Origin of the sequence: Leifsonia sp. 71-9, assembly GCF_001898805.1 — a bacterium.
Lineage (GTDB): Bacteria > Actinomycetota > Actinomycetes > Actinomycetales > Microbacteriaceae > Leifsonia.
Genome location: NZ_MKVJ01000010.1, coordinates 94,959 through 144,554, shown reverse-complemented (window position 1 = coordinate 144,554; position 49,596 = coordinate 94,959). Strand labels below are relative to the sequence as shown.

General features: G+C 70.3%; 49 protein-coding genes and 1 riboswitch. Of the genes, 14 read left to right on the top strand and 35 right to left on the bottom strand.

The features are described 5' to 3' along the window. The 12 genes from BGO91_RS06075 to BGO91_RS06020 all read right to left on the bottom strand — a co-directional run. On the bottom strand, positions 1-984 hold a 984-nt coding region (locus BGO91_RS06075; protein ID WP_290471956.1), incomplete at its 3' end, for a T7SS effector LXG polymorphic toxin. Further along, entirely contained in the window at positions 981-1,244 is a 264-nt protein-coding gene (locus BGO91_RS06070) for a hypothetical protein (RefSeq protein WP_290471955.1), read from the bottom strand. The genes BGO91_RS06075 and BGO91_RS06070, both read right to left, overlap by 4 nt. A 28-nt stretch (positions 1,245-1,272) precedes the next feature. Next, a complete protein-coding gene (locus BGO91_RS06065; RefSeq protein WP_290471954.1) occupies positions 1,273-1,608 on the bottom strand; it encodes a hypothetical protein in 336 nt (111 codons plus the stop codon). Then, a complete protein-coding gene (locus BGO91_RS06060) occupies positions 1,583-1,972 on the bottom strand; it encodes a DUF4176 domain-containing protein (RefSeq protein ID WP_290471953.1) in 390 nt (129 codons plus the stop codon). The genes BGO91_RS06065 and BGO91_RS06060 overlap by 26 nt, the downstream gene beginning before the upstream one ends. Further along, entirely contained in the window at positions 1,969-2,412 is a 444-nt protein-coding gene (locus BGO91_RS06055; protein ID WP_290471952.1) for a DUF4176 domain-containing protein, read from the bottom strand. The genes BGO91_RS06060 and BGO91_RS06055 overlap by 4 nt, the downstream gene beginning before the upstream one ends. Beyond that, positions 2,409-6,890 carry a type VII secretion protein EssC gene (gene essC, locus BGO91_RS06050; protein WP_290471951.1) on the bottom strand — a complete coding sequence of 1,494 codons (4,482 nt, stop codon included), beginning with the start codon at positions 6,888-6,890 and terminating at the stop codon, positions 2,409-2,411. Before essC ends, BGO91_RS06055 begins: the two co-directional genes overlap by 4 nt. Further along, complete coding sequence (gene essB, locus BGO91_RS06045; protein ID WP_290471950.1) at positions 6,887-8,026, bottom strand: type VII secretion protein EssB; 1,140 nt, start codon at positions 8,024-8,026, stop codon at positions 6,887-6,889. Before essB ends, essC begins: the two co-directional genes overlap by 4 nt. Positions 8,027-8,029: 3 nt before the next feature. Continuing rightward, entirely contained in the window at positions 8,030-8,269 is a 240-nt protein-coding gene (locus tag BGO91_RS06040) for an EsaB/YukD family protein (RefSeq protein ID WP_290471949.1), read from the bottom strand. After that, on the bottom strand, positions 8,266-8,691 hold the full coding sequence (locus BGO91_RS06035) for a hypothetical protein (RefSeq protein ID WP_290471948.1): 426 nt from the start codon (positions 8,689-8,691) through the stop codon (positions 8,266-8,268). Before BGO91_RS06035 ends, BGO91_RS06040 begins: the two co-directional genes overlap by 4 nt. A 100-nt stretch (positions 8,692-8,791) precedes the next feature. After that, on the bottom strand, positions 8,792-9,082 hold the full coding sequence (locus tag BGO91_RS06030) for a WXG100 family type VII secretion target (protein ID WP_290471947.1): 291 nt from the start codon (positions 9,080-9,082) through the stop codon (positions 8,792-8,794). 192 nt (positions 9,083-9,274) lie between these two features. Then, a complete protein-coding gene (locus BGO91_RS06025) occupies positions 9,275-10,552 on the bottom strand; it encodes a chloride channel protein (protein WP_290471946.1) in 1,278 nt (425 codons plus the stop codon). A gap of 40 nt (positions 10,553-10,592) precedes the next feature. Continuing rightward, positions 10,593-11,231 carry a DUF4232 domain-containing protein gene (locus BGO91_RS06020; RefSeq protein ID WP_290471945.1) on the bottom strand — a complete coding sequence of 213 codons (639 nt, stop codon included), beginning with the start codon at positions 11,229-11,231 and terminating at the stop codon, positions 10,593-10,595. A gap of 120 nt (positions 11,232-11,351) precedes the next feature. Between BGO91_RS06020 and BGO91_RS06015 the strand changes: the two genes are divergently transcribed. Together BGO91_RS06015 and BGO91_RS06010 are read left to right on the top strand one after the other, a co-directional pair. Further along, on the top strand, positions 11,352-12,461 hold the full coding sequence (locus tag BGO91_RS06015; RefSeq protein ID WP_290471944.1) for an ionic transporter y4hA: 1,110 nt from the start codon (positions 11,352-11,354) through the stop codon (positions 12,459-12,461). 9 nt (positions 12,462-12,470) lie between these two features. Then, positions 12,471-12,683 carry a hypothetical protein gene (locus tag BGO91_RS06010; RefSeq protein WP_290471943.1) on the top strand — a complete coding sequence of 71 codons (213 nt, stop codon included), beginning with the start codon at positions 12,471-12,473 and terminating at the stop codon, positions 12,681-12,683. A 6-nt stretch (positions 12,684-12,689) separates the two neighbouring features. On the opposite strand, the gene BGO91_RS06005 is transcribed toward BGO91_RS06010, so the two are convergent. Further along, the gene (locus BGO91_RS06005) at positions 12,690-13,457 is read right to left on the bottom strand and encodes an Ig-like domain-containing protein (RefSeq protein WP_290471942.1); all 768 of its coding nucleotides are present in this window, start codon (positions 13,455-13,457) and stop codon (positions 12,690-12,692) included. A 235-nt stretch (positions 13,458-13,692) separates the two neighbouring features. Next, positions 13,693-14,274: a TetR/AcrR family transcriptional regulator gene (locus tag BGO91_RS06000; protein ID WP_290471941.1), complete on the bottom strand. Its 582-nt coding sequence runs from the start codon at positions 14,272-14,274 to the stop codon at positions 13,693-13,695. Between the two features lie 87 nt (positions 14,275-14,361). Here BGO91_RS06000 and BGO91_RS05995 point away from each other — a divergent pair, with 87 nt between their 5' ends. Then, the gene (locus tag BGO91_RS05995; protein ID WP_290471940.1) at positions 14,362-15,066 is read left to right on the top strand and encodes an SDR family oxidoreductase; all 705 of its coding nucleotides are present in this window, start codon (positions 14,362-14,364) and stop codon (positions 15,064-15,066) included. Here BGO91_RS05995 and BGO91_RS05990 read toward each other — a convergent pair. Then, complete coding sequence (locus BGO91_RS05990; RefSeq protein ID WP_290471939.1) at positions 15,045-15,980, bottom strand: aldose 1-epimerase family protein; 936 nt, start codon at positions 15,978-15,980, stop codon at positions 15,045-15,047. The genes BGO91_RS05995 and BGO91_RS05990 overlap by 22 nt on opposite strands. Positions 15,981-15,989: 9 nt before the next feature. Next, complete coding sequence (locus BGO91_RS05985) at positions 15,990-16,781, bottom strand: DeoR/GlpR family DNA-binding transcription regulator (RefSeq protein ID WP_290471938.1); 792 nt, start codon at positions 16,779-16,781, stop codon at positions 15,990-15,992. A gap of 82 nt (positions 16,782-16,863) precedes the next feature. Here BGO91_RS05985 and galT point away from each other — a divergent pair, with 82 nt between their 5' ends. The 4 genes from galT to BGO91_RS05965 are packed head-to-tail and all read left to right on the top strand — an operon-like array spanning position 16,864 to position 20,613. Beyond that, positions 16,864-18,057 (top strand): galactose-1-phosphate uridylyltransferase, encoded by a 1,194-nt coding sequence (gene galT / locus BGO91_RS05980; RefSeq protein WP_290471937.1) that lies wholly within the window; start codon positions 16,864-16,866, stop codon positions 18,055-18,057. Continuing rightward, complete coding sequence (gene galK / locus BGO91_RS05975; RefSeq protein ID WP_290471936.1) at positions 18,054-19,214, top strand: galactokinase; 1,161 nt, start codon at positions 18,054-18,056, stop codon at positions 19,212-19,214. Before galT ends, galK begins: the two co-directional genes overlap by 4 nt. Before the next feature lie 58 nt (positions 19,215-19,272). After that, positions 19,273-20,088 carry an MBL fold metallo-hydrolase gene (locus BGO91_RS05970; protein WP_290471935.1) on the top strand — a complete coding sequence of 272 codons (816 nt, stop codon included), beginning with the start codon at positions 19,273-19,275 and terminating at the stop codon, positions 20,086-20,088. Positions 20,089-20,097: 9 nt separating this feature from the next. Continuing rightward, complete coding sequence (locus BGO91_RS05965) at positions 20,098-20,613, top strand: gamma carbonic anhydrase family protein (protein WP_290471934.1); 516 nt, start codon at positions 20,098-20,100, stop codon at positions 20,611-20,613. Between the two features lies 1 nt (position 20,614). Here the strand turns inward: BGO91_RS05965 and BGO91_RS05960 are convergent, their stop codons facing one another. The 3 genes from BGO91_RS05960 to glyA all read right to left on the bottom strand — a co-directional run bounded on the left by BGO91_RS05960 (position 20,615) and on the right by glyA (position 23,430). Next, positions 20,615-21,133, bottom strand: coding sequence for a YbaK/EbsC family protein (locus BGO91_RS05960; protein WP_290471933.1), 519 nt, complete (start codon positions 21,131-21,133; stop codon positions 20,615-20,617). Beyond that, the gene (locus tag BGO91_RS05955) at positions 21,130-22,011 is read right to left on the bottom strand and encodes a bifunctional methylenetetrahydrofolate dehydrogenase/methenyltetrahydrofolate cyclohydrolase (RefSeq protein WP_290471932.1); all 882 of its coding nucleotides are present in this window, start codon (positions 22,009-22,011) and stop codon (positions 21,130-21,132) included. The genes BGO91_RS05960 and BGO91_RS05955 overlap by 4 nt, the downstream gene beginning before the upstream one ends. Positions 22,012-22,104: 93 nt before the next feature. After that, positions 22,105-23,430 carry a serine hydroxymethyltransferase gene (glyA, locus tag BGO91_RS05950; protein ID WP_021765119.1) on the bottom strand — a complete coding sequence of 442 codons (1,326 nt, stop codon included), beginning with the start codon at positions 23,428-23,430 and terminating at the stop codon, positions 22,105-22,107. 33 nt (positions 23,431-23,463) lie between these two features. Continuing rightward, positions 23,464-23,562: riboswitch (ZMP/ZTP riboswitch) on the bottom strand. Between the two features lie 134 nt (positions 23,563-23,696). Here glyA and BGO91_RS05945 point away from each other — a divergent pair. Beyond that, positions 23,697-25,208: a family 20 glycosylhydrolase gene (locus tag BGO91_RS05945; protein ID WP_290471931.1), complete on the top strand. Its 1,512-nt coding sequence runs from the start codon at positions 23,697-23,699 to the stop codon at positions 25,206-25,208. Between the two features lie 25 nt (positions 25,209-25,233). On the opposite strand, the gene BGO91_RS05940 is transcribed toward BGO91_RS05945, so the two are convergent. Then, complete coding sequence (locus BGO91_RS05940) at positions 25,234-26,475, bottom strand: hypothetical protein (protein ID WP_290471930.1); 1,242 nt, start codon at positions 26,473-26,475, stop codon at positions 25,234-25,236. A 60-nt stretch (positions 26,476-26,535) separates the two neighbouring features. On the opposite strand from BGO91_RS05940, the gene BGO91_RS05935 reads away from it, so the two are divergent. The 3 genes from BGO91_RS05935 (at position 26,536) to BGO91_RS05925 (ending at position 31,163) form a co-directional block, all read left to right on the top strand. Further along, complete coding sequence (locus BGO91_RS05935; protein ID WP_290471929.1) at positions 26,536-27,507, top strand: ROK family protein; 972 nt, start codon at positions 26,536-26,538, stop codon at positions 27,505-27,507. A gap of 30 nt (positions 27,508-27,537) precedes the next feature. After that, positions 27,538-28,698, top strand: a complete 1,161-nt coding sequence (gene nagA, locus BGO91_RS05930; RefSeq protein ID WP_290471928.1) for an N-acetylglucosamine-6-phosphate deacetylase — start codon at positions 27,538-27,540, stop codon at positions 28,696-28,698. A gap of 299 nt (positions 28,699-28,997) precedes the next feature. Then, the gene (locus BGO91_RS05925) at positions 28,998-31,163 is read left to right on the top strand and encodes a sigma-70 family RNA polymerase sigma factor (RefSeq protein WP_290471927.1); all 2,166 of its coding nucleotides are present in this window, start codon (positions 28,998-29,000) and stop codon (positions 31,161-31,163) included. Here the strand turns inward: BGO91_RS05925 and BGO91_RS05920 are convergent. The 3 genes from BGO91_RS05920 to BGO91_RS05910 form a co-directional block, all read right to left on the bottom strand. Further along, complete coding sequence (locus BGO91_RS05920; protein WP_290471926.1) at positions 31,141-32,358, bottom strand: MFS transporter; 1,218 nt, start codon at positions 32,356-32,358, stop codon at positions 31,141-31,143. The genes BGO91_RS05925 and BGO91_RS05920 overlap by 23 nt on opposite strands. 131 nt (positions 32,359-32,489) lie before the next feature. Then, positions 32,490-33,038, bottom strand: a complete 549-nt coding sequence (locus tag BGO91_RS05915) for a cysteine hydrolase (RefSeq protein ID WP_290471925.1) — start codon at positions 33,036-33,038, stop codon at positions 32,490-32,492. Beyond that, positions 33,035-34,519: a cytosine permease gene (locus BGO91_RS05910; protein ID WP_290471924.1), complete on the bottom strand. Its 1,485-nt coding sequence runs from the start codon at positions 34,517-34,519 to the stop codon at positions 33,035-33,037. Before BGO91_RS05910 ends, BGO91_RS05915 begins: the two co-directional genes overlap by 4 nt. An 84-nt stretch (positions 34,520-34,603) precedes the next feature. Here BGO91_RS05910 and purU point away from each other — a divergent pair, with 84 nt between their 5' ends. From purU to nagA (BGO91_RS05895), 3 genes are read left to right on the top strand one after another with little or no spacing between them, the layout of a single operon-like run. Further along, positions 34,604-35,479 carry a formyltetrahydrofolate deformylase gene (gene purU / locus BGO91_RS05905; protein ID WP_290471923.1) on the top strand — a complete coding sequence of 292 codons (876 nt, stop codon included), beginning with the start codon at positions 34,604-34,606 and terminating at the stop codon, positions 35,477-35,479. A gap of 22 nt (positions 35,480-35,501) precedes the next feature. After that, positions 35,502-35,864, top strand: coding sequence for a YrdB family protein (locus tag BGO91_RS05900; protein ID WP_290471922.1), 363 nt, complete (start codon positions 35,502-35,504; stop codon positions 35,862-35,864). Next, positions 35,861-37,015 carry an N-acetylglucosamine-6-phosphate deacetylase gene (nagA, locus tag BGO91_RS05895; RefSeq protein WP_290471921.1) on the top strand — a complete coding sequence of 385 codons (1,155 nt, stop codon included), beginning with the start codon at positions 35,861-35,863 and terminating at the stop codon, positions 37,013-37,015. Before BGO91_RS05900 ends, nagA (BGO91_RS05895) begins: the two co-directional genes overlap by 4 nt. A gap of 146 nt (positions 37,016-37,161) precedes the next feature. Here nagA (BGO91_RS05895) and nagB read toward each other — a convergent pair whose 3' ends face one another. From nagB to BGO91_RS05835, 12 genes are all read right to left on the bottom strand, one after another. Then, on the bottom strand, positions 37,162-37,947 hold the full coding sequence (gene nagB / locus BGO91_RS05890) for a glucosamine-6-phosphate deaminase (protein ID WP_290471920.1): 786 nt from the start codon (positions 37,945-37,947) through the stop codon (positions 37,162-37,164). Next, positions 37,940-38,842, bottom strand: a complete 903-nt coding sequence (locus BGO91_RS05885; protein ID WP_290471919.1) for an ROK family protein — start codon at positions 38,840-38,842, stop codon at positions 37,940-37,942. The genes nagB and BGO91_RS05885 overlap by 8 nt, the downstream gene beginning before the upstream one ends. Then, entirely contained in the window at positions 38,839-40,374 is a 1,536-nt protein-coding gene (locus BGO91_RS05880) for a glycoside hydrolase family 3 N-terminal domain-containing protein (RefSeq protein WP_290471918.1), read from the bottom strand. The genes BGO91_RS05885 and BGO91_RS05880 overlap by 4 nt, the downstream gene beginning before the upstream one ends. After that, entirely contained in the window at positions 40,371-41,270 is a 900-nt protein-coding gene (locus BGO91_RS05875) for a carbohydrate ABC transporter permease (RefSeq protein ID WP_021762937.1), read from the bottom strand. The genes BGO91_RS05880 and BGO91_RS05875 overlap by 4 nt, the downstream gene beginning before the upstream one ends. Then, positions 41,267-42,127 (bottom strand): carbohydrate ABC transporter permease, encoded by an 861-nt coding sequence (locus BGO91_RS05870; RefSeq protein ID WP_290471962.1) that lies wholly within the window; start codon positions 42,125-42,127, stop codon positions 41,267-41,269. Before BGO91_RS05870 ends, BGO91_RS05875 begins: the two co-directional genes overlap by 4 nt. A gap of 204 nt (positions 42,128-42,331) precedes the next feature. Continuing rightward, positions 42,332-43,678: an extracellular solute-binding protein gene (locus BGO91_RS05865; protein WP_290471917.1), complete on the bottom strand. Its 1,347-nt coding sequence runs from the start codon at positions 43,676-43,678 to the stop codon at positions 42,332-42,334. A gap of 98 nt (positions 43,679-43,776) precedes the next feature. Further along, positions 43,777-45,060: an ROK family transcriptional regulator gene (locus BGO91_RS05860; RefSeq protein WP_290471916.1), complete on the bottom strand. Its 1,284-nt coding sequence runs from the start codon at positions 45,058-45,060 to the stop codon at positions 43,777-43,779. 108 nt (positions 45,061-45,168) lie between these two features. Then, on the bottom strand, positions 45,169-46,143 hold the full coding sequence (nrdF, locus tag BGO91_RS05855; protein WP_290471915.1) for a class 1b ribonucleoside-diphosphate reductase subunit beta: 975 nt from the start codon (positions 46,141-46,143) through the stop codon (positions 45,169-45,171). 63 nt (positions 46,144-46,206) lie between these two features. Beyond that, positions 46,207-48,363 (bottom strand): class 1b ribonucleoside-diphosphate reductase subunit alpha, encoded by a 2,157-nt coding sequence (gene nrdE / locus BGO91_RS05850; RefSeq protein WP_290471961.1) that lies wholly within the window; start codon positions 48,361-48,363, stop codon positions 46,207-46,209. After that, complete coding sequence (gene nrdI, locus BGO91_RS05845) at positions 48,360-48,758, bottom strand: class Ib ribonucleoside-diphosphate reductase assembly flavoprotein NrdI (protein ID WP_290471960.1); 399 nt, start codon at positions 48,756-48,758, stop codon at positions 48,360-48,362. The genes nrdE and nrdI overlap by 4 nt, the downstream gene beginning before the upstream one ends. 8 nt (positions 48,759-48,766) lie before the next feature. Beyond that, positions 48,767-49,003: a glutaredoxin-like protein NrdH gene (gene nrdH, locus BGO91_RS05840; protein ID WP_290471914.1), complete on the bottom strand. Its 237-nt coding sequence runs from the start codon at positions 49,001-49,003 to the stop codon at positions 48,767-48,769. 206 nt (positions 49,004-49,209) lie between these two features. After that, a partial coding sequence (locus BGO91_RS05835; protein ID WP_290471913.1) for a cell wall-binding repeat-containing protein occupies positions 49,210-49,596 on the bottom strand: 387 nt, incomplete at its 5' end.

The window sequence follows — 49,596 nt, the reverse complement described above, 5'->3', positions numbered from 1 at the left end:
CGCCTCGGCCGCCATCCCGACCAGGTTCAGCTCCTGACCGGTGGTTGCGATCGAGACGTGGTTGATCGCGTTGTTCACCCCGCCGATCAGCAGCGACCCGCCGAGGACCGTCAGCCCGAGGGAGAATCCGCCGGTGAACGGGGTCAAACCCAACCCGATGACCGTGATCACCGCCCCCGCAGCGATCTGCAACGCATCCCACAACAGATCCCAGCCGGCCTGCTCGCGGCGGGCCGCCTCCACATCCTCCGCATATCCGGAGAACATGGCCTCCCACCCGGCCGTGGCGACCTTCTGGTTCTGCTCGCAATACGTCAGCATTCCGGAGGTCAACTCACCCAGCTGCTGCAGAGTCAGAGAGAAACTCCCCGCCGTATAGGTGCGCCCCCGCCCCACCGTCAACGACCCGACGTTCTTGACGATCCGGCTCAACTCGGCGATCAGGTTCTGCACCTGCCCGAACCCGGGATCGGACGCCTCGAACGCTTCCCAGGCCTCCTTCTGCCCCTTGGCGATCGAATGCATCTGCTGCAGATCCTCCGCCGTCTGCTCCGCGGCCGCCGCTCCCGCTCCCCCGAGCGACACCAGATGGGAGGCATCCGCCGCGATCTGCCGCAGCTGGGCGCCGAACCCACGCAACTGCCCCATCCCGCCCTCCAGCTGAGACAGATGCGCGTCGTACTCGTCCTTCACCAGCCGGAAGTCGCCGTCGGCGTCGACCTGGGCATATCCGTCCCAGTACACGCCGACCGCCGTCTGGAACGTGGACAGAGCGATCAACAACGACTGCAGGATCGGCACATGCACTTCACGGACATACGCGCGCATCCCATCAGCACCCGCCCCGCTGACATCCCCCGACGCCGCCAGAGCATCCAACCCCTGAAGGAGATCACCCACCGCCTCGATCCGATTCGCAAGACCCCCCTGCAAACCCGGCGACGCGGCCTGCCACGCATCCGCAGAGAACTCCACCACACTCACTGCTTCGCGTCCTCGCGATCCTGCACCTCGATGTTCACCGCGAACCGGTCGAACTCCTCGGTGTCCTTCCGTGCCAGCTCCCCGTACGTGGCGATCAGACTGGACAGATCCGCATAGATCTTCGACACCGTCCGTGCCCCGGGAACGTTCAGCGGCTCTCCCCTGTCCCACCCGTCCTTCGTGCTTGCAACCCGAGACGTCAACGTGGAGACCTTCTTCGTCTCCTCGTGGAAGCCGTCCCTGACACTCCGCGTAGCCATCTCTACCCCTCCAGTCCCCTCAGTCGATTCAGGTCAGCGCTATCGCCACGGCCTGAGCCGAAAGGAGCGGATGCTCGACGGGATTGATCGAGAACGCCAGGCTGCGCTGCTTGCTCTTGCAGTCGCTGATCGCCTGACCGATCTGGTCGCCGATCCGCGAGTGGCCCGTCTTCGCCACCTCATAGCTCTCCGTGAAGCGGTTGCGCTTCTGTCCGGCCCACAACGCCCCGCCTGCCTTCTCGTACGCACTGATGCTGAGTTCGTTCACCGCGTCGCGGACGCTCTTGAGCCGGTCGATCACGCCCTCCAGTTCCCGGACGCGCGCCAGGGCCTGCTCATCACGCATCGTCGCCCACCAGGTCACGGACGCTCGCGAACGGATCCGCGTCCTCGACGGACGGCAGGGCCGACGTCGCCGTCGCGGCCGCGCTCGTCTGCCGCTGGAACCGGGCGTAGGCGTCATCCAAGATCTCGAGGACGAGATCGTTGTCCTCGTCTGCGTAGCCTTCGTGCACGATCTTGAGGATGTCGTCGTGGTTGAAGTAGGCGATGTTCGCGTCGATCATGCCCTCCGGGTACATGAACGCGCCGTAGTCGAAAAAGGCGTCCTCGACGATCGACCCGCGAGAGACGATCAAGAGCTTCTTCACGGAGCCCCTCAGAATCACGACGCTCCCCAGAGGAAGGAACGTTCGGTGATCGCCGAGCTCCTGCTGTTCCTGACTCATTTCCGTTTTCCTTTGCTGCGTAGCTCACTGAAGGGGTCGTTCGGGTTTATCGCCGCACCGCCGGGCGAGGCCGGCTCCGACGTCGGCGGCGCAACGGCGGGGAGGACGGCGGGTTTCGAGAGATCGACCGTCAGATCCGGTTCCGCATCGGACGGCTGCCGCTCGGGCGGCGCTTTCGCGTGTTCGAGCTGGTTCTTCGCGAACACGGCATCGTCGGGGTTCTCGAATCCGCGATGCACGACCTCCGCGATCTGCGTCTGTCTGATCACGACCTCTTTCACCCCGCCGGCCGCCCCCTGCGGATGCGGCACCGCTTTGTAGCCGGCCAGGAATCCCTCGGCGGGCTTCTGGAAGCCCCGCGCGACGATGATGTAGACGCCGTCGTCGTCTGCGATCGTGACGGCGCTCCCCAGCGGGAGCAACTCCGGAGTCTCGCTCACGCCGTCACCTCCTCCGAGCGCGGGAGCCTGATCTTCTCGAAGCCGCCGCCGCCGCGCAGCACGAAGAACGGCTCGTCGCTCCTCGGCTCGGCCTCGGCCGAACTCCCCATGCTCTTCACGAGTGGGCTGTCGTAGGCTCGTGCCCCGACCAGACCCGCGAACTTCAGCTCCCGGACGAGCTTGGGCACCGCGTCGAACGATTTGGCGACATAGTCGTGGCGGCTGAAGATCATGAAGTCCAGTCCTGCTTTGGACGTGTTCTTCACGGCGAGTGCGAAATCCTCGGCCTTGACATCCGTCTTGGCGATGAAATCCGCCAGGTTGGCGATCACGAGCACCATCGGGGCGCCCTGGGCCTTCTGCTTGTTGAGGGCGAGATAGGCGACCATGCCCGCGACGACCTGGCTGGCATCACCGGCGCTGGTGATGTAGCTGAAGTTCGAGGGGAGCGGGGTCTTGTCGAGCGCTTCGTCGAACGAGCCGTCGAAATCGACGATCATGAATTCCGTCTGCACCCGGCTGCCCTGCGCGAGCAGGACATCCTGGAACAGGAGCTCTTGCTCGTCATCCCGGGCCGCGAGCAGGAAGAAGGGCTGCGCCCGCGGGAGGAAGCCGACCGCCGTGGTGGTCGCTGTGGACAGCCCGAACGCGAGGCCTCCGGCGTCTTCGAGCCTTCCGACCGTTGCGAAGGAGTGGAACATCGCCGGCGTGAGCTCCGGCGGAACCATCGGGATCCGCGGCGGCCGCGCGCCCGTCCAGCCCGCGTCCAGCGCTGCGATCCGGTGTTCGAGTGCGGCGAGCGTCTCGGAGCCGTCGGCGCCGGGGGCCGGGAGGTAGAACTGGATCGCGGTGGGGACGTCGAGGAGCACCTGGCCGCGGCCGGGGAGGTCGACCTGCAGCAGCCGTTCCCGTCCCATGAGTTGCGCGAGTTCGCTCTCGTCGTTGAGGTAGAGGCAGAGTTTGGTCGAGATGTTGCTCAGCATGTTCACGCGGACTCCGCCGACGCGGCTCGCGCTCAGCACGAGTGTCACGCCGAGGGCGGATCCTTCGCGCAGCACCTGGAGGAGGAGGGAGTCGATCGCTTCCTTCCGCCGGTCGTTCGCGGTGAGGTTGTCGTACCCGTCGAGCACGTTCAGGACCATCGGCAGCGCCTGGCGGGTCTTCGCCCGGTACTGCTCCAGGTTCGCGACCCCCGCCTCCTTGAACAGCTGCTTGCGGGTGGCCAGCACGCCCCCGATCGACTCGAGCATCTTGCCGAGCTTCTCGGCCTCTTCGAGCGTGACGATGTCTGCGACATGCGGCAGGTCCGCGAGCGGCAGCAGACCGTTGTTCCCGAAGTCGATGAGGTTCACCTGCACCTGATCGGGAGTGCTGGCCGTCGCGAGGTTCACCACGAGGGTCTGCAGGACGGTCGATTTGCCATACCCCGGGCTGCCGAACACGGCGGTGTGCCCGTCGCGTGCGAGATCGAACGCGTAGTTCTCTTGCGCTTGCCGCGCCGGGATGTCCAGCATGCCCAGAGGGACGCCCAACCCGCTCCCCGGAGCCGGCGGCGGCGTGGGGATGCTCTCGGGCAGGTTCGGCAGCCACGGTCGATCCGGAGTCGTCAACGCATCGTCGCAGTGGAAGATGGTCGCGATCGTGTCGATGACGGCTTCCAGCTGCGTGGGAAGGTCGCTCGTGTCCTTGCCCTGCTCGACCTCTTCGTCGGGATCGTGGAACAGCTCGTACTGACCGACCTCGTTGATCTTGTAGATGCGCTCGTCGACCCGCTCGGTCACGGTCGCATCCGGGTCGTAGGGCACGCCCGCGTATCCGCTCTGGAAGAGCTCGTAGACCTCGTTCTGACCGACCTTCAGATAGCCGCGGCCGGGGTTCGTGATGTGGGCTGCATCGGTGGTCTTCAGCAGCTCGTTCGAGTCCTGCTCGCCGGCCATCTTCAGCGCGATCTTCGAGGTCGAGTTCGCCTCGATCTGGTCGTTCACGACACCGCTGGGTTTCTGCGTGGCGAGAATCAGATGCACACCGAGACTGCGGCCGATGCGAGCGACGGAGGTGAGCTCGTCGAGGAACTCGGGCACGTTCGCCTTGAGCTCGGCGAACTCGTCGGAGACCAGCACCAGGTGGGGCAGCGGCTTCGTGGGGTAGGTGACCTCGGGTTTCGGGTCGTGCCGCTGCTTGTACAGACTCATGTAGGCGTTGATGCTGTTCACGCCGTAGACGGCGAACTCGCGCTGGCGCTTGTTGAGCTCCGCTTTGATGCTCGCGAGCGCCCGCGCCGTGCCGGCACCGTCGAGGTTCGTGATGGCGCCCATGAAATGCGGGAGCTGGTCGAGGGTGTTCGCGATCCCCCCGCCCTTCCAGTCGATGATGAGCATGCCCACGTCTTCCGGCGAGAAGTTGATCGCGAGCCCGATGAGGTAGGTGGTCAGGAACTCCGACTTCCCCGAGCCCGTCGTACCTCCGACGAGGGCGTGCGGGCCGTGCGCGCGCTCGTGCAGATCCCAATGCACGTAGTCGGCCTTGCCCCGCCACCCGATCAGCGACGCGATCGATTTGTTCGGCTCGGCCCGGCTCCACCGTTCGGCGATCTGCAGGTCGTCGACGGAGGTGACCTCGTACTGCTCGAGCAGGCTCAGCGCCTCGGGCACGGCGTTCTTCTCGACCTCGAGGTGGTTCAGATTGGAGAGCCTCCGGAGCGAATGCTCCAGATCATCCGGCAAGGCGTACGGCGTGAACGGGGTCGCCACGTACACGTCGTTGTTCGTGACGAGTTCCCCTCGCACCCGATGCGGGCCCTGGATGAGAGCCGTCACCGTCTCCGGGAGCAGCTTCGCGTCCTCGCTGCACCAGATCACCGTCACGCCGAGATCGCTCATGTCCTCGGCGAGCAGTTCATTGATCCCGTGTCCAGCCAGGAGGCGGTCGTCGGAGATCGTGAACACGTAGTGCGGCGCGAACTGCGGCTTCTGAGTGCCCGCATCCTTCAGGAGCTGCCGGCGCTTCTGGAGGAGCTGATAGAACGTGTTCAGCACCACGTCGCGCAGCTTCTCCGAGTGGATCAGGCCGCGCATGTTGAGCTCCCTGAGCGTGAAGTGCGGCAGCAGCCTCCACGCGTTCCACGTCTTCGCATACGACTCGCGGGACAGCACGCTCACGAAGTTCAGGTCACGATACGAGTGGAAGAACGCGGTCTGGAACAGGAGCGACTGCAGGTAGTCGTCGACGACATCGGGCGGCCCGACGAGCCCGACCGTCTGCCCCGACAGACCGATGGTGGTCGGCACGTCGCGCTGCGTCTGGAACTCCGCGGCGAGGTCCGTCACGTGCTGGCCGTGCACGCTGGCGTCCTTCTCGTTCACGCCCGAGGAGACCTTCACCGCGGAGGGGCGGTCGGACAGCCCCAGCGACACCTGCAGGAAGTCCTTGTTGAAGCGCTGACGCTCGTAGATCCTCGGGTCGTACCGCTCGACCATCTCGGCGAGCGCGTGCGGGCTGGGCTGCTGATACAGCAGCACCTGGCGTTCGCCGGCATACGCGCGGGACACGTCGGCGATCGTGCGCACCAGGTAGCGGGTGTAGTCCTCGTCGGCCTGCGTCGCGGCCGCCTTCGCCTCCTTCTTGTCCGCGATGTACTGCGACACCGTGAAGGACGCGGTGAGCACGCTCGCGAGGCCCATTCCGATCAGCATCAGCGGGTTGTTGCCCGTGATGATCGTCGTCATGCCCGTGGCCGCGATCATGGAGAAGGGCGGCACCAGCATCCGCACGATACGGCTCTTGGGCTTGCCACCCGGCTTGTCCGGGCCCTGCAGCGTGAACTCGGCGTCCTCGACCTCGAGATTCATCTTCGGGGAGCGTCGGTAGTCGGGGAAGTCCGGCGGGAACTCGCTCACCGCCGGCTGGGTCAGGAGCCTCGTGTGATCGAGCACGAGGTCGGATCGAAGGTGCGTGATCTTGAACTGTCGAGGTCGCCTCTCGAGCAGGAACGCCTCGGTCAGCACCACCGTCCCCGCGGCGAGCTCGAAGATCCGACGGCCGGAGACCGCCGCACCGTCGACGTACACGAGCCGCTCCTGCGCGTCGACGATCAGCGAATCGCCGCGGATGATGAGAAGCGGTGCGGCCGGTGCCTGGATCCCGGCGTAGGCCACGTCGCCGATGACGAACTCCGCGCTCTGATCGATCGTGAAGGCCTCGGTGCGGGCACGGCTCGCCGAGACCACGAGGCAGGCGAGATCGCCCACCGTCTGCAGTCCATCGCTGAGCCTGTCGCCATCCGCGTAGACGGCGTCATTGACGACGCTCAGCTTGTGACCGCGATGCTCGACGAACGGGCGCTCTTCTGTGAGGGACAGCTTGATCGCCTGCTGTCCGTCGAGCACGTACACGAGGTACCGCAGCCGGCCTGCGTCGAGCCGGGAGTCGAGCGCGGCCTGGCGACGTTCCCCGACCACGTCCGTGGCGAACACGCTCATCCCTGCACCGCCTCGCCGGCCGAACCCGTGAGCTTCGCCGTCAGCTCGTCGATCGCCTTGGCGTACTCGTCGAGGAGCTTCTGCTTCTCACCGCCGGGCATGCGGGTATTGAGCTTCGTCGCCTGGTACAGGTCGGTGTAGGCCAGTAGCGTCAGCTGGTCGTCGCCGAGGTTCTGCGCGAGATCGAGCGCCTGGTCGAACTCGCCGCGACCGATCGCGATCCAGTAGTTCAGCGTGACGTCGTCCGATTTCTCGGAGACGTTGTTGAGGATCGCCTGCTTCTGCGTCGCCGTGAGGTCGTCCAGGTTGATGCTCGACACCGCGAGCACGTACTTCGCCGATGCCGGGAGCGATGCCGCCGCGTAGCCGTCCAGCTTTCCCAGGGCCCCGGAGTAGTCGCTCGCCAGGAACCGCGCCTGGGCGTCGACCACGGCGGTCTGCAGACGGTTCTGACTCTGGGCCTGCCACGCGAACACGCCGGCGACCAGACCGACGGAGGCGCCGACGATCCCCAGCACGCGGTACCAGGAGTAGCGGCGCTTGGAGACGCTCACCTTGGTCGCCGCTGCCGCCGCCTGCTCCGCTTTCAGCTGCGCGTCGATCAACGCGAAGAGCTCGTCCGTCGTGGTCGTCTGCCACACCGAGGTCGAGAACGAGTCCCGGAGGCCCTTCGCGCCGTCGAGAAGCTGCTCGAAAGCCAGCTTCGGGCGGTGGGTCTGGATCACCATCGCCTGCAACGACCGGAGGAACAGCGCCTCGTCGAACGACATCGGAGCGAGCATGCCCTGCAGGCCGCAGTGCACGACCCGGAGCCGGTCCGCGTTCAGGTACACGTTGTCCGGGTGGATCACCGGCACCCTGAAACCGCCCCGGTACGTGACACAGGCCGCGAGTTTCTGCGCCAGCGCCAAGCGGTCGAGGCGGGTCGTCGCCCGGCTCACGGCCTCGCTGAAGCCGATGTCGCCATCGCCGAGCGCGTACGCGATCTCGAGGCCGGAATCGGCCTCGCTCGCGTCGACATACCGACGGATGACGTCGAGGCACGCCTCGTCATAGCCGTTCTTGGACACTCCGACACGGAGGAGTCCCCCACCGGCATCGAACTCGAGGTCGGTGCCGTCGATCTGAATACGCATTGCTCAACTCTTCGTAGTGATTCGTAGACGGTCGCCGTTGCCGACACCGAATGATGCGATGACGTCGTGCCCGCCGAGGACGAGAGCCTTCCCGTCGAGCGCGAGCTCGTAGCCCTCCGGCAGGACCATGCCCTTCGCCGCGAACGCATCGCCGATCAGCCGCCGCAGCCGGTCGAACGTGACTTCGCCGGGCACGAGGAGATCGATCTGCTTCCCCCGGAACTCCAAGGTGATCTCGATCAATGGGATGCTCGCCTTCTTCTCGCCCAGAACCGCCCCAGGAACACGCCGACCAGGATCACGAGCGGGACGCCGATCACCAGTGCCAGGGTCGGGAGGATCGCCGACTCTTCGCGGGCTTCGACGGCCTGCGAGTGCACCTCGGAGGAGTAGCCGCCGAACAACCCGGCCCGCACCGCCGCATAGGCCTCGGTTTCGGAAGCAGACGGCTCGAAGGTCAGGGTGCCTGCGACGTCCAGCCGCTCGGCGCTCGCCTCCCGTTGCTCATCCGCACGAGCGGAGAGCTCCGGGGAGAAGAGCCGGCCGCGGACGGCGAAATCACCGACGGCCCCCGTTCCGACCGATTCGTCGACCAGGATGTCGGCGTTCAGGTTCAGACTCCCGTCGCCCGAATCATGCGGATCCCCCAGGGCGGGCGACGCCACGAGGACGCCCGCCGTCAGACCGACGGCAAGCGCCCACGTGACGCCCCGGGCGGCGGAACGCGACCGCCGTCGCAACTGCTCGCGCTCGTGCGGAAGGGGACTAGAAGCCGAAGCTCTGGGCGTCCTGTGCATCACGCTCGGCGATGGTGTCGGCGTACTTGTTCAGCTGCTCGTTGATGTTCACGAGCAGCTCCTCGAACTTCTTCACGCTCTCGTACATCTGGTTGTACTGCTCGAGGTACGCCTGGAAGGCCTGGCCTTTCCACTGCTCGGCGATGGTCGAGTTCATCTGATTGACCTTCTGGATCGCCTGCTCGATCTCTTCCTTCGAGCGGGTGTAGACCTGAGCCTGCTGCTTCAGTTCTTCCGGGGTGACGCTGATCTGGCCCATGGTGGCTCCTGTCTCCTGTAGAGTGCGAATGGTGACGCCAGAAATACTGCACGTGTATTCGGCGCATTACACACATAGAAAACATATCGGTTTTACGGGACGCAGATCAAGTCGGAGTCGGCTGGCGCCGTGGATCGGTCGAGCCAGGCGTGGCTCAGCGCCGCGCGAGACGTCGGGAACGGCCGGTGACGGCTAGGCGACGCCGGTGACCCGGCCGCGCTCCATCAGGTAGCCGACGGCGACGGCTCCGGCGATGCAGAGCATGAGCGGGGCGAGCAGCTGGAGGCCTTGATCCGTGAACTCCATGACCAGCACGAGCGCGGTGAACGGCGCGCGCATCGTGACGGCGAGGAACGCGGCGGCGCCGATGAGCGCGAAACCGGCGAGCGGGGCGCCCGGCCACACGAGGTCCCAGACGGCCCCGACCGTCAGACCGAGGCCGGCGCCGATCGCGAGGGAGGGGGTCAGAGTTCCGCCGGCGGCACCGGCGCCGATCGTGCCGACGGTCGACGCCGTCTTCACGAGGGTGATGGCGAAGATCAGCAGCACCGGCATCGCGGCGGTGAACGCCAGCTGCCCGAGCGACCGCCCGTTGCCGAGGATGGCGGGCAGCCACAACGAGACCACCCCGACGGCGGCGAAGACCAGCGGCATCACGATGAGGATGCCCCACGATTTCGGGCGGTGGCGCTGGGCGAACCCTGCGAGCTTCACGAACCCGACCGCCGCGAATCCGAGCAGGGGGCCGGCCAGCACGGACCACAGCACGATCGTCGGGGTGAGCGGCACCTGCTCGACGGCGTACAGCGGGTTGGCGGGAACGACGATGCGGGCGACGAGCGCGGCGATGGCGGAGGTCGCGAGGGCCGGGAGGATGGTGGCGAAGCTCACCTCGGCGAGCAGGATCTCGACGGCGAAGACGGCACCGCCGAGCGGCACGTTGTAGACGGCCGCGAGGCCGGCGCCCGCTCCGCACGCGACCAGGATGCGGCGCTCCCTGGCCGTCACGCCCGCACGGTCGGAGAGCCAGCCGGCCCAGAGCGCGGCGACCTCGCGCGGGGCCACCTCCCGGCCGATGGACGCGCCGAGGCCGACGATCACGATCTGCAGCGCGGCGTTGACGAGCGTCACGATGCCGGGCATCCGGCGTCCGCCGACCGACGCCTCCACGGAGACGACGGCGTGATCGGGCCGACGCCGGCCCCACAGCCGGAGCAACCACCAGCCGACGCCGCCGATGACACCGGCGACGACCAGCGCGACCACCCGGCTGACCGGCGGAGCCTCCTGCAGGCCTTCGAGGAACGTGCCTTCCGAGTAGCCGAAGGCGAGGTGCTGGATGGCGTGGAGGGCGAGGTAGACGAGCGCGCCGCCGATGCCGCCGCCCACCCCCACGAGCGCGGTGACGACGACGAGGCGGATCACCCAGGAGGGGGTGCCGGGGCGACGCACGGCTCGGGCGGAAGGCACGGCTCCAGCGTAATGGAGCAGGCCGTCGCGATAGCGCGGGTCAGGCTCCCGGGACGAGGGCCTTCACCGTCAGCAGGGAGACGGAGCTCGACTGGCAGGCGGTCACGTCCGCGTCCTTCACGAAGAGCGACTCGGTCGACCCGGGCGGGTAGACGCGGAAGCCGTCCGCCTGCTTCGGGTTGCAGTCGGACTGCGAGTAGTTCAGGGCCTGCACGATCTTCAGCGCCGCCTGAGCGGTGCCTCCCGGCTTCAGGGTCACCGTGTCGTGCGGCGAGCTGCGGTCGAAGTCGGCCGGGGCACCGAGCTGGGTCCCGTTGCCGTCGCCCACGAACGAGACGCCCGGCCAGCCCTGCAGCGAGCACTCCGCCGTGCCGCCGTTGGTCAGCACGAGGGTGACCTCGCTGCTGCCCGCCGCTCCGCCTCCTCCGGGCTGGATGCTGCCGGTGAGGCTGCTCGTGGCGCACTGCCCGTCGACCGGCGCCGAGGTGCTGGTGCCGGTGGGCCGCGAGGTCGGGCCGGGAGAGGACGAGGTGGTCGACGTGGACGAGAGCGGGGTCGACGTCGGCGAGCCGGACGAGGAGCACCCCGCCACGGCGAGCGCCAGGGCGCCGGCGGCGAGCGCGACGGCGGCCAGGCGCGAGGCGGCGGGACGGGACGAGGGAATCCGTGAGCGGGCCATGCGTCCATCCCACCAGCCGGAGCGCCCCGCGCCGTGGCAGCGCGCCGGGAGAGGTCCGGATCGGCCGCCGGACCGAGGCCACCCATGTGGTGTGGAGACGCACCCTGGCAGGATGGACCCATGAAAGCGATCGCATCCTGGCTCACACGCTATTGGGCGGTCGTCGTCCCGATCATCGGCGTCGTCCTGCTCGTCGCCTTCTGGACGGTCGAGCTCCAGCCGTGGGCGGTCGTGCTGATCGCCCTGGTGCTCGGCGGCACCGTCCTGGCGGCGGTCCAGCACGCGGAGGTCGTCGCCCACCGGGTCGGCGAGCCCTTCGGCTCCCTGGTGCTCGCGGTGGCGGTGACCGTGATCGAGGTGGCGCTGATCGTGACGCTGATGACCTCGGGCAAGGACTCCGAGACGCTCGCCCGCGACACCGTCTTCTCGGCCGTCATGATCACGATGAACGGTATCGTCGGCCTCTCGCTGCTCCTCAGTTCGAGCCGCGGGTCGATGACCTCGTTCAACCCCAAGGGCAGCAGCGCCGCGCTCGCGACGGTCACCGCGATGGCGACCCTCACGATGGTCGTGCCCACGTTCACCGAGACGCCGGGCCCGCAGTTCTCGCCGAGCCAGCTCGTGTTCGCAGCACTGGCCTCGATCTCCCTGTATGCGATGTTCGTCTTCACGCAGACCTTCGCGCATCGCGACTTCTTCCTGCCGGTCGCTCTGAAGCCCTCGGAAGGAAACGGCAACGAGGACGACGAGGACAGCCACGCCGAGCGGCCGTCGAACCGCACCGCGCTGATCAGTCTCGGCCTCCTCCTGGTCGCCCTGGTCGCGGTCGTCGGCCTCGCGAAGCTCGAGTCGACACCGCTGGAGCGCGCGGTCACCGCGGTCGGGCTGCCGCAGTCGTTCGTCGGTGTGATCATCGCGCTGCTGGTGCTGCTGCCGGAGGGCATCGCGGCCGCGAAGGCGGCGAAGCTCAACCGGATGCAGACGAGCCTCAACCTCGCCCTCGGCTCGGCCATCGCGAGCATCGGCCTCACCATCCCGGTGATCGCCGTCGCCTCGATCTGGCTCCCCGGCGCACTGCACCTGGGTCTCGGCGCCAGTCAGATCGTGCTGCTGGCCCTCACCGTCGCCGTCAGCATCCTGACGCTCATGCCGGGACGCGCGGTGCGGATGCAGGGCGGCATCCACCTCATCCTGTTCGCGGCCTTCATCTTCCTCTCGGTGGCGCCGTAGCCTGGCCCCATGGGTTCCCGGGATCCGCGCGTCGACGCCTACCTCGAGCCGCTGCCGGATCCCGACGGGCTGATCACGGCGGGGCACACGAACACCACGGCCCGCACGATCGGGTTCCGCGAGGGAGACCCGATCGCGCGGGAGGCGCTGCTCGCCTTCCTGCGCCGGCTGATCGCGGACAACCGCGCCGGCGGCTGGCGGGCGATCGCGAAGCGAGGCTAAAGGCCGTCAGACCGCCGTGCGGGTGCGGCGACGACGCAGCACCAGGACGCCGAGCCCAAGGACGAGAGCGCTCGCGGCGAGCGTGCCACCGGTGACGGGGTCGACGAGCGGCGTGCTCTCGGATTCGCTGACGATGGTGAAGTCGGCGTCGAACGACTTCGAGCCCTGGGTGAAGGTGATCGTCGTCGGGCCCTGAGCCAGATCGCTGAGGGTCGCCGACCAGGTGCCGTCCTGGCCGACGACGGCGCTGCCGACCGGCGAACCGTCAGCGGTGCGCACGTCGACCTGAGCGCCGGGACTTCCGACGCCGGTCACGACCGCCCGGTCGACGGGAAGCCCCTCGCCCGCACCCGGCGACCGCAGCTCGAACGGGTTGTCCATGGTGTAGAGATTGCCGCCGCTGACCGTGTCGTGGCAGAAGAAGACGAGGGTCAGACCGTCCGCGACGGCTCCCGTCGCGGTGATCTCGAGCGCTCCCCCGGGGCCGACCGTGCCGGCGCCGATCTGGATGCCGTCATCGCAGACGGCCGAGCCGCCCGAGAAGAGAGGCATGGCCATCAGCCGCACCGGATCTCCCTCGACCGCGAGATCACCCACGTTCCCCGCATACACCTGACCGGGCGCGACCGTACTGCTCGCCACCGGACTCGTCATCGCGAAGTCGTCCGCGGCGCGGTCCTCGATCAGGGCGGCCGACGCCGCGGCGGGGACGGCGACGACCGCGCCGACGGCGACGGTCGCGGAGATCAGGAGGGTGCGGAGAGAACGATTCATGGGCGATTCCAACTCTGGTCGGGGGAAATAACACAAGCGCCAGTCGGCCGTGCTCTGATGGCCGGCGGGGATGAGGAATATTAGAACGGTCAGTACACCCCTTTTCCGAGGCTTCCTCAGGGAGACACGTAGTGCAGCACACGACGAAGCGCGTTCCCGGCACATGTGATCAGTAGTCGCAGCTCGCGAGCTCAGCAATCACCCGCTGAAAGCTGGGTAGGACAACGACGTTCGCTCAGCGGCTGCGGGCGACGGCCGCGTCGAAAAGCTCCTCTGCCGCGAGACGGGCAGCGATCGGGGTCCCCCCGCACAGCGCCGCGCTCGCGGAGGCGCCGTCGAAGAGCAGCGTCAGCTGCACCGCGAGAAGGTGTGGCTCCGAGGCTCCCGCGGCGACCGCCTGGCGCTCGAAGAAGGCGGTGAGCTCGCCCTTGAAGTGCTGCGCCACCTGCGCCGCGGGATGCTCGCGGTCGCGCAGCTCGGTGGCGACGTTGACGAACGGGCAGCCGAAGAAGTCGCTCGCCTCGGCCGCCGCGTGCAGCGCGTCGTAGACGTGCAGGACGCGCTCGCGCGGGGGGAGGTCGTCGCTCTCGGTGAAGTAGCCGGCCACGACGCGCGGTCCGTACTCCCGCAGCATCTCGGCGACGATGGCGTCCTTGCCGTCGAAGTGCTGGTAGATCGAGCGTTTGGAGACCGCGGCCTCCTGGGCGATGCGATCGACACCGACCGCGTTGACGCCTTCGCCGATGAAGAGCCGGGCGGCGGCGGCGAGCACCCGCTCGCGCGGCTTGGGCCGGGGCGCGACGGCGGAGGTGGTCATGCGCCGATTCTACGGGCGGCGATGGACAAAGTAAACCGATCTGTGTACATTGCGAGTACACCGATCTGTTTACTTTTGGAGGAACCCATGACCGACCTCACCGGCCGCATCGCCCTCGTCACCGGAGCCAACCGCGGACTGGGAGCCGCCTTCGTCGCCGGGCTGCTCGAGCGCGGCGTCGCGAAGGTCTACGCGGCCGCCCGTCGCCCCGAGACCGTCACGAGCGATGACCCGCGGGTCGTCCCGCTCGCGCTCGACGTGACCGACCCCGAGAGCATCCGGCGCGCTGCCGAGGTCGCGAGCGATGTGACCGTCCTGGTCAACAACGCCGGCATCGCCGTGAACCAGTCGCTCGTCTCGGGAGACCTCGACGAGATCCACCGGGAGTTCGACACGAACTTCTGGGGGCCCGTCCTGGTCACCCGCGCCTTCGCACCCGTCCTGGCGCAGAACGACGGCGGCGCGATCGTGAACATGCACTCCGCGCTGAGTTGGCTCGCGCTCGGCTCGTACAGTGCGACCAAGGCCGCGCTGTGGTCGGCGAGCAACTCCGCGCGCGTCGAGCTGGCGCCGCAGGGCATCCAGGTCGTCGGCGTGCACGTCGGCTACGTCGACACGGAGATGGCCGCCAACGCCGAGGGCGTGAAGGTCCCGCCGGCGCAGGTCGTGGACGAGGCGCTGGACGCGGTCCTCTCCGGAGACGCGGAGGCGATCGTCGGCGACGTGGCCCGCCAGGTGAAGTCGAAGCTCCACGAGGACGTGCGCGCCCTCTACCCCCAGCTGGCCAAGTAGGACGAGGCGGCGAAGCCCTCGGGCCGGATGCCCCAGCTCGCCGTCCACTCCTCGCCGGGCGCGATCCAGTGGAGCCCCTGCCCGGTGTTGAGCGCGTTGGCGGGCGCGGTCATGGGCTCGACCGCGAGCGCGACCTCCCCCGGCGCCTTCGTGGCGAAAGCGCGGTGCGTGAAGACCTGCACGTAGGCGAAAGCGGGATCGGTCCAGAGGATCACGCGCCGGCCGTCGTCGGCCGCGAGCACGTGCTCCGGCCGCTCGGCGAGCCCGCCGAAGCCGTCGTTCACGTCCAGGTCGCTCACGCGCGCGCCCGCCGAGAGGTCGAAGCGCGTACCGGCGACGGGGACCTCCCCGGTCACGTTGAGCCGGTCGTCGGTCTCGAATCGCGTGGCCGCGGTCACCGTCAGCGTGAGCTGCTCGGCGGGCATGTCGCCGATCCGGAGGTAGGGGTGGGCGCCGACGGCGACGGGCGCGGGACGCTCCCCGCGGTTGGCGATCGTGTGCGTGACGGTGAGGCCCTCGGTGTCCAGCTCGTGCTCGACCGTGGTGTCGAGGAGGAACGGATAGCCGGCCTGCGGGTAGATGCTCGCCGCCTGCGTGACCGACGAGTCGGTGCGGGCGACGAGGGTGTACGGCTGGTAGCGCAGGAGGCCGTGACTGGCGTTCCCGAGCTGCGGCTCGGTGAGGGCGAGCTGCTGCACGACGCCGTCGAGCTCCCAGCGGCCGTCTTTCACGCGGTTGGGCCACGGGACGAGCGCGATGCCATCGGCGGAGGGCGGGGTGGACTCCTCCGGGAACGGCTCCGTGAGGTCGACACCCGCGTAGCGCAGGGTGCGGATCCCCGCCGCCACCTGGGTGATGGTCGCGCTCAGGTCGCCGAATTCGATGTCGTACTGGTCGCCGGTGGGTGCACGCATGGCCACAGCCTAGGCCCCGGCGACGGTGACCGGCAGACCGGTTTCGCGCAGCGCGGACAGCTCCTCCGGAGCCGCCGAGACACCGGTGATGAGCGCCGAGATTTCGTCGACGGCGGCGATGCGGCCGAGGTGGGTGCGGCCGAGCTTGGAGCCGTCGGCGACGACGACGGCGCGCTCCGCGGTCGTCACCATCGCCCGCTTCAGGTCCGCCTCGGGCAGGTTGACGTTCGTGATGCCGCCGACGGGATGGACGCCGGTGCAGCCGATGAAGGCGAGGTCCGCGTGCACGCGCTCCAGCAGGCTGGAGGCCAGCGGCTCGACGAGCGAGTGCTGCAGCGGGCGCAGCGTCCCGCCGGTCACGACGACCTGGAAGTGCGGGATGGCGCGCTCCAGCTCGAGCGCGATGGTCAGACCGTTGGTGATCACGGTGACGTCGGTGAGGTCGTCCCGGTCGGCCAGGGCGCGCGCGATGGCGGCCGTCGTGGTGCCCACGTCGAGCAGGACGCTGCTGCCCGGCACCACGAGCGCGGCCGCGGCGAGCGCGATGGCGCGCTTCTCGTCCGCGGACGCCTCCAGCGCCTCCTCGAAGCTCGCCTCGCGCATCCCGGTGCCGCGGAGCACGGCGCCACCGTGCACGCGGCGGATGGCCTGCCGGTCGTCCAGCGCGTCGAGGTCGCTGCGCACCGTGACGTCGGAGACCTGGAACTCCTCGCTCAGCTCGCTGACCCGGACGAAGCCGGCGCGGCCGATCCGTTCGAGCATGCGCTCCCGGCGGAGGGCGGCTGGTAGCGGTTCGCTCATACGCACCATCGTGTTCCGCTTGCGTTTGCTTGTCAATGCGAAAGCGAATGACTAGATTTGCTTTCGGAAACGAAAGGCTGGCATGGCTTCCATCACCAAGCGCCCGCACGTCCTCTCCGACGGCCGGGACCTCATCTACTACGACGACGCGGACTCGACGCTCGCGCCCGACCGCGCGCCCGACCTGCGCGAGCCCGCGCCGCGCCCGGCGACGGCGACCATGCGCCAGGATCCGCTGACCGGCGAGTGGGTGTCCATCGCAGCCGCCCGCCAGAACCGGGTGATGCTGCCGCCCGCCGAGCTGGACCCGCTCGCCCCGGCCACGCCGAGCAATCCGTCCGAGATCCCGAGCGTCTACGACGTGGCGGTCTTCGAGAACAAGTCGCCGTCGTTCGGGCCGCTGCTCGAGGACCCGAACGCCCCCCTCGGCCTCGACGACCTGGCCGAGGTCGGTCTCGGCCGCACGCGCACCTCCGTCGGCCGCTGCGAGGTCGTGTGCTTCAGCCCCGCGACGAGCGGCTCCTTCGGAAGCCTCACGCCCTCCCGCGCCCGCACCGTCATCGAGGCCTGGGCGGACCGCACCGCGGTGCTCTCCGCGCTGCCCGGCGTGCGCCAGGTCTTCCCGTTCGAGAACCGCGGCGAGGCCATCGGCGTCACCCTGCATCACCCGCACGGCCAGATCTACTCGTACCCGTACATCACCCCGCGCACCAACGCCCTCATCCGCTCGCTCGACTCCTACGGGCCGACGCTGTTCGCCGACATCCTGGAGCGCGAGCGCGCTGCCGAGCGCGTCGTGCTGGCCGGCGAGCACTGGACGGCGTTCGTGCCCTTCGCCGCCCGCTGGCCCATCGAGATCCACGTGCTCCCGCACCGTCACGTCGCCGACTTCGCGGAGACGAACGACGCCGAGCGCGACGAGCTCGCGACGCTCTACCTCCGCGTTCTGCGCGGTGTGGATGCGCTCTACGACTCCCCCACGCCCTACATCGCCGCCTGGCACCAGGCTCCGGTCGACGTACGGCGCGACGAGATCCGCCTGATGCTGCAGATCACCTCTCCGCGTCGTGCCGCGGATAAGCTGAAGTTCCTGGCCGGTTCCGAATCCGCGATGGGTGCGTGGATCGGCGACGTCCCTCCCGAGAAAGCCGCAGTGGCTCTCCGCGAGGCCGTCGCCCGCGCCGATCGCGAGAACCCCGTCGGCGAGCTGCCTTCGGGCATCTCCGGCCTCGTCACCGTTCCCCCCGCCCCTTCCGACCGAAAGGCCGACCGATGACCGATCTGCGCTCCGGCGTCCGCGACGACTTCGCCGAGGTGTTCGGGCGCCAGCCCGACGGCGTCTGGTCCTCCCCCGGCCGCGTCAACCTCATCGGCGAGCACACCGACTACAACGAGGGATTCGTCCTCCCGTTCGCGATCAACCGCCGCACCGTCGCCGCTCTCGGTCTGCGCGACGACCGCACCGTCCGCGTCGGCAGCACCTTCGCCGACGAGCTCGTGGAGATCGACCTCGACGCGATCGGCCCGGACGCCCTCTCCGGATGGTCGGCCTACCCGCTCGGCGTGGCCTGGGCGCTCGGTGAGTTCGGGGCCGACCTGGCCGCCGTGCCGGGCTTCGACGTGCTCATCGACTCCAACGTCCCCGTCGGCGCCGGCCTGTCGTCGTCCGCCGCGATCGAGGGCGCCGTCGCCCTCGCGCTGAACGACGTGTGGCGGCTCGGACTCGACCGTCAGACGCTCGCCCGCGTGGGCCAGCGCGCCGAGAACGTGGCCGTCGGAGCCCCGACCGGCATCATGGACCAGTCCGCCTCGCTGCTGGGCGAGCCGGATTCCGCCGTGTTCCTGGACTGCCGCACCCTGCACTCCGAGGTCGTGCCGCTGGGGCTGGCCGAGGCCGGGCTGGAGATCGTCGTGATCGACACCGGCGTGGAGCACGCGCACGCCACGGGCGGCTACGCGGAGCGTCGCGCCTCCTGCGAGGCCGGAGCCGCCGCGCTCGGAGTCGAGTCGCTCCGGGATGTCTCGGTCGCCGATCTGGACCGCGCCCGTGAACTGCTCGACGATGTGACCTTCCGCCGCGTCCGCCACGTCGTCACGGAGGACCAGCGCGTGCTCGACACCGTGCGCACCCTGCGCGAGCAGGGCCCGACCGCGATCGGGGAACTGCTCGACGCCTCCCACGCCTCCATGCGCGACGACTTCGAGATCTCCGTGCCCGAGCTCGACCTCGCCGTCGAGACGGCGCAGTCCAGCGGGGCCATCGGCGCGCGCATGACCGGCGGCGGCTTCGGCGGCTCGGCGATCGCGCTCGTGCCGTCCGACGCGGTCAGCCGCGTGCTCGTGGCGCTCGACGGCGCCTTCGCCGAGCACGGCTTCGGCCAGCCGAACCTCTTCACGGTGGTCCCGTCCGAGGGCACGCGCCGCGAGAGCTGACCTCCGACGGTCGCCGGCGTTAACCTCCCGGCAACCGCGCGGGAGGAAGATGGCGGGGATGACGGATCCGGAGATCACCTGGCTCGACGCCGACACCGTGCAGCTGCGACAGCCGAAGTCCTCGCACTGGGAGGCGCCGTTCCTGTTCCTGCTCTTCGGCCGGCGGCGCGCTTTGCTCCTCGACACCGGGGCGACCGCCGACGAGTCCGTCTTCCCCCTCCGCGCGACCGTCGACCGCCTCACCGACACCTGGCTGCGACGCAACCCCGCGGTGTTCCTGCGGCCGTATCCGCTGGTCGTGGCGCACACGCACGCGCACCGCGACCACATCGCCGGCGACCCGCTCCTCGCCGTGCGCCCCGCGACGACGGTCGTCGGGACCACGCCGGCGCAGGTGATCTCGTTCTTCGGGTTCCACTCCTGGCCGGACGAGGTCGTGGAGTTCGACCTCGGCCAGCGCCCGATCGACGTGATCGGCGGCCCGGGCCACGAGCCGTCCGCCGTCGTGTTCTTCGACCGCCGGACCGGCATCCTCTTCACCGGCGACACCGTGCTGCCCGCCCACCTCTACATCCGGGACCGGGCGCAGTACAGCGCGACGATCGACCGGCTGATCCGGTTCCGCGACACGGCCCCCGCGCGCGTGCGCGAGCTGCGGGGCGCTCACATCGAGATGACCCGGGAGCCCGGTGTCGCCTACCCGCCCGGGACGATCGACCAGCCGGCGGAGCCCGCCCTCGAGCTGCCCCCGCGCATCCTCAACCGGGTGCGCGCGGCGCTCGACGACCTGCCGGACTCGCCGGACGGGCGCGTGGTGCGCAAGCGTTTCATCGTCGTCGACGAGAGCCCGGAGAGCGCCGCGCGCGCTGGCTAAGCTGACGGGATGAGCACCCTCGTCACCCTCGCCGACGGCTCGGCGCCGACCATCGCTCCCGATGCCTTCATCGCCCCGGGCGCCGTCCTCGCCGGGCGCGTGCGCCTCGCCGCCTCCTCGAGCGTCTGGTACAACGCCGTGCTCCGCGCCGAAGCGGAGGACATCGTGCTGGGCGAGCGCAGCAACATCCAGGACAACGTCTCGTGCCACGTCGACGCGGGCTACCCGCTGACGATCGGAGCGGACGTGTCGGTCGGCCACAACGCAGTCCTGCACGGCTGCACGGTCGAGGACGGAGCGCTGATCGGGATGCACGCGACCGTGCTCAACGGCGCGGTCATCGGGGCCGGGTCGCTGGTCGCGGCCGGGACGGTCGTGCTCGAGGGGACGATCGTCCCTCCCGCGTCGCTCGTCGCGGGCGTTCCCGGCAAGGTCCGCCGCGCACTCACGGAGGAGGAGCGGGCCGGTCTCGTCGGCAACGCCTCCGCCTACCTGCGCCTGGTGGAGGCGCACCCGCGGGGCTGACTCAGCGCTCGGTCGCGCCGGAATCCGTGGCGGACGGCTCCACCGCGCCGGGCTCCCCACCCGTCAGCCGCACCAGCTCGGCGAACGTCGTCGGGAACACCGTGTGCGGGTGTCCCGCCGCGGCCCACACCTCGGGGTAACCGGCCAGCGCGACATCCACGATCGTGCGCAGCGGGGCGGGATGACCGACCGGAGCGACTCCGCCGATCGTCTGCCCCGTCGCGGACTTCACCGTCTCGGGATCGGCCCGGCGGATGCGCCCGCCGAGCTGCTCGCCGAGGAAGGCCGTGTCGACCCGGTGCGCGCCGGAGGTCATCACCAGCAGTGGCTCGCCGTCGATCGTGAACACGAGCGAGTTCGCGATCGCGCCCACCTCCACGCCGAGCTCGGCGGCGGCGGACACGGCCGTCGGCGTCGCCGCCTCGAACCAGCGCACCCGCGGCTCGACGCCGGCGGCGAGCAGGGCGGACTCGACCCGCTCCACGGCGGGGTGCGTCCGCCCGGCGCCCTCCCCGCTCATGCCAGCACCCGCTCCGCGGACTCGACCACGTTCTGCAGCAGGAGCGCCCGGGTCATCGGGCCGACGCCTCCCGGGTTCGGGGAGATCCACGCCGCGACCTCGGCGACATCCGCCGCCACGTCGCCGGCGACCACGCTCGTGCCGGTGAGCGGGTCCTCCACGCGACTCACGCCCACGTCGAGGACGATCGCGCCGGGCTTCACGTTCTCGGCCGAGACCAGGCCCGCGACGCCCGCGGCGGCCACGATCACGTCGGCGCGCTTGAGGTGCTCGTCGAGGTCGACGGTGCCGGTGTGCGTGAGCGTCACGGTCGCATTGTATTCGCGACGGGTCAGCAGCGCGCCGATCGAGCGGCCGACGGTGACGCCGCGGCCGACGATGACGACGTGCTTGCCGTTCAGGTCGATCCCGTGCCGCTCCATCAGCTCGACGACGCCACGCGGGGTGCACGGGAGGGGCGTCGTGATCGGGCGGTTGACGTTCAGCATCAGGCGGCCGAGGTTCGTGGGGTGCAGGCCGTCCGCGTCCTTGGCCGGCTCGACGAGTTCGAGGACCGCGTCGGTGTCGAGGTGCGGCGGCAGCGGGAGCTGGACGATGAACCCCGTGCAATCGGGGTCGGCGTTCAGCTCCTCGATCACGGCCTCCAGCTCGGTCTGCGAGATGTCGACGGGGAGGTCGCGGCGGATGGAGGCGATGCCCACCTCCGCGCAGTCGCGGTGCTTGCCCGCGACGTACCACTGCGAACCCGGGTCGTCGCCGACCAGGATCGTGCCGAGCCCGGGCACGATGCCCTGCTCGCGCAGGCGCGCCACGCGTTCGGCCAGTTCGCTCTTGATCGCGGCGGCGGTCGCCTTGCCGTCCAGAATCTTCGCCGTCATCGTCTCTCCGTCATCGAACCGTCGAGTACGCGAATACTGCGCGTACTCGACGGTTCTCGCCCGACTCTTCGTGTACTCGAGGGTGCGGAGCGGTCAGATCGAGGAGGGGAGCTCGACCGGGAACGCGTCCTGGCCGGAGGGGGTCAGGCCGGGGTAGAGCGGGAACGCCGCGGTCAGCGCGTCCACGCGCGAGCGCAGCGCGGCGGTGTCGGCGCCGGGCACGAGCGCACTGCCGATGATGTCCGCCACCTCGGTGAACTCGGTGTCACCGAAGCCGCGGGTCGCAAGGGCCGGCGTGCCGATCCGGAGGCCGGAGGTGACCATCGGCGGGCGCGGGTCGAACGGCACGGCGTTTCGGTTGACGGTGATGCCGACCTCGTGCAGCACATCCTCCGCCTGCTGACCGTCGAGCTGCGAGTTGCGCAGGTCGGCGAGCACCAGGTGCACGTCCGTGCCGCCGGTGAGCACGTCGACGCCGGCCGCGCGCGAGTCGTCGGCGGTGAGGCGGGAGGCGAGGATCTGCGCACCGCGGATCGTGCGCGCCTGGCGGTCCTTGAACTCCTCGGTCGCGGCGAGCTTGAACGCGGTCGCCTTCGCGGCGATCACGTGCATGAGCGGGCCGCCCTGCTGACCGGGGAACACGTTGGAGTTGAGCTTCTTGGCGAGCTCGGTGTCGCGGCTGACGATGAAGCCGGAGCGGGGGCCGCCGATGGTCTTGTGCACCGTCGAGCTGACGACGTCCGCGTAGGGCACGGGCGACGGGTGCAGCCCCGCGGCGACGAGGCCGGCGAAGTGCGCCATGTCGACCCAGAGCTTCGCGCCGACCTCGTCCGCGATCTCGCGGAAGGCGGCGAAGTCGAGGTGGCGGGGGTAGGCCGACCAGCCGGCGATGATGACCTGCGGCTTGTGCTCGCGGGCCTTGTCGCGCACCACGTCCATGTCGACGAGGAAGGTCTCGGGGTCGACGCCGTAGGAGACGGCGTTGTAGAGCTTGCCCGAGAAGTTGAGCTTCATGCCGTGGGTCAGGTGGCCGCCGTGGGCGAGCTCCAGGCCCAGGATGGTGTCGCCGGGGGTCGCGATCGCGGAGAGGACCGCGGCGTTGGCGGAGGCGCCGGAGTGCGGCTGGACGTTCGCGTACTCGGCGCCGAACAGGCTCTTCGCCCGGTCGATCGCCAGCTGCTCGGCGATGTCCACGTACTCGCAGCCGCCGTAGTAGCGGCGGCCGGGGTAGCCCTCGGCGTACTTGTTGGTGAGGACCGAGCCGACGGACTCCAGCACCGCGCGCGGCACGAAGTTCTCGGAGGCGATCATCTCGAGGTAGTCGCGCTGGCGGCCGAGCTCGAGCTGCAGCACCTCCGCGATCTCGGGGTCGACCTCCGCGAGCGGGGCGGTGAAGGTCGAGGGCAGGGTGTCGGTCACAACGGGCTCCTTCGGACAGGGATGGACAGTGTACGTATCGACCCAGGCGCGCGGCCGAATCCACCCATGCTTTCGAGGTACCGTCGTCGCTCCCCGATGGTGACCATCTGAGCGCCAGTCGCGACGTCGCCCAGCATAGCAAAGGCGGCCGGGTCCCGGGCCCTTGCTCATTAGTTAGGAGGCCTGCGATACTCGCTGGTGGCCGTCCGACGGGGTGGACGGACATGGCCGATCACCCGAAAGAGCCAGCCGCGTTAGGAGCCTCCGTGGTCGTACCCCGCCCAGTCGAGCTCGAGAGCACGACCGATGCACCGTTCGTCCTCGGGCCGACGGCCCGGATCAGCGTCGCCGGCGCCGGAGCGGAGGCCGTGGCCGCGCTCCTGCGCGACGCGCTCCGCAGCGACTGCCGCCGCGAGCTCGTCGTCGTCATCGAACCGCCCGAGTACGGCGACATCGCCATCGTGGTCGCCGACGACGAGGGGCCGGACGGCCACCGCGAGGAGGGCTACTCCCTCGACATCGCGGCGGAGGGCGTGCGGATCGGAGCGGCCACCGCGGCCGGCGCCTTCCACGGCGTGCAGACGCTGCGTCAGCTCGTCCCCGCCTCCTGCTCCGACGACCCGCTGACGATCGAGGCGGTGCGCGTGCGGGACCATCCGCGATACGCCTACCGCGGCGCGATGCTCGACGTCGCCCGCCATTTCTTCCCCGTGCGGGATGTCGAGCGCTTCATCGACGCGATCGCGCTGCTGAAGGTCAACCACCTCCACCTGCACCTCACCGACGACCAGGGGTGGCGGCTCGAGATCGCGTCGTGGCCCGAGCTGACCCGCGTCGGCGGGTCGACGGCGGCGGGAGGAGGCGCGGGCGGCTTCTACACGCAGGACGAGTACCGCGGCCTCGTCGCCTACGCGGCGGAGCGGCACATCACGATCGTCCCCGAGATCGACATGCCGGGACACACGAACGCCGCCCTCGCGTCGTACCCGGCCCTCAACCCCGACGGAACGGCACCCGCGCTCTACACGGGCACGACCGTCGGGTTCAGCACCCTGATGACCGGCGACGCGACGACGGAGCGGTTCCTGGCGGACGTCATCGGCGAGGTCGCCGCCCTGACGCCGGGGCCGTTCCTCCACATCGGCGGCGACGAGTGCCTCAGCACGTCGCGCGAGGACTTCGTCGCCTTCATCGAGCACGCCGCGCGTCTCGTCGCCGAGGCGGGGAAGACGCCGGTGGGCTGGCACGAGATGGGGGCCTGCGACGCGCTCCCGGACGGGACGGTGGGCCAGTACTGGGACTACCGGACGCCGCGCGGATCGGCCGCCGACGACATCCTGTCGTTCGTCCGCCAGGGCGGCGCGGCCATCCTCTCCCCCGCCGACGTCGCCTACCTCGACATCGTCTACGAGGAGGGCGACCCGATCGGCCAGGACTGGGCGGACGGCCCCACGACCCTGCGCGACGCCCTGACGTGGGACCCGGCGCGCATCGTCCCCGGCCTCGCCGAGGCCCACATCCTCGGCGTCGAGGCGCCGCTGTGGACCGAGACGGTCACCACCATCCAGGAGGCCGAGGAGATGGTGTTCCCCCGCCTCGCCGCGGTCGCCGAGATCGGCTGGTCGCCGGCGCCCGCCGACACCGAGCCCGTGGAGGCCGCGCGCGACTTCCCGGAGTTCGCCGCGCGTCTCGCCCGGCTCGCGGAGCACTGGGATGCCGCGGGCACCTCCTATCGCCGCACCGCCGACGTGCCGTGGCCGGAGAACGCCCCGAGCTGATCGGCACCGCCCGCCGGAGAACCGATCAGGGGTAGCCGAGGAACCACAGCAGGATCAGGGCGACCGGCTGCAGCGCGACGCCCGCGACCAGCACGATGGTCCGCGCCCGCGGACTGTGCGTGAGTCCGCGGGCACCGCCCAGCGGCGCGAGCGGGAGCAGGAGGCGGAACAGGCTCTGCTGCGGCAGGAACACCGCCACCAGGTAGAGGCCGTAGCTGGCCGAGTAGGCCACCACCTCGGTGCCGAGGTCGCGTACGCCCGGCCGGCGCAGCAGCCAGACGAAACCGGCGATCACCGCGACCACCAGCAGCACCCCGGCGATGCCCGCGTACTTCCAGGTGAAGAGGAACCACGGCGTCAACGGCACGAACGACACGTGCCCGACGAAGCCGGTCCACCATGAGAGCTCGGTGGAGACATAGGCGTCGGGCGTCCCGGTCGCCTGCGACGCGATGAGCGGCCAGGCCAGACCGGCGACCGCGGTCACCGCCCCGGCGACGAGCACGGCGACGCGCTCGCGCATCCCGAACGCGCCGGCGCCCCGGCGGTCCTGCACGAAACGCACGACGAACACGACGGCGAGCGCCAACGGGATCGCGAGCGCCCCCGGTTTGGCGAACGCCGCCGCCACGGTGAAGGGGATGACGAGCCAGTATCGTCGCCGGATCATCGCCAGGAGCGCGGCGAACATCAGGAAGAAGAACATGCTCTCGGCGTAGGTGATCTGCAGCACGAACGAGAGCGGCCCGAAGCAGAAGAACACGGTCGCCCAGAGGGCGGAGACCGTTCCTCCCCTGGCGTTCACGATGCGGTAGAGCACAAGGGCGGCGCCGGCGCCGAAGAGCGTGGCGACGACCACGCCGGCGGGGGCGAACGGAAGGCCGGTGACGGTCATCAGCCCGCGGACGACCAGCGGGTAGAGCGGCAGGAACGCCCACGGGTTCTGCTGCACGTCGCCGCCGCCATCGGTCGGGAGCGTCGTCGGATACCCGCCGGAGGCGATGCGCTGGTAGAACGAGCCGTCCCAGGACGACGAGAAGGTGAAGAAGGTCGGATCCTGCCGCGAGCTGGCGAACGGCCAGTGCCCGACGGTCGCCGCGACGTACAGCGAGAGCATGAACACCGTCGTGAAGATCCGCGAGGAGGCATAGACGATCAGGATCGCGCCCCACCAGGGGAGGTCGCGACCGGCCAGGCGCACCCGGTCTCCGCGTACGCGCGTCCCGGCTCCCGGCGTGGGCGCTGTGCTCGTGATTCCCGCTGACATGCTCAGCGGGATACTACTCCGGTGCGCATGCGGCGGCGCCGGGGATGGGATCCTGTACATGTGAACGTACTCACCGACCTCTCCTCCGCTCCCCTGGGTCCCGGTGCGCCGGTGCTCGCCGTCGATGTCGGCGGGACGGACATGAAGGCCGCGCTGATCGACGCAGACGGGCGGATCGTCGAGATCCAGCGCCGCCCGACCCCGCACGAGGGCGCCGGCACGGCGGACGCCGTCGTGGCGGCCGTGGCCGCGATCGCGGGCGGGTTCCGGGAAACGCATCCGGAGATCGAGCCGGCGGCGCTCGGCCTGCTGGTGCCGGGTCATGTGGACGACGCGCGCGGAGTCGGCGTCTTCGCCGAGAACCTCGGCTGGCGCGAGTACCCGTTCCGCGACCGCGCGGCGGACGCGCTCGGCGTGCCCGCCTCGTTCAGCCACGACGTGCGCGGCGCCGGCCAGGCGGAGAAACGGCTGGGCGCCGCGGCGCCCTACCGGGACGTGGTCTTCATGGCGATCGGCACCGGGATCGCCGGCGCCGTCTTCCTCGACGGGCGCCTGCTGGTGGGCGGCGGCCTGGTGGGCGAGATGGGTCATTCCCGGGTCGCGGACGGACCGGTCTGCGCGTGCGGCGGCATCGGCTGCCTCGAGGCGGTGGCGTCGGCGGCGGCGATCGCGCGCCGGTACAACGCGGCGACGGGAGCGAGCGTTCCGGGAGCCCGGGAGGTGCTCGAGCGCGCCTCCGCGGGCGACGCCGACGCGATCACCGTCTGGGAGAGCGCTCTGGATGCCCTCGCCCTCGACATCTCGCACACCGTCGCGCTGCTCTCGCCCGAGGCGATCGTGATCGGCGGCGGACTCTCGCAGGCGGGCGACGCCCTCTTCGTGCCGCTCGCCGAGCGTCTCGAGGGCATCCTCACCTTCCAGCGTCGCCCGGCGCTGCTCCCGGCGAGCATCGGCGAGAACGCCGGCGTGATCGGTGCCGCGCTCCGGGCCCGCGACCTGCTCGACGCCGCGGTCCCCCAGCCGGTCGCCTGACCGGGTGCGGGCGACGGTATCGTCGATGAAATGACCGCGCATGTGATCCATTCCGCCCGTCTCGTCACCGACGGCCACGTCGTCCACAACGCGTGGGTGCGGTTCGAGGGCAGCACGATCGCCGCCACGGGCACCGGAGACGACTGGCGCGCGGCGGTCGTCGCCGAGGACACGGTCGCGGTCACGGACGCCGACGGCGCGTGGCTGACGCCCGGTTTCGTCGACATCCACGGGCACGGCGGCGCGACCGCGAGCTACGACGACGGCCCGGAGAGCATCCGGCGGGCGCTCGATCTGCACCAGCGCCACGGCACCACCCGCGCGGTCGTCTCGCTGGTCACCGCGCCCGTCGACCGCCTCGCCGAGAGCGTGCGCGCGATCGCGGCGCTCAGCCGCGAGGACTCCCGCGTGCTCGGCTCGCACCTCGAGGGCCCGTTCCTCGACGTCGGCCACAAGGGCGCCCACGAGCCGAGCCTGCTGCGCTCGGCGACCCCGGACGACATCGGCCGCCTGCTCGACGCCGCCGACGGCACCCTGCGGCAGATCACCCTCGCCCCGGAGCTGCCCGGCGGCCTGGACGCCGTGCGCGCCTTCCGCTCGGCCGGCGTCGCCGTCGCCGTCGGCCACACGGCGGCCGACTACGCGCAGACGATGGAGGCGTTCGAGGCGGGCGCGAGCATCCTGACCCATGCCTACAACGGCATGGACGGCGTGCACCACCGCGCTCCCGGACCGGTCGCCGCCGCCACCCGCACGCCCGGCGTCACTCTCGAAGTCATCAACGACGGCGTGCACGTGCACCCCGAGGTCGTCCGGATGCTGTTCGCCGCGGCTCCCGGCCGCGTCGCGCTCATCACCGACGCGATGGCCGCCGCGGGAGCGGAGGACGGGGACTACCTGCTCGGATCGCTGGCGGTGGAGGTCCGCGACGGAGTCGCGCGTCTCGCCGAGGGCGGCTCGATCGCCGGTTCGACGCTGACGCTCGACGACGCCCTGCGGCGCGCGGTGCAGGAGGTCGGCCTCCCCGTGGAGGACGCGGTGCTGGCGCTCACCCAGACGCCCGCGACCGCGATCGGTCGCGGCGACGAGCTCGGCCGGCTCGCCCAGGGGTACGCGGCGGACGCCGTGCTGCTCGACGACGACTTCCGGGTGCTCCAGGTCTTCACGGACGGCGACCCCGTCGCCCGCTGAGCGCGGAAGCACGTCCGCGCGGGGGCCGGCGGGGCTCGGGGCCGGATCCGTGTGCTGGATCCGGCCCTCGAGGATCCCCTCGACGATGCTGATCGGCGTTCGGGTCGTCGGTCATCACCGTGCTCGTGCCGGTTCGGGTCCGGCACGGGCGTGGCGCGGACGCCCCCTGTGCGGCGGCCACGTCTTGAGAGACCGGCACCTCCTCGATCCATGACGCCGGTTCGGTGAAATATTTCGACGACTCCCGTCGGCGGCTTCCGCACAGCCCTTTCGCGGCCCGAATGCGGGAGAATCGTGGGATGCCCGACGTGTCCGATCTCTCCGACCTCCAGCTGGTCGACGCGACGCGTGCGGGCGATCGGGACGCCTTCGCGGAGCTCTGGCGTCGGCACGCCCGCGCCGGGCTCACGGTGGCCAGGGCGCACAGCGATCTGGACGCCGACGACCTCGTCGCCGAGGCCTACGCGAAGATCTACCAGGCGATCGCCAACGGGCACGGGCCGACCTCCGGGTTCCGGGCCTATCTGTTCACGACGGTGCGCAACGTCGCGGCCTCGTGGGGCCGCCGTTCGCGCGAGACCCCGATCGAGGACGCGGACGCCATCGAGGATCCGGCTTTCAGCGAGGCAGCCGGCTTGGAGGCCCTCGACCGCTCCCTGACCGCGACCGCCTTCCGCACCCTGCCCACCCGGTGGCAGGAGGTGCTCTGGTACTGCGAGGTCGAGGGCATGAAGCCGGCCGACGTCGCGCCGCTGCTCGGCATGTCGGCGAACGCCGTCGCCGCGCTCGCCTACCGCGCGCGGGAAGGTCTGCGCCAGGCGTGGATCCAGGCGCACCTCGCGGCCGTTCCCGAAGACTCGGACTGCCACTGGACGACCGAACGGCTCGGCTCGTACGCCCGCCACGGACTCGGCAAGCGCGAGACCGCGAAGGTGGAGGCGCACCTGCTCGACTGCGCCCGCTGCAGCATCGTGGCGGAGGAGGCGAAGGACGTCGGCTCGAGGATGGCCCTGGTGCTCCTGCCGCTGATCGCGGGTGTCGGCGGCGCGACGGCCTACACGGCGTGGATGCAGAGCGGCGCGCACACGGTGCCCTACGCGCTGGGCGCAGCCGGGGCCGCGATGCCCGCTGCCGCCACCGGGAGCGCCGGCACGACGACGCTGGGTGCGTCGGCCGCCGGTTCGACCGCGGGTGCGTCGGGCGCGGCCTCGGGAGGCTCGGCCGGCGGTGCGGGCGGTGCCGGCTCGGGCGCGAGCGCCGCCGCCGTCACGTCCCTCGCCGTGGGCGGCGTGCTCGTCGCCGCCGCGGTCGCGGGGGCGTTCGTCTTCGGCCCCGCGCTCTTCGCGTCGACGCCCGCACCGACCAGCGCCGCCGTCGCCGATCCCGCGTCGCCGTCGGCTCCCGGTCCGTCCGTCCCCGCCGATGCGGTGGACGCCGCACCGCAGGCACCGGCAGCGCCCGCCCCCGCCTCCCCCGCACCGGTCACCCCTGACCGCCCCTCCACGGTGGTCTCTCCGGCCTCCCCTGCCCCCGCCGCTCCCGGCGCGACGGCTCCGACCTCGCCCACCGACCCGACGACGCCGGTCACCCCCACTGCGCCGCGCCCGCAGCCTCCCGTGCTCTCCGGCGCTTTCCCGGCCGACGGCTACGCCACGAACGCCCAGGCCCTCGACGCCTCCGGCACCGGAGCGCCGTCAGCCGCCATCGCGGTGACCGCAGCGCGCGCGCCAGGCTCGGACGTCGGCGCGGACGTCCCGGCGGTCGCCGCGGCGGCGCTCTCGCTCGGCACCACGACCGCCGACGCGCACGGCTCATGGGACCTCGCCGTCGATCTGTCGGCTCTGGGCGACGGGAGCTGGACGCTCTCCTTCACGCAGACCACGGCCGGCGGCACCTCCGACGCCGTCGCACGCACGCTGGTCGTGGATCGCACGGCCCTCCCCCCGCAGATCGCGAACGTCGACACCGGCTCCGGCGCGTCCGCCGGCTCCGCCGCGCCGATCGTCTCCGGGACGGCGGAGCCCGGCGCGACCATCGACGTCTCGGACGGCGATGTGCTGCTGGCGACCGTCACCGCCGACCCCGCCGGCTCGTGGACGACGCCGGAGCTCGTCCTCGCCCCACCCTCGTTCGCGCTGACCGCCCGTCAGACCGACGTGCTCGGCAACGTCTCGGACCCCTCCGCGCCCGCGACGGGCACCGTGCTGGCGCCGTCGGTGACGGCCATGTCCGCGGGCATGTCCATCACGATGACCGCGTACGGGCTGCCCGGCACGCGGCTCCTCCTCTACGTCGACGGCCGCGCGAGGGACCAGTGGCTGGAGACGGGCGCCGACGGCACCGCCTCGCAGGAGTATTCGTGGACGGGCGCGCCCGGCACCTACCGCATCGGGTTCGGCTACGACTTCGGCGACCGCCACGGGGTCGTGGTGGACGCTCCGGTCATGCTGCCCGGGCTGCTCTGACGGACATCCTGCCGACGACGAGCACCAGCACCAGCGAGACCGCCAGCAGCACGATGTAGACGATCGGCAGCAGCATCAGACCGCCCGCGTCGAAGATCAGCGAGCCGAGGAGCGCTCCGCCGCCGATGCCGATGTTGAACGAGGTCGTGTAGAGCGCGCTCGCGGTGTCGCGGAACGCGGGCGACGAGGTGTGCAGCAGGCGCGTCTGCAGGAGCGGAGGGAGCGCCCCGAAGGCGAGCCCCCAGATCACGAAGGCGATCAGGGCGAGCACCGGCTGGCCCGCGAACGCCGCGAGCCCCGCGACCGCCACGCCGGTCACGACCAGGGCGAGCAGCAGCCCGAACTGCGGGCGCGGGCCGAGGACGGATCCGGCGAGCACGAGGCCGATCGCGCCCGCGATGCCGTAGATGAACAGCAGGCCGCCGACGTCGCCGGGCGCGATGCCCATCGGGCCGGTGAGGAACGGCACCACGAACGTGTAGAACGAGTAGTGCCCGATCATCGTCACGGCGGCGATGAGGCAGACCATGATGACGGTCGGGATGGTGCGGTCCTTCGGGCGCGGGATGCTGCGATCGCGGCGCCCGGCCGCAGCCTCGTCGCGCTCGACCGCCGGGAGGAAGCGCCAGACGAGCAGGGCGCCGACGAACATCAGCCCGGCGAGGATCCCGAACGAGAGGCGCCAGCCGAAGAGGTGCCCGGCGAAGGTGCCGAGCGGGACCCCGAAGACGAAGGCGAGCGTCCCGCCGCCGAGGGTGATCGAGACGGCGCGGCCGATCTGCTCCTTCGGGACGAGGTGCCCGGCGTACGCGCCGACGATCGACCAGAACATGCCGTGGGCGACGCCGCCGATGATGCGGGAGGCGACGACCCAGATGTAATCGGGCGAGAAGGCGGTGAGGAGGTTCGAGAGCCCGAGCACCACGAGCACGCCGACGATCATGCCGTGCCGCGGCCAGCGCCGGGTGAGGGCGGTGAGCGGGGTGCTCGTGACGACGACGGTGAAGGCGAAGACGGTGACCAGGAGGCCGACCTGCGCCTCGCTCACACCGAGCGACGCGCTCATGTCGGGCAGGAGCCCGGTCGGGATCATCTCGCTCGTGACGGAGAGGAACACGGCGGCGGCGAGCGCGAGCAGGCCCACCCAGGGGAACTTCGGAACGGTTGCCAGTGGCGACGTTGAAGAGGCAGTCATGGAGGTGCTGTCCAACGAACGGCGTTTCCCCCTCGATCCGGCCGATGCGTCGGCGAGAGAGGAAGAGAGGGTCGACTACGCGCTGATGTGCGCGCCCAGGGCCGTGCGGGAACCACCGACCGCAGAAGAGTCTACCGGAATGTCCCGAGGATCGACTCGGTGGTCTCGATCCGGATGAGGGGTGCGTAGAGCGCCATCGCGTCGAGCGCACGCTGGTGGTCCACCTCGGTGAGCCCGGCGCACGCGTCGGCGGCCACCCGCACCCGCACCCCGGCGTCCGCGGCGGGGAGAGCCGTCGACAGCACGCAGCAGTCGGTCGAGACGCCGGCGAGCACGATCTCGTCCGCGCCGCCGATGGCCTCCCGCAGCCCTCTCCCCCACTTGCCGAAGGTCGTCTCGGTCACGTCGGTGTGCCCGCTGTCGCGGAAGGCGGGCACGAGGTCGTAAAGCGGATCGTCCGGCGGGACGAGCGCGAAGGGCCAGTCCTCGTAGTAGCGCGCCCAGGCGCCGTGCGGCTCGGCGGGCGCCGTGAAACGGGTGAAGACCACGCGGTCGCCGAAGGCGGGCAGCAGCCGGGCGACCCCGACCTCCGCATCGGGGAAGCCCGGCGTCGACCAGGCGCTCGCGGGGCTCGCGAAGACCTCCTGCATGTCGATGACGACGAGCACGGGAGCGCTCACCGCTCCTCCTGCCGCCGGATCGCGCCGCGCGAGAAGAGCCCGGTGCCGGCGAAGCCGATCACCAGGGCGATGAGCACCCCGAGGTTCGCGGCGGCCCAGGCGCCCGTCGTCCCGCCGAGGCCGAGCGGGCCGAGCAGGTAGCCCTGCCAGCTCAGCCAGGACGCGGCGCTGTTCGTGACGAGCCCCCAGCCGATCGCCGTGCCCAGCACGATGAGCGCGATCGGCAGCCAGCGCACGGATCCGTACCGGCCGCGCGGGTCGTAGAGCTCGGCCTCCGCGTAGTCGCGGCGGCGCAGGGCGATGTCGGCGATGAAGATGCCGCACCAGGCCGCGATCGGCACGCCGAGGGTGATGAGGAAGCCCTGGAACGGCACGAGGAAGTCGCCCGCGAAGAACACGACATAGATCGCGCCGGCCGTCATGATCACCCCGTCGATGCCCGCGGCGACGTACCGGGGCACGCGCACGCCCACGCTGAGGAGGGCGAGCCCGGACGAGTAGATGTCGAGCACCGCGCCGCCCACCAGGCCGAGCACCGCGACGATCACGAACGGCACGAGGAACCAGGTCGGCAGGAGGGATGCGAGCGCGCCGATCGGGTCGGCGGCGATGGCCTCCGACAGCGAGCTCGACGAACCGGCGAGCAGGATGCCGAAGACCAGGAGCAGGACCGGCGCCAGGGACGAGCCGAAGGTCGTCCATCCCACCACCCCGCCGCTGCGCGTCGAGCGGGGCAGGTAGCGCGAGTAGTCGGCCGCCGCGTTCACCCAGCCGAGGCCGAAGCCGGTGAGCATGAACACGAAGCCGCCGATCACATGCGGCGCGTCTCCGACGGGCAGCGCCCCGACCGCACCGAGGTCGATGTGGCCGAGCGCCAGCGCGATGTAGAACAGCGTGAGCACTCCGGTGACGATCGTGATGACCATCTGCATCCGCATGATCAGGTGGAAGCCGATCACGCCGCCGACCACGACCAGCGCGACCACCACGATCAGAGCGACGAGCTTGGTGACGACCCCGCCCTCCCAGCCGAGGCGCTCGAACACGGTCGCGGTCGCCAGCACCGCCAGCGCGGTGAGCACGGTCTCCCAGCCCACCGTGAGCAGCCACGAGAGCAGCGACGGGACGCGGTTGCCCCGCACGCCGAAGACAGCCCGGCTCAGCACCATCGTGGGCGCCGAGCCCCGTTTGCCCGCGAGCGCGATGATGCCGCACAGCAGGAAGGAGGCGACGATCCCGACGACGCCGACGATCGTCGCCTGCCAGAACGAGATCCCGAACCCGAGCAGGAAGGAGCCGTAGCTGAGCCCGAACACGGACACGTTGGCGCCGAACCACGGCCAGAAGAGCCCGCTCGCGCGGCCTGTGCGCTCGCTCTCGTCGATCGTGTTGAGCCCGTTGAGCTCGACGCCGAACGCCGAGCCGGGCGCGGGGAGGGAGGCGGGCGCCCGGTCGGGCGCGTCCTCGCCGGTGCTGGTCATGCACCGATCCAAGTGCACGCGCCCCGCCCCGTCAACAGCGGTCGGCGACACGGAGCAGCCCTCGCGGGACGATATCCTGAGCCGATGACCGCGACCTCCGAGACCCCCGGCCAGGCCAATCACTGGGTGCTGACCTTCAGCTGCGCCGACCAGCCGGGGATCGTGCACGCCGTCAGCGGGGCGATCGTCTCCGCGCGCGGCAACATCACCGAGAGCCAGCAGTTCGCCAGCCTCGACACCGGCCGCTTCTTCATGCGGCTCCAGGTGGAGTCGGGCGCGAGCCGCGAGGAGTTCGAGAGCGCCCTCGCGCCCGTCGTCGAGCGGTTCGGGATGTCGCACAACGTCGACTACGTCGGTCGCCCCCTGCGCACCCTCGTGCTCGCGTCCACCGCCGCGCACTGCCTCAACGACCTCCTCTTCCGCCAGCGCGCGGGACAGCTGCCGATCGAGATCCCCCTCGTGCTCTCCAACCACGGCACGCTGCGCGACCTCGCCGGCTTCTACGGCGTCCCGTTCGAGTCGCAGGCCGTGACCGACGCGGAGTCCAAGGCCGCGTTCGAGGCGCGCGTGCTCGCCGCGGTCGAGGAGCACGACATCGAGCTCGTCGTCCTGGCCCGCTACATGCAGATCCTCTCCCCCGAGCTGTGCGAGAAGCTCGCCGGCCGCGCGATCAACATCCACCACTCGTTCCTCCCCGGCTTCAAGGGCGCCAACCCCTACCGCCAGGCGCACGCGCGCGGCGTGAAGCTGATCGGCGCGACCGCGCACTTCGTGACCAGCGACCTGGACGAGGGCCCGATCATCGAGCAGAACGTGGTGCGCGTCGATCACTCGCAGACGGTGCAGCAGCTCGTCGCGATCGGCCAGGACGAAGAGAGCCGCACGCTCACCCAGGCGGTCAAGTGGTTCGCGGAGGACCGCGTGCTGCTCGACGGCGCCCGCACCATCATCTTCCGCTGAGGCCCGCCGGTAGAATGGCGTGGTGACTTCCGCGCAAGACCAGCAGGCCCGCCTCCGGATCGGACCCAACGACATCCTCCGGTTCGTGCTCGAGCTCTTCGCCGTGGTCTCGCTCGGCATCTGGGGATTCGTCGCGTGGCCGCTGCCCTGGAACATCGTGTTCGGCATCGCGACACCGGTCGTGGCCATCCTGCTGTGGGCGCTCTTCCGCTCCCCCAAGGCCGTGCTGCACGTCGACGTGTTCGTCAAGGCGCTGGTCGAGGTGCTCGTGATGGGCGCGGCGGCGTTCGCCTGGTGGGACCTCGGTCAGCCGATCGTCGCGGTGGTCTTCGCGGTCATCGCGACCGTCAGCGGCGTGATCAACGGGCGACGCGAGCTCTCGTGACCGCGCTCGTCGTCCATGACGCCCGCAAAGTGGATGCGGACGGGCTGGTCGACGAGTTCTGGCTGGTCGCCGACGGCGGCACGATCGTCGCCACCGGTTCCGGCACGGGGTGGCACGAGGCGGCCCGCGCTCCCGGCGCGACCGTGATCGACGCGGGCGGGCATTGGCTCACGCCCGGCTTCATCGACCTCCACTGCCACGGCGGCGGCGGTCACCCGTACGACGACGGCCCGGAGGAGATGCTCGCAGCCCTGGCGACGCATCGCGCGCACGGCACGACGCGCTCCCTCGTCTCGCACGTCGCCAATCCCCTCGCCTCGCTGCGCGAGAGCCTCTCGATCGTCGCCGACCTGGCCCACGCGGACCCGCTCGTGCTCGGCTCGCACCTCGAAGGCCCGTTCCTCGCCGTGGAGCGGCGCGGTGCGCACGACGCCGACTTCCTCCGCGAGCCGGGGCCGGCCACCGTCGAGGAGCTGATCGGCGCGGCCCGCGGCACGCTCCGCACCGCCACCATCGCTCCCGAGCTGCCGAACGCGCTGGAGGCGATCGGCGTGCTGATCGAGGCGGGCGTCGTCGTCGGCGTCGGCCACACCGCCGCGGACTACGACCAGGCGGCGCGCGCGTTCGAGGTGGGCGCGCGCCTGCTCACGCACGCGTTCAACGCGATGAACGGCATCCACCACCGCGCGCCGGGCCCGGTCATGGCCGCGATCGACAACCCCGAGGTGACGCTGGAGCTCATCCTCGACAGCCTCCACGTGCACCCCTCGGTGGCGCGGCTGCTCTTCACCGCCGCCCCGGGCCGGGTCGCGCTGGTGACCGACGCGATGGCCGCAGCGGGCGCGTCCGACGGAGACTACCGGCTCGGCGGGCTGAACGTCACCGTCAAGGACGGTCTCGCCGTGCTCTCCGGCACGTCCACCATCGCGGGCTCGACCCTGACGCAGGATGCGGCCCTGCGCGTCGCCGTCGGCCAGGTCGGCCTCGACCCGGTGCACGCGGTCACGGCGCTGACGCACACGCCGGCCACGGTCCTCGGCGAGGGCCACCGCTTCGGGCGCCTGCAGAGCGGCTACGCCGCCGACGCGGTCGTGCTCGACCACGAGTGGCACGTGCGCACCGTGGTCGCCGACGGCCGCATCCTGAGCTGACCCCGGCCCGCACCGGTTCTGCAACACCGGCTCGAAACGCCGGAACTCCGGAGGCCGGTCACGACACGTGGGGCGCTCCCCGTTCGAACGGTGGATCGCTGCGTGCCGGGTCCGATCTCCGGAGTTCCGGTGGACGCGGGTGCGTCCTACAGCTTCTGCCAGGCCGGCTTGTTCGCGTAGGCGTAGCGGTAGTAGTCGAGGTTGCGCAGGTGCGAGGCCGCGGCTTCGTCGACCAGCACGGTGACGCGCGGGTGCAGCTGGATGGCCGAGCCCGGGTTGGAGGCCGAGATCGGTCCCTCCACCGCATCGGCCAGCGCCTCCGCCTTGCCCTCGCCGAACGCGAGGAGCAGCAGGTGGCGGGCCTTGAGGATGGTGGAGAGGCCCTGCGTGATGCAGTGCATCGGCACGTCGTCCTCGGAGTCGAAGAAGCGGGCGTTGTCCTTGCGGGTCTGCTCGGTCAGCGTCTTCACCCGGGTGACCGAGGCGAACGACGAGCCGGGCTCGTTGAAGCCGATGTGACCGTCGGTGCCGATGCCGAGGATCTGCACGTCGACCCCGCCCGACTCGGCGATGGCCTTCTCGTAGTCGGCGCCGGCGTGCTCGATGGTCTCCCGCGCGCCGTTGGGCACGTGGATGAGGGAGGGCGTCAGGCCCAGCGGCTCGACGACCTCGCGGTGGATGACCGACCGGTACGACTCGGGGTGCCCGGCGGGCAGGCCCACGTACTCGTCGAGCGCGTACCCGCGCACGTGCGAGACGTCGACGCCGCGCTCGGAGATCAGCGACGCCAGCGCCCGGTACACGGGCAGCGGTGTCGACCCGGTCGCGAGTCCGAGCACCGCGTCCGGCTTGCCGGAGATCAGGTCGACGATGCTCTCGGCGGCCAGGGCGCCCGCGGCGGCCTGATCCTTGACGACGACGACTTCAGCCATTCGTTCCTCCTACGATCGCGGCCCCGAGGGCGGCGATGGGTGATCCTGGTGGGACGAGGCGCACACGCTTGGGCAGCGCGAGCGAGGCGAGGAACGGCGATGTCCGCTCCCAGTCCTCGAGCACCTCGTGGACGTCGCCGAGCAGCGGGTCGCCCAGATGACTGAGGCCGCCACCGATCACCACGGTGTCGACGTCGACGGCCAGCACCAGGACGCGCACTGCGGCAGCGATGCCCTCGGCCAGCCTATCCTTGATCGCCTGCGCTTCGCCGTCCCCGGCGGCGGCCGCCTGGAACAGCGAGCGGGCCGGCAGCACGTCGTCGGTGCGCCACTGGCGGGCGATGCCCGACCCGCTGGCCACGGTCTCGAGGCAGCCGCGCTGCCCGCACGCGCACTCGGCGCCCGCGGGGTCGATCGGGATGTGCCCGATCTCGCCGGCGATGCCAGAGGCGCCGCGCCACAGCCGGCCGTCCACGACGATCCCGGCGGCCATCCCGGTGCCGAGGTTGAGGTAGGCCATCGTGCCGTTCAGGCCGAGCACGTCGTAGGCGCCGAGCGCGGCGGCCTTGACGTCGTTCTCCACGCGAACGCGCACCCCGAGCCGCTCGGCGAGCTCGCCGCCGAGGGGCAGGCGGTCCACACCGAGGTTGACGGCGTGCGCGACCTCCCCGGACGCGGTGTCGACCAGCCCGGGGATGCCGATGCCGATCGAGGCGAAGCCGGGGGCGTCGATGCCGGTCAGCTCCCCGATGCGCGCGACGGCCGTGAGGGCCGTCTCCACGACGGCGGGGCTGCCGAAACCGGTGACGAGCCGGATGCGATGAGCGAGCACACCGCTCTCGTCGACGGCGACCGCGTCGGTCTTGGTGCCGCCGATGTCGATCCCGAGCCTCATGAGCCGGGGCCGAGGAGGTCGAGGAGGGCGCGGCCGAGCAGACGGGAGGCGCCGAACGTCGCGATGTCGGCGTAGCGGCGGTCGTCGGCGGGCCAGCCCATGTCGACCACGAGCACGTCGCCGCGTTCCGCGCGGAGCCGGTCGATCGTCTCGCGGGCGAACGCGTGCCGGTGGTTGTCCTTGCCGATCACGATCACCGGGCCGTCGGGGAGACTCGTCGGCGCGGAGTCCTCCTCGGTGACCTCGACGACGGGCAGCGCGGCGAACGCAGCGGCGGCCCCGTCCTCCGCACCGGTCGCGGTCTCGGCGAAGGGGCCCCACGGGGCCGTGCCGACCGCGATGTTCGCGACGGTCTCGAGCCGGACGACGCCCGAGGCCCTGCGGCCATCCCGGAGCCAGGAACGCGCCGCATCCGACAGCTCGAAGGCCGGGACGATCGCGCGCGCTTCGACCGGATCGATCACGAGCGCGCCGGACGACGCGGAGCCTGCCTGCGCGGGCTCCACGTCCGCACGGAGTTCTGCGGCCAGGCCGATCACACGACCGGCCGCCTCCTCGACGCGCTCGACGGTCAGCCGGCCTGCGGCGATCGCGTCCGCGACCGCCTCGACGATGGCCGTCAGCTGCTCGTCGGTGTTCTCGGTGCCGAGGCACAGCAGGTCGCAGCCGGCGGCGAGCGCCAGGACGGCGGCCTCCGGGATGCCCCGCTCGCCGCTCGCGCCGAGCATGTCGAGCGCGTCCGTGACGACGAGTCCGTCGAATCCGAGCTCTCCGCGCAGCAACCCCTCGACGATCGGGTGGCTGAAGGTGGCGGGCAGGGCCGCGTCCAGCTGCGGCAGGAGGATGTGGGAGGTCATGACGGTGCGGGTGCCCGCCTCCACCGCGGCACGGAACGGCACCAGCTCGCGCTCGCGCAGCTCGGCGGCCGACAGATCGACCACGGGCAGCGCGAGGTGCGAGTCCTGCGCGGTGTCCCCGTGACCGGGGAAGTGCTTCGCGCAGGCCGCGACGCCGGCCGACTGGAGGCCGCGCACCCAGGCGGCGCCCTGCTCGGCCACCACGGCCGGCGAGACGCCGAAGCTGCGCACGCCGATCACCGGGTTGTCCGGGTTGGAGTTGATGTCGACGTCGGGGGCGAAGTCGAGGTTCACACCGACCGCGCGCAGCTCGGCCCCGACACGGGCGGCGACCTGCTCGGTGCGCTCGGCGTCGCCGAGGCGGCCGAGCACGGCGTTGCCCGGGTAGGGCGATCCGGTGGCGTAGTAGAGGCGGGTGACGTCGCCGCCCTCCTCGTCGATAGCCACGATCGCCTCGGGGTTCGCCGCGTAGATCGCGTCGGTCAGTGCCCGCAGCTGCTCTGCGGACACGATGTTCGGGCCGAACACGCACACGCCGCCGAGGCCGTCCCGCAGCCGTCGCTCCAGCCAGCCCGGCAGTGTCGTGCCGACGAATCCGGGGAGGAGGGTCGCGGCGATGCGGCGGGCGAGGCGGGGGTCGAGGAGGCGGGGTTCGGCGGCGGCCGTGCCGGTCACCCCTTCACCGCCCCGCTGACGAGCCCGCTGGTCATCCGGCCCTGCACGATGAGGAAGAAGATGATCACCGGCACCGCGACGAGGGTCGAGGCGGCCATGACCTGGCCCCAGTCGGTGGCGCGGGAGGCGGACTGCTGGATGAAGCCGCGCAGCCAGAGCGGCAGCGTCTGGCTGCTGTTCTCCTGCAGGATGACGAGGGCGACCGTGAACTCGTTCCACGCCTGGAGGAACGCGTAGACGCCGGAGGCGACGAGACCCGGGGCGAGGAGCGGGAAGGTGATCCGCAGGAACGCCTGGGTGCGGCTGAGACCGTCCACCATGGCGGCCTCCTCGAGGTCGGCCGGGATGCCGGCGACGAAGCCGCGCAGCATCCAGATCGTGAACGGCACGACGGCCGCGATGTAGAGGATGCTGACGCCGATGACGCTGTTCAGGAGGCCGAGGCTCCCCATCAGCTTGTACTGCGCGATGAACAGGCCCTCCGCCGGCAGCATCTGGATCAGCAGCACGGCGAGCACGAACGACGTGCGGCCGCGGAAGCGGAACCGGCTGATGGCGAGTGCGGCGAGGAAGGCGAAGGCGAGGCACACGACGACCGTGATGAGCGCGATGGTGAGGCTCATCCCGAGCGCCGGGAAGAACGTGCCCCCGTCGATGACCGCGGTGAAGTTGTCGAACGAGCCGCCGAACGGCAGCCACGTGGGCGTGGAGTTCTGCAGCACCACGTTCGGCAGGAGGGACGAGTTGACCATCCAGTAGACCGGGAAGACCCAGATCAGGGCGAGGACGATTGCGACGACGCCGAGCACGATGCGGGAGGGCCGCACCTTCTGGCGCAGCTTGCGGGCGGGTGCCGCGGTGGCGGCGGTGGCGGATGCGGTGGACGCGGTGGTCACGACTCGTCCTCCTTGATCAGCGAGCGGACGTAGAACCAGCTCAGGGCGACGGTCAGGATCAGGACGAACACCGAGACGGCGCTGGCCATCGCGAAGTCGCTCGATCCGACGCCGAGCTGGTAGATGTAGGTGCCGAGCAGGTTGGTCTCGCTGGCGATGGAGCCCTTGTCCTGCAGGAGCTTGATCTGGGTGAAGACGCGCAGGTCCCAGATGATCTGGAGCAGCAGCACGATCCCGAGCACCGGCCGGATCATCGGCAGGATGATGTAGCGCAGCCGCTGGAAGCCCTTGGCGCCGTCCATCTGCGCGGCCTCGAGCACCTCGCCGGAGACCTGGGTCAGGCCGGCGTAGACCGAGAAGGCGACGAACGGGACGCTCATCCACACCACGATGATCATGGCGACGAAGAAGAACGAGAGCGGGTTCTGCAGCCAGTTGTGACCCTGGAAGTCGAGGCCCCAGGAGCTCAGCACGTTGTTGATGAGGCCGCGGCGCCAGTCGAACAGCCAGTTCCAGACGGTCATCGCGGCGACGACCGGCATGGCCCAGGCGAGCAGCAGGGCGATCTGGAGGATGACGCGAACGACGGCGTTGACACCGGTCATCAGCAGGGCGAGCCCGACGCCGATGATCACGGTCACGGCGGCGGTGACGAGGCAGAACGCGATCGACCGGCCGACGACGATCCACATGTAGGGGTCGGAGAACAGGGTGATGTAGTTCTGGAACCACACGAACGGGGCGGGCTGGCCGAACTGCTGGGCGAGCCCGAAGTGCTGCATCGAGGTGATGACCTGCCACACGATCGGGTAACCGAGTGCGAGCAGCAGGATGGCGATGGCCGGCAGCAGCAGCATGTAGGGCGCGAGCTGGCGCTTGCGGGGGCGGGGGGCTCCCTGCTTCGGCGAGCGCGCCGGGCGGGCCGGGCGGCCGGTCGCCGCGGGGGTCTGCTGGGTGGTGGTCACGTCGGTCCTCCTTCCGAGAATCATGGGGGCAGGAGCGAGGGCGCGGAAGGGGTGCCTTCCGCGCCCTCACCTGCTAGGTGTTGCGAGAGGGAACGACTAGTTCTTCTCGTTGAGGAGTGCGTCGATCTTCGTGTCGTACTCCTGGGCGAGCGCCTTCAGGTCGGACGCGTCGCGGATCTTGGAGAAGAACTCCTCCATGACGTTCGCGGCCTCGACCTTGGCCCAGCCCGGCGCGGCCGGGGTGAGCTTGGAGTTGGACGCGGACTCGATGAGCGCCTTCGCGAACTGGTCGTCGCCGAGCGAGGACATGTAGTCCGAGTTCGCCGGGCCGAGGCCGTTCTTGCCGAGCATCTCCTGGTACTCCTTCGAGAAGATGATCTTCAGGAGGGTCTTGGACAGGCCCGGGTTCTTGGACTTGGCCGAGATGCCGATGTTCGATCCGCCGGCGAAGACCGGGGCGGGCTTGCCGTCGTTGCCCGGCAGGACGAACGTGCCGAACGTCTGGTCGTTCCAGGTGCGGACCGGCTTGCCGTCCTTCTCGGACAGGTCGCCGATCGACCAGTGCGCCCATCCCGGCGCCATGATCGTCGCGGCGGCGAGCGACGTGTCACCGGTCTTGTTGCCGGTGGCGTCGACCGTCTGGTCGCTGTCGTTCAGGTAGATGTACTGGTTCGAGTCCTTGGCGTCGTTCGGCGCCTTGGAGGCGTTCTTGTAGATGTCCTGCAGCTGCTGCAGGCCCTTCAGCGAACCCTCGGAGTCCAGCGTGGCCACCCACTTGTCGCCCTGCTTCTTGGCGATGTCCCCGCCGTTGGCGAAGATCCAGGAGATGCCGTCGCGCCAGTCCTGACCGCCGAGGAAGAAGCCGGAGAAGTTCGGGATCGCCTTCGGGTTCTTCGCGGTGATGTCGGCGACCGTGGTGTTGAACTGGTCGAGCGTGGTCGGCACGGTGGCGCCGGCCGCGGAGTAGACGTCCTTGCGGTAGAACATGTAGCGCGAGCCGAAGTAGTACGGCAGCGTGTAGTTCTTGCCGTCGACCTTTCCGGCGTCGACGAAGGACTGCAGCAGCTTGTCGCCGCCGAGGTCCTTGTACTCGTCGGAGATGTCGAGGAACGCGCCGACGTTGGTGAACGTCGGGGACTGGGTGTTGCCCATCTCGGTCACGTCCGGGGTGTTGTTCGCGTCCGGGAGGGCCGTGGTGAGCTTGGTGACGATGTCGCCCCAGTCCTGCTGCTCGATCTTGAGCGTCGCGCCGGTCTCCTTGTTGAACTCGGTCTTGAGGTAGGTGCGCAGCGCATCCGGGGTGTCGGAGCCGACCAGCCACAGGGTGACCGTCTTGCCCTTCCCGTCGGTGCTGGGCGCCGATGATCCGCCGGAGGCGCATCCCGCGAGCACGAGAGCGGAAGCTGTAGCCACAGCGGCGAGGCCGACGAGCTTTCTCTTCATTGCACTGTCCTTTCAAAAATGATCGGGCTTTGTTCAGGTGGTCAGTGTGTGCGGTTGCCACACCGTGGTGCAGGGGTCGGTGGATCCGGATTGCTGTGTTACGAGACCCCGAGCCGTCCGGAGAGGACGAGTACGGCCGCGCCGCGCAGGACGATGTCCTGCCCCTGCGTGGTCATCCGGAGCGCGAGGTCGGCGTGGTTCTCGGCCATCGTCCGGCTCCGGAGCGTGTGGATGGTCGCCTCGGCGAGGGGACCATCGAGAAGGTCGGTCGGGCCGCTGAGCACGATCTCCGACAGGTTGAGGGCGCCCACGACGGGGGCGAGGGCGATGCCGAGCCGCTGGCCGGCCTCACGGAGGGCCGGTGTGACGTCCGCACCGGAGGCCTGGGCCTCGGCGATGCCGTTGCGCAGCTGCGGGACGCTGAGCCAGTGCTCCAGCACCTGGTCGCGGCTGTAGGTGGCCTCGAGCCCGAGGTCCGTCCCGACCATAACCTGACCGATCTCGCCCGCGGCGAAGTGGCTGCCGTAGACGAGGGCACCGGCGACGATCAGCCCGGCGCCGATACCGTGGCCCACGCGGATCAGCATCAGGTCGCCGGTCGCTCCGCCGTAGCTGTGCTCCGCGAGCACCGCGGCGTTGGCGTCGTTGGCGACGATCACGGGGAGGCCCGTCGCAGCCTGGAGCTCCGCCTGCAGGGCGAGACCGTGCCAGCCGAGGTTGGGGGCGGTGAGGATGGTGCCGGCGAGGTCGACCACACCGGGCGAGCCGACGCCGATGCCGAGCACCGGCGCGGTCGCGAGCCGGACGAGGTCGTCGACGAGCCGCCGGACCTTCGCGGTGGCCGCGTCGCCGGTCGCGCCTTCCAGCGGCACCTCCGCCGAGGCGAGGATCGCGCCGTCGAGGTCCATCACCGCGCCGCGGAAACGGTCGTGGTCGCTGAGGTCGACGCCGATGATCTGGTGCGCGGTCCGGTTGATGTCGAGGAGCACGGCGGGCTTGCCGGGACGGGCGGACTCCCGCTGCCCCAGCTCGACGACCAGCCATTCGGCGATCAGCTCGGCGACCAGGTCGGACACGGTGACGCGGGTCAGGCCGGTCTCGCGGGCGATGTCGGCGCGGCTGAGCTCCCCCGAGCGGTACAGCGTCTGGAGGACGAGCGACCGGTTGTGGCTGCGGGCGTGCTCCGGGAGCACCTTGGCCCGCGGTCGCAGCGCGCGTCCCGGGACGAGCCCCGCGCCGGTGACGCCGGCACCGGTCGCGCCGGTCGCGGTGCCGGCGACGGGCGCACCATGCACGGCCACGACCCTCGGGACCACGGTCGATTCCGCGGTGGCGGAGGCAGCCGTAGCGGCTCCCGTTCCCTGCGTCTTCGTCGTGGTCATGTTTGTTAGTAAAGCTTACGAACAAAAGAAATGCAAGCAGAACTTCGGACGGAATTCACGTGGTGTTCGCCGGAGGGCGAGCTGCTCGGGTGCAGCTCGCCCTCCCCCTCAGAACGCCCAGTCCTCGTCCTCCGTCTCCACCGCCGTCCCGATGACGTACGACGACCCCGACCCCGAGAAGAAGTCGTGGTTCTCGTCGGCGTTGGGCGAGAGGGCGGACAGGATGGCGGGGTTCACGGCGGTCGCCGCGGCCGGGAAGAGCGCCTCATAGCCGAGGTTCATCAACGCCTTGTTCGCGTTGTAGGCGAGGAACTTGGTCACGTCGTCCGTGAGCCCGACGCCGTCGTAGAGGTCGGCCGTGTACTCCAGTTCGTTCTCGTACAGGTCCTGGAGGAGCGAGTAGGTATAGTCCTTCAGCTCCTGGCGCTGGCGCTCCCCCACCCGCTCCAGCCCGCGCTGGTACTTGTAGCCGATGTAGTAGCCGTGCACGGCCTCGTCGCGGATGATCAGCCGGATGAGGTCGGCCGTGTTGGTGAGCGTGGCCCGGCTCGACCAGTACATCGGCAGGTAGAAGCCGGAGTAGAACAGGAACGACTCCAGCAGGGTCGATGCCACCTTGCGCTTCAGCGGGTCGTCGCCGGTGTAGTAGTCGAGCACGATGCGCGCCTTCTTCTGCAGCGCCTCGTTCTCGGTCGACCAGTCGAACGCCGCGTCGATCTCGGGAGTGGAGGCGAGGGTGGAGAAGATCGACGAGTAGCTCTTGGCGTGCACCGACTCCATGAACGCGATATTCGTGTAGACGGCCTCCTCGTGCGGGGTGAGGGAGTCGGGGATGAGCGAAACGGCGCCGACCGTGCCCTGGATGGTGTCGAGCAGGGTCAGCCCGGTGAACACCCGCATGGTCAGCGTCTGCTGCTCGGGGGTGAGCGTCGCCCAGGACTGCACGTCGCCCGAGAGCGGTACCTTCTCGGGCAGCCAGAAGTTGGCGGTGAGGCGGTTCCACACCTCGACGTCCTTCTCGTCCTCCACCCTGTTCCAGTTGATGGCGTCGACGCGCCGGATGAGCGCGACCTTCTCGGTCATGGTTCTCCTCGTTCGTTGGTGTGGATCGTGTGATTCGTGCCGGCCGCGCACGACGCGCAGGGGTCAGAGCATGCAGCTGACGCAGCCCTCGACCTCCGTGCCCTCCAGGGCGAGCTGCCGGATGCGCACGTAGTAGATGGACTTCACCCCCGACCGCCAGGCGTGGATCTGCGCCCGGTTGATGTCCCGGGTCGTGGCGGTGTCGGGGAAGAACAGGGTGAGCGACAGCCCCTGGTCCACGTGCTGGGTGGCCGCGGCATAGGTGTCGATGATCTTCTCGGGCCCGATCTCGTACGCGTCGCGGTAGTACTCGAGGTTGTCGTTCGTGAGGAACGGCGCCGGGTAGTAGACCCGGCCGAGCTTGCCTTCCTTGCGGATCTCGACCTTCGAGGCGATCGGGTGGATGGAGGACGTCGCGTTGTTGATGTATGAGATCGAGCCGGTGGGCGGCACGGCCTGCAGGTTCTGGTTGTAGAGCCCGTGCTCGCGCACGCTGTCGCGCAGCGCCTCCCACTCCGCGATCGTCGGGATGCTCACGCCCGCCTCCGCGAAGAGCGCCCGCACGCGATCCGTCGCCGGCTCCCACGCCCGGTCGGTGTACTTCTCGAAGAACGCGCCGGAGGCGTACGCCGACTCGGCGAAGCCGCCGAACGTCTCGCGGCGCTCGATCGCGATGCGGTTGGAGGCGCGGAGGGCGTGGAACAGCACCGTGCAGAAGTAGATGTTCGTGAAGTCGATCCCCTCAGCGCTGCCGTAGTGGATGCGCTCCCGCGCCAGGTAGCCGTGCAGGTTCATCTGGCCGAGCCCGATGGCGTGGGCGCTGTCGTTGCCGCGCTCGACCGACGGCACGGCCGACAGCCGGCTCTGATCCGAGACGGCCGAGAGAGCGCGGACCGCGGTCTCCACGGTCAGCCCGAAGTCGGGCGAGTCCATCGCCATCGCGATGTTCAGGGAGCCGAGGTTGCACGAGATGTCCGTGCCGACGTGCTGGTACGAGAGGTCGTCGGAGTAGGTGCTGGGGCTGTTCACCTGCAGGATCTCGGAGCACAGGTTCGACATGTTGATGCGCCCTGCGATCGGGTTCGCGCGATTCACCGTGTCCTCGAACACGATGTACGGATAGCCGGACTCGAACTGGATCTCGGCCAGCGTCTGGAAGAACGCGCGCGCGTCGATGGTGGTCTTCCGGATGCGCGGATCGGCGACCAGCTCGTCGTACCTCTCGCTCACCGCGATGTCGCCGAACGGCACCCCGTAGACGCGCTCCACGTCGTACGGGCTGAACAGGTGCATCGGCCGGTTGTCGCGCGCGAGCTCGAACGTGATGTCGGGCACCACGACGCCGAGCGACAGCGTCTTGATGCGGATCTTCTCGTCCGCGTTCTCGCGCTTGGTGTCGAGGAAGCGCAGGATGTCGGGATGGTGCGCGCTGAGGTACACCGCACCGGCGCCCTGCCGCGCACCGAGCTGGTTGGCGTAGCTGAACGAGTCCTCGAGCAGCTTCATCACGGGGATCACGCCGGAGGACTGGTTGCGCACCTGCTTGATGGGAGCGCCCGCCTCCCGGATGTTGGAGAGCAGCAGGGCGACGCCGCCACCGCGCTTGGAGAGCTGCAGCGCCGAGGTGATCCCGCGGCCGATGGACTCCATGTTGTCCTCCATGCGCAGCAGGAAGCAGGAGACCAGCTCGCCCCGCTGCGCCTTGCCCGCGTTGAGGAAGGTCGGCGTCGCCGGCTGGAACCGGCCCGCCATCATCTCGTCCACGAGGCGCCCGGCGAACTCCTCGTCCCCGGCCGCGAGGGTGAGCGCGACCATCACGACGCGGTCCTCGAAGCGCTCGAGATAGCTGCCGCCGTCGAAGCTCTTGAGGGCGTAGGAGGTGTGGAACTTGAACGCGCCGAGGAAGGTCGCGAACCGGAAGCGGTGCGACTCCGCACGGGACGTGAGGCGTTCGACGGCGGCGACCGGATAGCGGTCGAGCACCTCCGGGTCGTAGTAGTCGTTGTCGACCAGGTAGGCGAGGCGCTGCGCGACGGAGTCGAAGCGGAGGCTGTTCGGCAGGATGTGCTGGCGGAAGTACTCGCGCGCCGCCTCGTGATCCCGCTCGAACTGGATCCGTCCGTCCTCGTCGTACAGGTTCAGCATCGCGTTGAGCGCGTGGTAGTCGGCCGCGGGAGCGTCCGCGGTCAGCGCGTCGGCGGTCAGGGTGTCGGCGGTCAGTGTCGCCACAGTGTCTCCAATCCGTTCTGGACCGCGGCGACGTCCTCGGCGGTGCCGAAGAGCTCGAAGCGGTAGTGGTGGGGCACGCCGCATTTCGCCGCGACGATGTCGCCGGCGATGCCGTAGGCGGCCCCGAAGTTGGTGTTGCCTGCGCCGATCACGCCGCGCAGGAGGCGACGATTGCCGTCGTCGTTGAGGAAGCGGATGACCTGCTTGGGAACGGCCGCCCGGTCCTCTCCCCCGCCGTAGGTGGGGAGGACGAGCACGAACGGCTCGGTCGCGTGCAGGCTCGGCTCGTGCGCCCGCAGCGGGATGCGCTGCGCCGGCACGCCGAGCTTCGTCACGAAGCGGTGCGTGTTCTCCGACACGGACGAGAAGTAGACGAGACCGCTCACGGCACGGGTCACTTCCCGAGCTTCGTCGCGACCCGTCCGATCAGATCGGGCCGGAAGCCGGACCAGTGCTCGTCGTCGGTCACGACGACGGGCGCCTGCGCGTAGCCCAGCGCGCGCACCGCGGCGAGCGCGGCGTCGTCGGTGGTGACGTCGACCACCCGGTACTCGATGCCCTTCCGATCGAGGGCCGTGTAGGTGGCTGTGCACTGCACGCACGCGGGCTTGCTGTAGACGACGATGCTCATGTCCTGCGCCTTTCATGTCAACGGGATGCCGGAGCGTTAACACTACATATAGGGGCGGCGCGACACGCCGAACACTAGATGATGTGGTTATTTCCGGCGTTGACCGGCACGGAGCGGGAACGATGTGAGGCAGGATCCGGCCGCGGGGACGCGCAAGGGCCGGGTGGACGACGTCCACCCGGCCCTCGTGCATCCCGCGCCCGGGATCAGCAGTGTTCGAGCGTGTCCAGCCCGGGATGCATGACCGCCGGGCCTCCCACGACCGTGACGGCCGTGACCGTGCCCGCCGCGAGCTTCGCGCGCAGCGGCCCGGAGACACAGCCCCACGGCATCGGGTAGATCGGCGCCTTCTGCTTCGCAGCGAGGACGACGCCGCTCAGCGCGTCGGCGAATCCGGAACCCGACGCCAGGAGCGCGCTCGTCGACTCCGGGAAGGCGAAGTCGGCCACGGCCGCGGCGGTCGCGAACCGATCGGCTCCGGAGACCCTGGTCGTGGGCGCGAGGGAGCCGAACGCCGCCACCAGGCTGTCGGGCATCACCGTCGGGCCTCCGACCACGACGATCCGGGACGGCTTGAGCGTGGCGATGACGGC

Bases quoted from the DNA above. Each gene is read 5' to 3' on its own strand.
- BGO91_RS05960 (WP_290471933.1), bottom strand. From the start codon at position 21,133: ATGAGCGGGGAGGGCGCCGGGCGGACGCACCCCGCCGTGGAGCGGGTC.
- BGO91_RS05995 (WP_290471940.1), top strand. From the start codon at position 14,362: ATGACCGACCTCACCGGCCGCATCGCCCTCGTCACCGGAGCCAACCGC.
- BGO91_RS06000 (WP_290471941.1), bottom strand. From the start codon at position 14,274: ATGACCACCTCCGCCGTCGCGCCCCGGCCCAAGCCGCGCGAGCGGGTG.
- nagB (WP_290471920.1), bottom strand. From the start codon at position 37,947: ATGGCTGAAGTCGTCGTCGTCAAGGATCAGGCCGCCGCGGGCGCCCTG.
- BGO91_RS05925 (WP_290471927.1), top strand. From the start codon at position 28,998: ATGCCCGACGTGTCCGATCTCTCCGACCTCCAGCTGGTCGACGCGACG.
- BGO91_RS06015 (WP_290471944.1), top strand. From the start codon at position 11,352: ATGAAAGCGATCGCATCCTGGCTCACACGCTATTGGGCGGTCGTCGTC.
- galK (WP_290471936.1), top strand. From the start codon at position 18,054: ATGACCGATCTGCGCTCCGGCGTCCGCGACGACTTCGCCGAGGTGTTC.
- BGO91_RS05885 (WP_290471919.1), bottom strand. From the start codon at position 38,842: ATGAGGCTCGGGATCGACATCGGCGGCACCAAGACCGACGCGGTCGCC.
- purU (WP_290471923.1), top strand. From the start codon at position 34,604: ATGACCGCGACCTCCGAGACCCCCGGCCAGGCCAATCACTGGGTGCTG.
- nrdH (WP_290471914.1), bottom strand. From the start codon at position 49,003: ATGAGCATCGTCGTCTACAGCAAGCCCGCGTGCGTGCAGTGCACAGCC.
- BGO91_RS05985 (WP_290471938.1), bottom strand. From the start codon at position 16,781: ATGAGCGAACCGCTACCAGCCGCCCTCCGCCGGGAGCGCATGCTCGAA.
- galT (WP_290471937.1), top strand. From the start codon at position 16,864: ATGGCTTCCATCACCAAGCGCCCGCACGTCCTCTCCGACGGCCGGGAC.
- nrdF (WP_290471915.1), bottom strand. From the start codon at position 46,143: ATGACCGAGAAGGTCGCGCTCATCCGGCGCGTCGACGCCATCAACTGG.
- BGO91_RS06030 (WP_290471947.1), bottom strand. From the start codon at position 9,082: ATGGGCCAGATCAGCGTCACCCCGGAAGAACTGAAGCAGCAGGCTCAG.
- BGO91_RS05970 (WP_290471935.1), top strand. From the start codon at position 19,273: ATGACGGATCCGGAGATCACCTGGCTCGACGCCGACACCGTGCAGCTG.
- BGO91_RS06010 (WP_290471943.1), top strand. From the start codon at position 12,471: ATGGGTTCCCGGGATCCGCGCGTCGACGCCTACCTCGAGCCGCTGCCG.
- BGO91_RS06070 (WP_290471955.1), bottom strand. From the start codon at position 1,244: ATGGCTACGCGGAGTGTCAGGGACGGCTTCCACGAGGAGACGAAGAAG.
- BGO91_RS05965 (WP_290471934.1), top strand. From the start codon at position 20,098: ATGAGCACCCTCGTCACCCTCGCCGACGGCTCGGCGCCGACCATCGCT.
- BGO91_RS05990 (WP_290471939.1), bottom strand. From the start codon at position 15,980: ATGCGTGCACCCACCGGCGACCAGTACGACATCGAATTCGGCGACCTG.
- BGO91_RS05920 (WP_290471926.1), bottom strand. From the start codon at position 32,358: ATGACTGCCTCTTCAACGTCGCCACTGGCAACCGTTCCGAAGTTCCCC.
- BGO91_RS05910 (WP_290471924.1), bottom strand. From the start codon at position 34,519: ATGACCAGCACCGGCGAGGACGCGCCCGACCGGGCGCCCGCCTCCCTC.
- BGO91_RS05955 (WP_290471932.1), bottom strand. From the start codon at position 22,011: ATGACGGCGAAGATTCTGGACGGCAAGGCGACCGCCGCCGCGATCAAG.
- BGO91_RS05940 (WP_290471930.1), bottom strand. From the start codon at position 26,475: ATGTCAGCGGGAATCACGAGCACAGCGCCCACGCCGGGAGCCGGGACG.
- nagA (WP_290471928.1), top strand. From the start codon at position 27,538: ATGACCGCGCATGTGATCCATTCCGCCCGTCTCGTCACCGACGGCCAC.
- BGO91_RS06005 (WP_290471942.1), bottom strand. From the start codon at position 13,457: ATGAATCGTTCTCTCCGCACCCTCCTGATCTCCGCGACCGTCGCCGTC.
- essB (WP_290471950.1), bottom strand. From the start codon at position 8,026: ATGCGTATTCAGATCGACGGCACCGACCTCGAGTTCGATGCCGGTGGG.
- BGO91_RS06020 (WP_290471945.1), bottom strand. From the start codon at position 11,231: ATGGCCCGCTCACGGATTCCCTCGTCCCGTCCCGCCGCCTCGCGCCTG.
- BGO91_RS06060 (WP_290471953.1), bottom strand. From the start codon at position 1,972: ATGAGTCAGGAACAGCAGGAGCTCGGCGATCACCGAACGTTCCTTCCT.
- BGO91_RS05860 (WP_290471916.1), bottom strand. From the start codon at position 45,060: ATGACCACGACGAAGACGCAGGGAACGGGAGCCGCTACGGCTGCCTCC.
- BGO91_RS05865 (WP_290471917.1), bottom strand. From the start codon at position 43,678: ATGAAGAGAAAGCTCGTCGGCCTCGCCGCTGTGGCTACAGCTTCCGCT.
- essC (WP_290471951.1), bottom strand. From the start codon at position 6,890: ATGAGCGTGTTCGCCACGGACGTGGTCGGGGAACGTCGCCAGGCCGCG.
- BGO91_RS05870 (WP_290471962.1), bottom strand. From the start codon at position 42,127: ATGCTGCTGCTGCCGGCCATCGCCATCCTGCTGCTCGCACTCGGTTAC.